This window comes from uncultured Mediterranea sp. (assembly GCF_902493215.1).
Taxonomy (GTDB): Bacteria; Bacteroidota; Bacteroidia; order Bacteroidales; family Bacteroidaceae; genus Bacteroides.
In genome coordinates this window covers 1-57,116 of sequence record NZ_CABUOL010000019.1, presented here as the reverse complement: position 1 = coordinate 57,116, position 57,116 = coordinate 1, and the positions used below count along the sequence as shown (strand labels likewise).

Below are 57,116 nucleotides of genomic sequence, written 5' to 3'. Positions count from 1 at the left end.
TTTCGTTCATTTATGCCTGATTTTGAATGCCGACAATCGCGAAAAATCTACGCTCATCAGTCAAAAAACAGCGTGCCAAGCACAAAATACAAGGGATATGATACACAATATAAGAAACGCCAACCATCCTATTTTACCATTTTTGGTAACTGTTGAACTGTTGACTGTTGAATGTTGAATGCAGACAAGCCGATGAAAAATCAGCGTTCAACAGTTCAACAATAAAAAAACAAAAGCCCCTGTGACACCAGGAAACGCAATATTCCGCGCACTGAATAATAAAATAAAATACTAGTTTTCAGCTTAATACAAACCACCCACGCAATTCCAGACATACAAATTTTTCAGTCATTTTACTTTCTCAATTCAGCTAACTGTTGAATGTTGACTGTTGAATGCAGACAGAGTGATGAAGATTCAACGTTCAACAGTCAACAGTTCAACAGTAACCAAAAATCAATTTGCGAGATACCGAAAATAAGTTATATTATATATATAAATATATATATAATATAAAATTTGAGGTCACACTTTTTTTCTCATTTTAGCTTACTGTTGAACTGTTGACTGTTGACTGTTGAATGCAGGCAGAGCGACGAAGATTCAACGTTCAACAGTCAACAGTTCAACAGTACGTGAAATCTCATTTCAAATGTCAGGCGTATATCTTCTTTTGAAGCCCTTTTTGTCTTCGACAACAGAAAACAGTGTCTTCCGCGCGCGAAAATACCTTTTTACCACCTGTAAATCAACGCATTATTTTTATTAACGCAATTCTTTAATCCGTTAACATATTTTCACTTCCTAGCGACCCGAAATTTTTGGTCAGCCGGAGAATACCCCTTATCTTTGCCTTCGTCAATGGATAATAGACAATGGAAAATGGATAATGAGCCAGCGGCCGGGGCACTATCAATTATCAATTCTCAATTATCCATTCCCAATTAACCAAACACAAATTTAAAACAACAAAGCTATGTCAACAATCGGAACATTGAAGTACAGACGTTATCAGGCCAAGTCGCCTCAGAACCCCGACGCACCCGCCAAGTGGTACGCCCGCGCCGTGCAGGACCGCACGGTGGAATTCGAAGACTTCGTCACCCACATTTCGGAACACAACTCGCCCTACTCCCGCGGCGTCATCCACGGCGTGCTCATCGACATGCTCTCGTGCCTCAAGGAGCTGGTGCTCGACGGCAAGTCCGTCCGCCTGGGCGACCTGGGCCTCTTCTCCGTGGGCATCTCCTCGAAGGGTGCCGACACGGCCGACGCCTGGGACACGAGTCTCATCACCGGCGTCCACCTGAACGTGCGCAACACCAAGAACTGGAGCAACACCGAGCTGCGCAAGTGCACCCGCGTCACCGAGCTGGCCGTCTACACCGCTGGCGGCACGCTGACGGACGACGGCACGGAGCCCGAGCCCGGCGGCGGTGACGACGGACAGGACGAGAGCCCTTTGTAAATTGAAAATGGAGAATTGAAAATTGAGAATGCGGCCGAAATTAATTCTCAATTCTCCATTATCAATTATCAATTAACGAAGATTTTCAATTATCAATTTTCAATTCTCAATTAACGAAATGGACAAGAAAACTATTTGGAAAACCATCATCCAGACGCTGGTCACCATCCTGACCGCCATTGGAACTACGCTGGGCGTCACCAGCTGTATGTAAACAGCGGTTAGCGGTTAGTGGTGAGCGGTGAGCATTCTTCCGGCCGGATGCTAACCGTTAACCGCTAACCACTAACCGCTAATCAACGCCGCTAATCAACGCCGCTAACCAACGCCGCTTTCCGGCGTCAGAACTCGCTCGTAAAGTGGAACTTGATGTGCTTGAAGTCCATCTGCGCCATCTGGAGCACGTAGCCCGAGTCGGCCAGGAAGACATCGCGCCCCTCGCGGTCCTTGGCCATATACTGGTACTTGCGCTTCTTGAAGGCTTCGAGCTCGGCAGGGTCGTCGCTCTCGATCCAGCAGGCCTTGTAGAGGCTCACGGGCTCCCAGCGGCACTTGGCGTTGTACTCGTTCTCCAGGCGGTACTGGATGACTTCGAACTGGAGCTGGCCCACGGTGCCGATGAGCTTGCGGCCGTTGAACTGGTTGATGAAAAGCTGGGCCACACCTTCGTCCATCAGCTGGTCAATGCCCTTGGCCAGCTGTTTCTGCTTCATGGGGTCGGCGTTCTCGATGTACTTGAACATCTCCGGCGAGAAGCTGGGCAGACCACGGAAGTGGAGCTTCTCGCCCTCGGTCAGCGTGTCGCCTATCTTGAAGGTGCCGTTGTCCGGCAGGCCGATGATGTCGCCCGCCCAGGCCTCGTCGACGGTGGTCTTGCGCTGGGCCATGAACTGGGTGGGGCTGGAGAAGCGCATCACCTTGTCGTGGCGCACGTGGTAGTAGGGCGTGTTGCGCGAGAACTTGCCCGAGCATACCTTGCAGAAGGCGATGCAGGAACGGTGGTTGGGGTCGATGTTCGCCGTAATCTTGAAGATGAAGCCGGTGAACTTGGGCTCGTCGGGCTGCACGTCGCGCTCCTCGGCCTTGACGGGACGGGGGCTGGGGGCTATCTCGACGAAGCAGTTCAGCAGCTCCTCGACGCCGAAGTTGTTCAGCGCCGAACCGAAGAACACGGGAGCCACCTCGGCCTTGAGGTAGTCGTCAACATTAAACTCGGGATAGACACCCTCGATGAGCTCCAGCTCGCCGCGCAGGCGGTCGGCCAGGTCGGCACCGATGCGCTGGTCCAGTTCCTCGGTATGGATGTCTACGGCCACCTTCTCGGTCACCACCTGCTTGGAGGGCTGGAAGAGGTTGAGGTTCTGCTCGTAGATGTTGTAGACGCCCTTGAAGCGGACGCCGCTCTCGATGGGCCACGTCAGAGGACGCACGTGGATGTGGAGCTCTTCCTCGAGCTCGTCCAGCAGGTCGAAGGGGTCCTTGGCCTCGCGGTCCATCTTGTTGACGAAGATGATGACGGGGGTGTTGCGCATGCGGCACACTTCCATGAGCTTGCGCGTCTGCGTCTCCACACCCTTGGCGCCGTCCACCACGATGATAACGCTATCGACGGCGGTCAGCGTGCGGTAGGTGTCTTCGGCAAAGTCCTGGTGGCCGGGGGTGTCGAGAATGTTGACCTTGTAGTCCTTATAGTCGAACTCCATGACGGAGGTGGTGACGGAGATACCGCGCTGCTTCTCGATGTCCATCCAGTCGGACGTGGCGGTCTTCTTGATTTTGTTGCTCTTTACGGCGCCGGCCACCTGTATCTGTCCGCCGAAGAGCAGGAGCTTCTCGGTGAGCGAGGTCTTACCGGCATCGGGGTGCGCGATGATTGCAAACGTTCGTCTTCTTTCGATTTCCTGATTTGTTGCCATATATTTTCGTTATATTTTGGCACGGATTACACGGATTTTCACGGAGAAGGCTCATCCTAATAAGTGAAGACCTTGCGTTTCATTTCAGCCTTCAGGCCAAAATTGAGCAGGAGTCCCACTTGCAGGTCGGTTGCCTTCAGGTAGTTTATCAGCTGCCATTCATGTTCCACTCGTAAGGAAGAAACTGCTTTCAGTTCCAGAATGACGACATCTTCCACTACCATGTCCGCTTTATACGTACCTACTATTTTATTTTTATAATATACTTTCAATTCTTTCTGACACTCACACTTCAATCCCCTCTCCTGCAGCTCCATATAGAGAGCATTCTGGTACACCTGTTCAAGGAATCCGAATCCCAACGTTTTGTGAACTTCATAAAACGCCGAAATGATTTGGGCAGTCAGTTCTTCGTGCAACATTGTTCATCCTCCGTGAAAATCCGTGTAATCCGTGCCAAACTCTCAACTCTCAACTCTCAACTCTCAACTTCTCCAAGCACTCCGCCAGCGCGTCCTCCCAGTGGGGGATGCTGATGCCGTAGGTCTGCCTGATGCGCGTCTTGTCGAGCACGGAGTAGTGCGGACGGGGCGCCTTGGCCGGATATTCGTCCGTGTGCAGGGGGCTGACACGACACGTGGTGATGCCCGCCAGGCGGTGGATGGCCACGGCGAAGTCGTACCACGAGCAGACGCCTTCGTTGCTGAAGTGGTAGATGCCGGGCACGATGCCCTGCCCGATGGCGGCAAAGAGGGCACGCGCCAGGTCGGCCGCATAGGTGGGCGTACCTATCTGGTCGAACACCACGCCCAGCGACTCGCGCTCGCGGCCGAGGCGGAGCATGGTCTTCACGAAGTTGTTGCCGAAGGTGGAGTAGAGCCAGGCGGTGCGCACAATCATGGCACGGCTGCACTTCTGCCTCACGGCCTCCTCGCCCGCCAGCTTGGTGCGTCCGTAGACGGAGGCGGGACAGGGCGTGTCGTCCTCGCGGTAGGGCACGTGGGCGGTGCCGTCGAACACGTAGTCGGTGGACACCTGGATGAGGGCGGCCCCTACGGCTTCGGCGGCTTCGGCCAGATAGCCGGGCGCCAGGTAGTTCAGGCGGTCGCAAAGCTCAGGATTGTCCTCGGCCTTGTCCACGGCCGTGTAGGCGGCGCAATTCACGACCACATCCACCCGACGGCCGGCGATGAAGGCACGCACGGCGTCGGCGTCGCAGATGTCCAGCTCCTGCACGTCGGTGAAGTAATACGTGTGTTGCGGATGGGCGGCGGAAAGCACGCGCATCTCGTTGCCAAGTTGACCGTTGGCACCGGTTATCAGAATGTTCATATCAGTCGTCCAATTTGAGTTCTCCCTTTTTGTCCTTGTCGTAATAGTTGGCCAGCAACGAGATGAAAGCGCTCACGGCCTCCATCGCCTTGGCCGTCCCCTCGCTGATGTCCTTCTTCTGAAGCCTCAGCAACAACACGCCGTAGAGGGCCTCGAAGCAGGTCTCCAGCTCGGGTTCCTCCTTGCGGCCGTTGCGCTGGCGCAGCTCCACGATGAAGGGCAGGGCCTTGAAGTAGGCCGCGTTGTAGAAGGGATACTTCGTGGAGGCCAGCAGGGCGCCGTGCAGCTCGGTGAGGTTCTGGATGACGTTGCAGTTGATTTGCAGGTGTCCCTTCTCCACCACCCCCTCGGCGCGCATCATGTCGCACAGGTTGGCATACCACTCCTCGAGTGCCGCACGCTGGTCTTCGGGATAGCGGGCGATGACCTGCTCGCGCAGGCGGTCGATGTCGCACCCGTTGGCACGTATCAGGTCCTCCACCTGCCACATGTAGATCAAGTATTCGGCAATGTTCTTTTCTTTCAGTTGTTTGGAAATATACATCGTTATCGGTTGATAGTTACACTAATACAGCGATTCACCCATCAGCGTGAACACAAGGCCCAGCACCGACACCACGGCCACGATGCTTCCGATGACACGGTTCAGTATCCAGATGCCGCGCAGGTTGAAGCGCGTGCGTACTTTGCTGACGAAATAGGTGATGCCGAACCACCACGACAAGGCTCCCAGGGCAATGGCCAGATAGCCCGTGACGGCCTCGAACAGGAGCACACCCGGGCTGATGAAGGCAAAGCGGGCGAAGAGGCCCACAAACAGGAGGATGATGAGCGGATTGGAGAGCGTGACGAAAAACGCCGTGATGAAGTTGTGCAGATACGTGCCCTTGCTGCTCGACACGGGACGGAGCGAATGCACGGGGTTGCTACGGAAGGTATAGATACCGAAAACCAGCAGCAGAAGGCTCCCGAAAAGCTGGAGGTAGAAGATGTTCTTGTTGACATAGTCGAACACGAAGCTCATGCCGTAACCCGTGAGCAGGGCGTAGAAGATGTCGCTCAGCGCGGCACCGATACCCGTGACGAAGCCATACCAGCGGCCCTTGTTGAGCGTACGCTGGATGCACAACACACCCACAGGCCCCAGCGGCGCCGACACAATGACGCCGATAATGAAGCCCTTCCACAAGATATCGAATATGGTCTCCAACTGAATCATGCCGCAAAGATAGTGCAAACCGAGAGAAGTACAAAGCAAAAGCCATGATTTTGCTTTTACGCCCGAGGTGCAGCCTGTCTTATCAAAATAGAGTGCAGGTTATATCAAAAATAGAGATATCGGAAGGAGGGCGTGTCAAAAAAAGGAGTCTCTGAAACTCTCCTCCTTCTGGAAGGAGGAGTACCCGATAGGGGGAGGTGGTAGGTGAATACATAACGCGTTGACCGACATACTTCCGTGAAAACCTACCACCCCGCCCTTTGGGCACCCCTCCTTCGGGAAGGAGGGGAGTTGAATAACCTCACCTCATTTTGACACATCCCCGCCGCCCCTGATGTATAAAATCAAAAACTTCGTTTTCATTTTGTACTTCCCCCCGATTATACTATCTTTGCAACACGAAAGGCCGGAGGAAACGCATTCACCTCCAGGCCTGCGACGACAACGATTATTATCATCATTTATAGCGCTATAAAAATATGATTTCTTTCTACAGAACTCCTCAGAAAAGCGTGATTGCCGTAGCAAGCGAACACGCCATCTCGAAGGCAGACAGCGACAAGCTCTGCTGGCTTTTTGGAGAAGCCACCCCTGAAAGTGAAGAAAACCTGAAAGGCTGTTTCGTAGGCCCCCGCCGCGAAATGATCACGCCCTGGAGCACGAACGCCGTGGAAATTACCCAAAACATGGGCCTGACGGGCATCGCGCGCATCGAGGAATACTTCCCCGTGGCCGATGAAAACGCCGAATACGACCCCATGCTCCAACGCATGTACAAGGGACTCGACCAGCAGGTGTTCACCACCAACCGCAAGCCCGAACCCATCGTCCACATCGAAGACCTCGAAGCCTACAACGAGCAGGAAGGTCTGGCCCTCTCGAAGGAGGAAATGGACTACCTGAAGAAGGTGGAGAAAGACCTCGGACGCCCGCTGACCGACTCCGAAGTGTTCGGCTTTGCCCAAATCAACTCCGAGCATTGCCGCCACAAAATCTTCGGCGGTACGTTCATCATCGACGGCGTGGAGCAGGAATCTTCACTCTTCCAGATGATCAAGAAGACCACACAGGAAAACCCCAACAAAATCATATCGGCCTACAAGGACAACGTGGCCTTTGCCGAAGGTCCCGTCATCGAGCAGTTCGCTCCCGCCGACCACTCCAAGCCCGACTACTTCGAGGTGAAGGACATCAAGAGCGTCATCTCCCTGAAGGCCGAGACGCACAACTTCCCCACCACCGTGGAGCCTTTCAACGGCGCATCGACGGGTACGGGCGGTGAAATCCGCGACCGTATGGGTGGCGGAAAGGGCTCCTGGCCCATCGCAGGTACGGCCGTCTACATGACCTCCTACCCCCGCACGGAGGAAGGACGCGAGTGGGAAGAAATCCTGCCCGTGCGCAAATGGCTGTACCAGACGCCCGAACAAATCCTCATCAAGGCGTCGAACGGCGCCAGCGACTTCGGCAACAAGTTCGGCCAGCCGCTCATCTGCGGTTCGGTGCTGACCTTCGAGCATAAAGAGAAAGAAGAAGTTTACGGCTACGACAAGGTCATCATGTTGGCCGGAGGCGTAGGTTACGGTACCCAGCGCGATTGCCTCAAGGGCAAACCAGAAGCAGGCAACAAGGTCGTCGTAATGGGTGGCGACAACTATCGCATCGGTTTGGGCGGCGGATCTGTATCTTCTGTCGATACGGGAAGATACAGTAGCGGCATCGAACTGAACGCCGTCCAGCGCGCCAACGCCGAGATGCAGAAGCGTGCCTACAACGTGGTGCGCGCCCTTTGCGAGGAAGAGGTGAACCCCGTCGTTTCCATCCACGACCACGGCTCGGCCGGACACGTGAACTGCCTCAGCGAACTGGTGGAAGAGTGTGGCGGACACATCGACATGAGCAAGCTACCCATCGGCGACAAGACCCTCTCGGCCAAGGAAATCATCGCCAACGAGAGCCAAGAGCGCATGGGATTGCTCATCAAGGAAGAAGCCATCGAACACGTGCGCAAGATTGCCGAACGCGAACGCGCCCCGATGTACGTTGTGGGCGAAACGACCGGCGACCACCGCTTCTGCTTCGAGCAGGCCGACGGCGTACGTCCCTTCGACCTGGCCGTTGACCAGATGTTCGGCTCCTCACCCAAGACATATATGGTGGACAAGACCGTAGAGCGTCACTACGAAATGCCGACCTACGAGCTGTCCAAGCTTCATGAATACCTGGCCAACGTGCTCCAGCTGGAAGCCGTGGCCTGCAAGGACTGGCTGACCAACAAGGTGGACCGCTCCGTGACGGGCAAGATTGCCCGCCAGCAATGCGTGGGCGAGCTCCAGTTGCCGTTGAGCGATTGCGGCGTCGTGGCCCTCGACTACCGCGGCAAGGCAGGTATCGCCACTTCGCTGGGTCATGCTCCGCAAGCCGCACTGGCCAATCCGGCCGCAGGCTCCGTGCTCTCCGTGAGCGAGGCGCTGACCAACCTCGTATGGGCACCGCTGGCCGAAGGGCTCGATAGCGTATCGCTCTCGGCCAACTGGATGTGGCCCTGCCGCTCGCAGGAGGGTGAGGATGCACGCCTCTACACGGCCGTCAAGGCATTGAGCGACTTCTGTTGTGCCCTGCAAATCAACGTGCCTACGGGCAAGGACTCCCTCTCCATGACGCAGAAATACCCCGACGGTAGCAAGGTCATCGCCCCGGGTACGGTCATCGTATCGGCCGGCGGCGAGGTGAGCGACGTGAAGAAAGTGGTTTCGCCCGTGCTGGTGAACGACCACAAGACGACGCTCTACCACATCGACTTCAGCTTCGACAACCTGAAGCTGGGCGGTTCGGCCTTCGCCCAGTCTCTGGGCAAGGTGGGCGACGACGTACCTACCGTGCAGAACCCCGAATACTTCCGTGACGCCTTCCTGGCCGTTCAGGAGCTGGTGAACAAGGGCCTCATCCTGGCCGGACACGACATCTCGGCCGGCGGTCTCATCACCACCCTGCTCGAGATGTGCTTCTCGAACGTGGAGGGCGGTATGGAAATCAGCCTCGACAAGATTAAGGAAAACGACCTCGTCAAGATACTCTTTGCCGAAAACCCGGGTATCGTCATCCAGGTGGCCGACAAGCACAAGGACGAAGTGAAGAAGATACTCGAAGACGCCGGCGTGGGCTTCGTGAAGATTGGCAAGCCGACCGACGAACGCCACATCCTCGTGGAGAAGGACGGTGCCACCTACCAGTTCGGCATCGACTACATGCGCGACGTGTGGTACTCCACTTCCTACCTGCTCGACCGTCGCCAGTCGATGAACGGTTGCGCCAAGAAGCGCTTCGAGAACTACAAGATGCAACCCATGGACCTGGCCTTCATGCCGGGCTTCACAGGTAAGCTCTCGCAATACGGCATCAGCCCCGACCGCCGTACGCCGAGCGGCATCCGCGCCGCCATCATCCGCGAAAAGGGTACAAACGGCGAACGCGAAATGGCCTACTCGCTCTACCTGGCCGGCTTCGACGTGAAGGACGTGACGATGACCGACCTCGTGAGTGGACGCGAGACGCTGGAAGACGTCAACATGATTGTCTTCTGCGGTGGTTTCTCCAACTCCGACGTACTTGGCTCGGCCAAGGGCTGGGCAGGCGCCTTCCTCTTCAACCCCAAGGCGAAAGAGGCGCTCGACAAGTTCTATGCCCGTGAAGATACTCTTTCATTGGGTGTGTGCAACGGTTGCCAGCTGATGATGGAGCTCAACCTCATCAACCCCACCGACGAGAAGCGCGGACGCATGCTCCACAACGACTCGCACAAGTTCGAGAGCCGCTTCCTGGGCCTGACTATCCCGACCAACCGTAGCGTGATGTTCGGTTCGTTGAGCGGTAGCAAGCTGGGTATCTGGGTGGCTCACGGCGAAGGCAAGTTCTCCCTGCCCTACGACGAAGACCACTACAACATCGTGGCCAAGTACACCTACGACGAGTATCCCGGCAACCCCAACGGTTCCGACTACTCCGTGGCAGGTATCGCCAGCCCCGACGGACGCCACCTGGCCATCATGCCCCACCTGGAGCGCGCCATCTTCCCCTGGCAGAACGCCTACTATCCGGCCGACCGCCTGCATCACGACGAAGTGACGCCGTGGATAGAAGCCTTCGTCAACGCCCGCAAGTGGGTGGAAGAGAAGACCCGATAAACAACGGAAGGCGGGGCGTCCACACAAAAAACGCCCCACCCTCTACCCTCTCCATATAGACATGGATGAAACGGACCCCGACGGCCAAACGGCCGGATGTCTGTTTCATCCGTGTCTTTTCCCTTATTCAAAGCATTCTGTTTCCAAGGAAACAATATCGTGTCGGCTATGAGAAAAAACATCCTGATTACCTTTATCGCCATCCTGCTACCACTCATCGTCTGCCCGCAGACCTATAAATATATAGGTATGGAAGACGGATTGAGCAACCGGCAGGTGTATGCCATCGAAAAAGACCGGAAAGGCTACATGTGGTTCCTGACCCCCGAAGGCATCGACCGTTACAACGGAAAGGAGTTCAAACACTACAAGCTGATGGACGGCGACCAGGAACTCAACTCGGCCATCAACCTGAACTGGCTCTATCTGGACACCGACGGTGTGTTGTGGGAGATAGGCAAGAAGGGCCGCGTCTTCCGCTACGAAAGCCAGCACGACCGTTTCCAACTGGTGTACAAGCTTCCCGAACAGACGGAAAAGGAACACAATACGCCCGTGAGCTATGGCTACGTGGACGAGAAAGGCCAGATATGGCTCTGCACCCGCAAGCAGATATACCTGTATGATAGCCGCAACAGCCACACCCGGCACATCCGCAACCAGCTGGACGAAAACATCACCTGCATCCTGCAAACCGATACCGCACACTACTTCATCGGCACCGACCAGGGCATACACTATGCCGAACTGAAGGACAGCATCCTGCAACTGAACCCTTGCGACAAGCTCGACTCCCTGAACCTGCAGGTCAACGAGCTCTACCTCGACAAGAGTACCCGAAAAGTGTTCATCGGCACCTTCCTGAAAGGTATCTTTGTCTATGACCTGAACAGACACCAGCTTTTGCAACTACAAACCGAGCTGACGGACATCACCATCAACAGTATACAGGAATTCGGAAAGAACACGGTACTCATTGCTACCGACGGAGCCGGCGTCTACCGGCTGAACACCGATACCTACGAGTGCGAACCCTACATCACGGCCGACTACAACCGCTACAACGCGATGAACGGCAACAGCATCACCGACCTCTACATCGACGACGAACAACGCATCTGGATGGCAAACTTCCCCATCGGCATCACCGTGCGCGACAACCGCTATGCCGACTTCCACTGGATCAAGCACTCCATCGGCAACCGCCAGTCGCTCGTGAACAACCGTGTGAATGCCGTCATCGAAGACCGCGACGGCGATTTGTGGTTTGCCACGGACAACGGAATCAGCCTCTACAACGACCGACAGGAGCAATGGACCTCCTTCCTGAGCACTTTCGAAACCGGCGGAAAAAACAAGAGCCACTCCTACATCTCCCTGTGCGAAGTGGCACCCGGCATCATCTGGGCAGGCGGATACTCGTCCGGCGTCTACCAGATAGACAAGCGCAACCGTTCGGTACAATTCTTCACGCCTGCCTCGATGGGCAATGCCGGCATCCGTGCCGACAAGTACATCCGTGCCATCCTGAAGACAAGCGACGGCAAGATATGGGCCGGCGGCTATTATAACCTCAAGGAAATAGACTACACACGCAAGCAGGTACGCCTCATCGGAGGCCTGTCGGACATCACCGCCCTGACGGAAAACGACTCCACGCACTTGTGGGTGGGTACCGTCAACGGGCTCTACCGCCTCGAGAAACGGAGCGGCAAGGCCGAATATGTGGAGCTGCCCGTCGAATCGCACTACATCTACTCCCTCTACCAGTCGGACGACCAGAAGCTATACATCGGCACCAACAACACGGGCTTGCTCATATACGACCTGAAGGAAAAGCAGTTCTACCACTTCGACAAGGACAACAGCTCGCTCATCTCCAACAACGTCTATTGCATCCTGCCCGACGGCGAGGGAGGCATCTTCCTGAGTACCGAAAGCACGCTGACCACCTTCGACCCGCATAGCAAGACCTTCCACAACTGGACGAAGGAGCAGGGCCTGAAAGCCGAACACTTCAACGCTTCGGCGGGTATCCTCAGACGCAACGGCCAGCTGGTCTTCGGAAGTACCGACGGCGCCATCGAATTCGACAAGAACATGGTGTTGCCCGACCATTACACCACCAAGATGGTGTTCAGCGACTTCAAGGTGCTCTACGAAACCGTCTATCCCGGCGACAAGCACTCGCCGCTGACTACCAACATCGACGACATCGGCCTGCTCCGCCTGAAGTACGACCAAAACATCTTCTCCCTGCAGGTGTCGTCCATCAACTACGACTACCCTTCGCTGGTGCTCTACTCCTGGAAGCTGGAAGGCTTCTACGACAAATGGAGCCAACCCAGCCGCGACAACATCATCAGCTTCACCAACCTGAGCCCCGGCGAATATACCTTGCGCGTGCGGGCTATCTCCAACGAGAACCACAACACGGTGCTCGAAGAGCGAAGCCTGCCTATCGTCATCGACAAGCCCCTTTGGTTCAGCTGGTGGGCATGGCTGGCCTATATCCTCTTCACCCTGGTGGCGCTGATTACGGCCTTGCGCATCTACCTCCTGCGCAAGCAGAAGCGTGAATCGAACGAGAAGATACGCTTCTTCATCAATACCGCTCACGACATACGTACGCCGCTCACCCTCATCAAGGCGCCGCTGGAAGACCTGGCCAACCACGAACAACTGAGCGAAAGCGGACGGAACAACATCCACACCGCCCTGCGCAACGTACACGTGCTCCTGCGCCTCACCACCAACCTCATCAACTTCGAACGGGCCGACACGTATGGAGGCAAGCTCCGTGTGGCCGAATACGAGCTGGGAGCATATCTGGAAGAGACCCTCAACATCTTCCGCGAATATGCCAAGGTGAAACGCATCGCCCTGACCTACGAAAAGAACTTCGACTACCTCAACGTGTGGATAGACAAGGACAAGATGGACTCCATCCTGAAGAACCTTCTGTCCAACGCCTTGAAGTATACCGCCGAAGAAGGCAGCGTCGTGCTCGAAGCCACGGAGACGGCCGAACAATGGACAATCGAAGTGAAGGACACGGGCATCGGAGTGCCTGCCGCCGAACAACGGAAACTTTTCCGCATGCACTTCCGAGGAAGCAATGCCATCAACGCCAAGACAAGCGGAAGCGGCATCGGCCTGCTCCTGGTATGGAAGCTCGTCAGGTTGCATAAAGGGAAACTGAGCTTCAGCAGTACCGAAGGGCAAGGCTCCACCGTCCGGGTCAGCTTCCCCAAAAGCCGGAAAGCCTACCGCAAGGCTGCCTTCGTGGATGCCCTGCCCAATCGTGAAGCGGAACTTCCACCCGTCCAGCCAGAAGACCAGGTGGAGGAATGCCCGACAACCACCGTCCTCCCCACCCGCGAAGATACGGCGGAACAACCGCAGGCAACCTCGAACCACGAAAAGATACTGATTGTGGAAGACAACGACGAACTGAGAGAATACCTCCGCCAGACCTTGTCCGACGTATATGTCGTGCAGGCCTGCAACAACGGCAGGCAAGCCCTCGAAGTGGTGAAGGACTATGCGCCCGACCTCATCATCTCGGACATCATGATGCCCGAAATGCGTGGGGACGAATTGTGCCGCACCTTGAAGAAAGACATCAACACGTCTCACATCCCCATCATCCTGCTCACGGCCCTCAACACCGAACGGAGCATCATCGAGGGATTGCAGACAGGGGCCGACGACTATCTTGTGAAGCCCTTCAACGTGGGTATCCTGCGCGCCACTATCGCCAACCTGCTACAAAACCGGCGCCTGTTGCGGAGCAAGTATGCAAGCCTCGCCATAAACGATGAAAAGCCCGAAACGCCCTGCAACAATTGTACGGACGACCTCGACTGGAAGTTTATCACCACCGTGACCCGCTACGTGGAAGACAACATCGAGAAGAGTGAATTCAACGTGGACAGCCTTTGTGCCCTGATGAACATGAGCCGCACCAGTTTCTACAACAAGCTGAAGGCACTGACCGACCAGGCGCCGGCCGACTACATCCGCATCATCCGCCTGAAGCGTGCCGCCCAGTTGCTCAGGGAAAAGCAATACAACATCACGGAAATATCCGAAATGACCGGCTTCAACGACGTGAAGTATTTCCGCGAGGTCTTCAAGAAGTATTATAAGGTGAGCCCCAGCCAATATGCCAAAGGCGAGGACGGGCCTGCCAATGAAAAGAACATAGAAGAACAACAATGAACATTTATCTGGAAGCATTCTCCATCTTCTTCAAGATAGGAGCCTTTACCATCGGGGGAGGCTATGCCATGGTGCCTCTCATCGAAAACGAGATTGTGACGAAACGCAACTGGATAGCCAAGGACGACTTCATTGACCTGCTTGCCATCGCCCAGTCGTCGCCCGGCATCCTGGCCGTCAACATCTCCATCTTCATCGGTTACCGCCTGCGCGGCATCCGCGGAAGCATCGTCACGGCACTGGGCACCATCCTGCCCTCGTTTCTCATCATCCTGGCCATCGCCCTCTTCTTCCACAACTTCAAGGAGAACACGGTGGTGGAGCGCATCTTCAAAGGCATCCGTCCGGCCGTCGTGGCTCTCATTGCCGCGCCCACGTTCAGTATGGGCAAGTCGGCACGCATCAACCGCTACAACCTGTGGATACCTGTCGTGTCGGCCCTGCTCATCTGGCTTCTGGGATTCTCGCCCATCTGGATTATCATCGCCGCGGGTGTGGGAGGCTACGCATGGGGGAAATACAAAAACCGCACAAGCGGACAACACCAATAACCAACCTTTTAAAAATACATCGGAGTTATGATTTATCTTCAATTATTCTATACGTTCTTCAAGATTGGATTGTTCGGATTCGGAGGCGGCTATGCCATGCTCTCCATGATACAGGGTGAAGTCGTGACGCGCTACGAGTGGCTGACACCGCAGGAGTTTACCGACATCGTGGCCATCAGCCAGATGACCCCCGGCCCCATCGGTATCAACTCGGCCACCTACGTAGGCTTCACGGCCACGGGCAGTGTGTGGGGCTCCGTCATCGCCACCTTTGCCGTGGTGCTCCCGTCGTTCATCCTGATGCTCACCATCAGCAAGTTCTTCCTGAAGTATCAGAAGCATCCGGCCGTAGAGGCCATATTTGCAGGTCTCCGCCCTGCGGTGGTGGGTTTGCTCGCCTCGGCCGCCCTGGTGCTGATGAATGCCGAGAACTTCGGCTCGCCCACCGAAGACACGCGTTCGTTCGTCATCAGCTGTATCATCTTCCTCGTGGCCTTCGTGGGCACCAGGAAGTACAAGCTGAACCCCATCGGCATGATTGTGGCCTGCGGGGTAGCGGGGCTGATACTTTATTAAAGCTTGATTTTCTTCTTCACCGACTTCGACTCGTTGTGCAGGCGGTCGAGGGCGGTCACCACGTAGCGGTACTTCGTCTTGCCGTCTTCGTAGGGCAACTTGTACCACGGCTGGTTGGTGATAGCTACGATGTGCGACGGATCGTCAATATTCACATCCTCCTTGTCGGCAAAGCGATAAACCACGTAGCGTACGGCACGGTCCATCTCGTCCTTATACTTGGGTGCCGTCCAGAAGAGGATATAGCCGTCTTCCGTCCACACAGGCTTCAGCTTACGCACCTTGCCGGGAGCCTTGTCGTCCATAAAGTCGAACACAGGCGGCAGGGCAGGATACTTGTGATACTCGGCTATCAGGGCATCGCGATACTTGCCCGTATTCTCCACCACCGCGCCTGCATACCACTGGCAACTTCCGCCAATCGTCTGATAGGCACGTTGCAGGGCCATCTTGGCAGGCAGCTGGTTGATGTTGGGGTTCTTGGGGTCGGCATTTTGGACGGTGTTCATCACCGACTGGCCGATGAAGAGCGGACGCCCCTCGCTATGCTTGGCCCACCAGTCAACGAGCACGGCATAGTCGGCTACCGGATGGCCTATCTGCCAGTAAATCTGCGGGATGTTGTAGTCTATCCAACCTTCGCGTGCCCAAAGCAGCACGTCGGCGTAAAGGTCGTCATAGTTTTGCAAGCCGCGGGTCCTGCTTCCCAACGGGTCGCTCGAGTCGTTGCGGTAGATGCCGAAAGGCGACACGCCGAACTTGACCCAAGGCTTCAGAGCGCGCACCGTCTCGTGTATCTTGCGGATGAGCAGGTTGACGTTGCTACGCCGCCAGTCGCCAATGTTATCGAAGCCGCCGCCATAGCGGGCAAAGCTGGCCGAATCGGGGAACTCCACTCCTTTCGTGGGATAGGGATAGAAGTAGTCATCCATGTGGATGGCATCGACATCGTAGCGCGACACTATGTCGCTCACCACCTGGCAGATGTAGTCGCGGCTCTGCGGCAAGGCAGGGTCGAAGAAAAGCTGATTGCCGTAGGTGAGAAACCACTCGGGATGGCGGTTGCAGATGTGTTGAGGCGCCAGCTGGTTGGCCAGCGACGTCTTCACCCGATAAGGGTTGATCCAGGCATGAAACTCCATGCCGCGCTTGTGGCACTCGTCTATCATAAACTGCATGGGGTCCCAATAGGGTTGCGGTGCCTGCCCCTGTACCCCCGTCAGGTAGCGGCTCCAGGGCTCAAGCTTCGAGGCATAGAGTGCATCGGCCTCGGGGCGCACCTGGAAAATGATGGCATTGATGCCCGCCTTCTGCAAGGAGTTGAGCTGGCCGATGAGGGTGGCCTGCATCTGCGCGGCCGGCATGCCCTTGAACTGGCCGTTCACCGCCTGAATCCAGGCGGCACGGAATTCACGTTTGGGATAGCGTTGCCCCGTCAGTTCCTGCGCCCATACGGCACACGAAGCCAGCAACAACATCCACACGAACAAGTTTTTCAGTTTCATTGTTTTCATCTGTTTTTTTAGAATTGCCACAAAGATAGTGCAAAGCGTGGGAAGTACCAAGGTGAACAAACGGTTTTCGCGCTTTACGCCCTCAGAGACCTCCACTCTATACCTCAGAAAGAGCTGGGAAAAGCATCCGTTCAAGCTGGGAAAAGCGATGCTTTAAGCTGGGAAAAGCAATGTTTTAAGCTGGACAAAACAATGTTTTAAGCTGGACAAAACAATGCTTTAAGCTGGGCAAACGGACGCTCCATCCGCACCGAAGCGGCCACAATCCCTGCCAAGCCGTTATTTTTCTGAAAAATTGACCAACAAGTCTCTACAAAATACGGTCAAAAATTGCGGTTTGATTTGTTTTTCCGTAACTTCGCATGCCGTAAGCGAGAAAAAGACATGAGTGAAACCAAATCTATCATCATAAAAGGCGCCCGCGTCAACAACCTGAAGAACATCGACGTCGAGATACCGCGAGGCCGGCTGGTAGTCATCACCGGCCTGTCGGGCTCGGGCAAGTCGTCGCTGGCCTTCGACACCCTCTACGCCGAGGGGCAACGCCGCTATGTGGAGAGCCTCAGCAGCTATGCACGCCAGTTCCTGGGACGCATGAGCAAGCCCGAGTGCGACTACATCAAGGGCATCCCCCCCGCCATCGCCATCGCGCAGAAGGTGAACAGCCGCAACCCGCGCTCTACCGTGGGCACCTCGACCGAAATCTACGAATACCTGCGCCTGCTCTACGCCCGCATCGGACGCACGTTCAGCCCCGTCAGCGGGCAGGAGGTGAAGAAGCACTCGGCCGAAGACATCGTCCAGTGCATGCTGGAGTACCCCGAAGGTACCCGCTTCACCGTCCTCACCCCTCTGCTTGTGCCCCAGGGACGTACGATGAAGGAGCAGCTGGCCATCGACCAGAAACAGGGTTTCACCCGCCTGGAAGTGAACGGACAGGCCATGCGTATCGACGAATACGAACCACACGAAGGCGACAACGTTTTCCTGCTGATAGACCGCCTGACGGCCTCGGCCGCCAAAGACACCGTGAGCCGATTGACTGATTCCGTAGAGACAGCCATGTACGAAGGCGACGGTGCCTGCCTGCTACGCTTCTACCAGCCCGACGGCACCACCCGCCTCTATCGCTTCAGTACCAAGTTTGAGGCCGACGGCATCACTTTCGAGGAGCCAAACGACCAGATGTTCTCCTTCAACTCGCCCATGGGCGCCTGCCCTGAGTGCGAAGGTTTCGGCCGAGTCATCGGCATCGACGAGCATCTGGTGGTGCCCAACCGCGCCCTGTCCGTCTACGACGGAGCCGTGATGTGCTGGCGGGGCGAGAAGATGGGCGAATGGCGCGACATGGTCATCCGCGGAGCCGAAAAGGCAGGCTTCCCCATTTTTACCCCCTACTACCAGCTGACCGACGAGCAGCGCCGCATGTTGTGGGAGGGTACGCCCTACTTCGAAGGCATCAACGCTTTCTTCCGCATGTTGCAGGAGAACCAATACAAGATACAATACCGCGTGATGCTGGCCCGCTACCGCGGGAAGACCATCTGTCCACGTTGCCATGGCAGCCGCCTGAAGCCCGAAGCAGGTTACGTACGGGTGGGCGGACGCAACATCTCGGAGCTGGTAGACCTGCCCATCACCGAGCTGAAGGCATTCTTCGACCACCTGAAGCTCACCGAACACGAAACACAGGTGGCCAGCCGCATCCTGACGGAGATAAACAGCCGCATCCGCTTCCTTGTCGACGTGGGCCTGGGCTATCTGACATTGAACCGTCTGAGCAACTCCCTGTCGGGCGGCGAGAGCCAGCGCATCAACCTGGCCACCTCGCTGGGCAGCAGCCTTGTGGGGAGTCTCTACATACTGGACGAACCCAGCATCGGCCTCCATAGCCGCGACACGGACAAGCTGATACGTGTCTTGCGCCAACTCCAGCAGTTGGGCAACACGGTGGTCGTCGTAGAGCACGACGAAGAAATCATCCGCGCCGCCGACTACATCATCGACATCGGCCCCAAAGCCGGACGCCTGGGAGGCGAAGTGGTGTATCAGGGCGACATGAAGGACCTACAGAAACACAGCAACAGCTACACCGTGCGCTACCTGTTGGGCGAGGAAACCATCCCCGTGCCCACGCAACACCGCCCGTGGAATAACTATATCGAAATAAAAGGTGCCCGCGAGAACAACCTGAAGGGCATTGATGTACGCTTCCCCCTGAACGTGATGACCGTGGTAACGGGTGTTAGCGGTTCGGGCAAGAGTACGCTGGTGCGCGACATCTTCTACCGCGCCCTGAAGCGCGAGTTGGACGAATGCAGCGACCGCCCGGGCGAATTCGTAAGCATCGAAGGCGACCTGCGCAACCTGCGCAACGTGGAGTTCGTCGACCAGAACCCCATCGGCAAGTCGTCGCGAAGCAACCCTGTGACCTACCTCAAGGCCTACGACGAGATACGCAAGCTCTATGCCGACCAGCCGCTGGCCAAACAGATGGGCTACACGGCCGGCTACTTCAGCTTCAATAGCGAAGGCGGCCGTTGCGAGGAGTGCAAGGGCGAAGGTACCATCACCGTGGAGATGCAGTTCATGGCCGACCTGGTGCTGGAGTGCGAGTCGTGCCATGGCAAGCGCTTCAAGCAAGACACGCTGGAGGTGCGCTTCCACGATGCCAACATCTACGACGTGCTCGAGATGACCGTCGACCAGGCCATCGAATTCTTCGGCCAGCACGGGCAGAAGAAAATCGTCAAGAAACTCATCCCGTTGCAGGACGTAGGCTTGGGATACATCAAGCTGGGGCAGTCGTCATCCACTCTCTCGGGCGGCGAGAACCAGCGTGTCAAGCTGGCTTACTACCTGAGCATGGAGAAGGCCGACCCGACGCTCTTCATCTTCGACGAGCCTACCACCGGCCTCCACTTCCACGACATCCGCAAACTTCTTGAAGCTTTCGATGCCCTCATCCGACGCGGGCACAGCATCGTCATCATCGAACACAACCTAGATGTCATCAAGTGTGCCGACTACGTGATAGACCTCGGCCCCGAAGGAGGCGACCGCGGCGGTAATGTAGTTGTGGCAGGCACACCCGAAGAAGTGGCCGCCTGTGCCGCCAGCTATACAGGGCAGTTCCTGAAAGAGAAATTATCCGTATAATAACAAGAAAACAAAATATACATCATGAAAAATCCAGACGTAATACTTTCCATTGCCGGATCCGACCCCTCGGGCGGTGCAGGCATACAGGCCGACATCAAAACCATCTCGGCTCTTGGAAGTTATGCCGCCGCAGCCATCACGGCCGTCACGGCACAAAACACACAGACGGTATCGCTCGTGCAATACATGCCGTCGACATTGGTCAGAGACCAGATAAAGGCCGTGCTCGACGACCTCGACGTAAAGGCCATCAAGATAGGCATGACCGGCCAGTATGACACCATCAAGGCCATCAGCAGTCTGCTGCTGAAGCGGCGCGACATCCCCGTTGTGCTCGACCCTGTCATGGTTTCGACCAGCGGACGCCGCCTGACAGACGACAAGGCCCTGCGCGCCTTACCCCTCTTCCTGCTGCCTCTGAGCCGCCTTTCTACACCCAACCTGCACGAAGCATCGGTGCTGCTGGGAGCCAAGGTGCGGACCGTAGACGACATGAGACAGGCTGCACGCGCCCTGCACGGACGCCATCAGTGTGCCTTCCTCATCAAAGGAGGTCATGTAGAAGGGGATGAAATGGTGGATGTACTCTACGACGGTGAATTCCATTACTTCACTGCGCCGCGCATCGAAACGCCCAATCTGCATGGGACGGGGTGCACCCTCTCGTCGGCTATCGCCACTTTCATCGGACGAGGATATGAGTTGCATGATGCCGTCAGAGAGGCCAAAGACTACCTGGGCCGTGCCCTCCAGGCTGGAAGCCAGCTGCGCATCGGACACGGAAACGGCCCCTTGTGGCACCTGACCGACCAGTTTCCCGTAGCAGAAGAATGAAGTTCATCGTCATTACTGCACCCGATTTCCTGCCCGAAGAAGCCGAAGCGCTGACCCAACTTCTGGACGCAGGTGCCGACCGTCTGCACCTGCGCAAGCCCGGCTGTGCGGAAGAGCAGCTCGAAAGCCTCATCCGCCGCCTGCCGAAGGAGTACTACAGCCGCATCAGCCTGCACGATCATTTCCCCTTGCAGGCACGCTACGGGCTGGGAGGTATCCATCTGAACGGCCGAAATCCCCACATTCCCCAGGGCTTCGAGGGGCTGGTGAGCCGGTCCTGCCACTCGCTTGAAGAGGTGGCACGATACGGTTTGCAGACCGACTATCACTTCCTGAGCCCCATCTTCGACAGCATTTCCAAGCAAGGATACCGCTCGGGATTCAGCACAGAGCAGCTCCGAAAGGCCGCAAATGAGGGCATCCTGACCCGAAAAACCATCGCTTTGGGCGGCGTGACGGCCGACAAGCTCGGCTTGCTCCACGACATTGGCTTCGGAGGAGCCGCCCTGCTGGGCAGCATCTGGCAGGGTTACCGCTCGGCCGACGACCTTTCTGCCGTGCTTGCCCGCTTCGAAGAGTTGGTGGAGGCCTGCCGGAAAGCGGGGAAAGACTGACCCGCACCCACCATCGTACCGCACCGGCACACGGCACTCCCCTACCGCAACCTCCCCCTCTATATATAAAAAAGCAGGTGAAAAACCAGGCTGACGCCAACCGGAGTCGGCCATATACCTCCCCTTCAGCCACGGAAAAGACGGAAAAACACGAGGCAGAGACAAGAGCAAACCGCTCCCAGACCTACCCTTCAGCCACAAAAAAGAGGATGTATCAGCAGGAAAGTCCGACTTCATCCGATACGGACTGCACGAAATTCACGGATTGATTGCCAATCTTTCCGCGACATTCCGCGTAATCCGAACCGGGGAATTACAGGAAGTTGGTCTCCCTTCCGCTTGATACACCCTCTTTTTTTGTTGCGGCGAAGCAACCTTCCGGCCTTACTTCTTCAGGCGGGCGATGATTTCATCAGCCACCTTCTTGCCGGACATCAGCATGCCGCCGAAGACGGGACCCATACGCGGAGTACCCGATACGGCCGATGCAGCCATGCCACACACGTAGAGGCCGGGGTAGATTTCCTTGGTGCCATTCACCACTTCTTCCTCACCAGCCACAACATCCAGCGAGCGTTCGCCGATGACGCCGCCGGTCTCGGTGGCCAGGCGGATACCGTTCTTGCGGGCTACGGTAGCGGCAATCTCGCTGTCATGGCCGGTTCCGTCGATGACTACCTTGGCCAGAATGTTCAGCGGGTCGACGTGCAAGCCCTCGCGAAGCACGGGCGTCCAGTTGACTACCACACCGCTTACCTGATTGTTCTTGAAGATAACATCCTCCACCGAGTAGCAGTTGAAGATGGTGGCTCCGGCATGAACGGCGTGATAGAGCAGCGAAGAGGTGCTCTCAACCGAGTCCATTACGTACAGCCCGTCGCCGAAAGGCGCATGATTGATTTCGAATTCGCGCACGATGTCCATGGCTTCTTCCTGGATGACAATCTGATTGAACATCATGGCGCCACCCCACATGCCACCGCCGGGCGCCAGCTTGCGGTCGAACTGGGCTACCTTCAATCCGGCCTTGGCCAGGTAATAGGCTGCCACAATACCCGAAGGACCGCCGCCTACGATGGCTACATCGAGGTCGAGGTTCTTCTCCAACTTCTCAAAATAGGTACTGATGATACCCTGTGATACTTTAGTTTCTATCATTTTCATATAATATAATAATGTGTAATCTGGTTTCTTTTCTCAGCGGTCTCCGTCCTCGGGCACCGTTTCGCCGCCGGTATAGTCGCAGTCGGTCAGGCGCTGACTGATGCGCATGGCGCAGAAATGGGGGCCACACATAGTACAGTACTTGCCGTTCAAGTGGTTGGCTTCCCGGTAATACTGCAACGCGCGCTCGGGGTCGAGGCTGAGGTTGAACTGGTCTTTCCAGCGGAATTCGTAGCGTGCCTTACTGAGGGCGTTGTCGCGAACCTCGGCTCCGGGATGGCCTTTGGCAAGGTCGGCGGCATGGGCAGCTATCTTATAGGTGACCACACCCACGCGCACGTCTTCCTTCTGCGGCAGGGCCAGGTGCTCCTTGGGCGTGACGTAGCAGAGCATGGCCGTGCCCAGCCAGCCTATCTGGGCGGCTCCGATGGCACTGGTGATGTGGTCGTAGCCGGGCGCAATGTCGGTCACGATGGGGCCCAGCGTATAGAAAGGCGCCCCATGACACTTCTCTATCTGCCGCTCCATGTTCTCTTTTATCTTGTGCATCGGCACGTGGCCGGGACCTTCGATAAAGGCCTGTACGTTCTTGGCCCAGGCCCGCTGCACGAGTTCTCCCATGGTGTCGAGCTCGGCAAACTGGGCTTTGTCGTTGGCATCGTAGATGGCACCGGGGCGCAAGCCGTCGCCCAGCGAGAGGGCCACGTCGTATCGGGCACAGATATCGCAGATGTCATCGAAGTGTTCATAGAGGAAACTCTCCCGCCGGTGTACCTTGCACCACTGGGAAATGATGCTTCCGCCGCGGCTCACCATGCCGCAAAGGCGGTCTCCAGCGTAGTGGATGTTCTTCAGACGGATGCCGCAATGGATGGTGAAGTAGTCCACGCCCTGCTCGCACTGCTCGATGAGGGTGTCACGGAACAGTTCCCAAGTGAGGTCTTCGGCACGGCCGCCAACCTTCTCCATGGCCTGATACATGGGCACGGTGCCTACGGGAACGGGGCAGTTGCGTATAATCCACTCGCGCGTCTCGTGGATATTCTCGCCCGTAGAGAGGTCCATCAGCGTGTCTCCTCCCCACTTGCAGCTCCAGATGGCCTTCTCCACTTCGTCCTCGATGGTGGAGGTTGTGGCGGAATTGCCGATGTTCGTATTGATTTTCACCAGGAAGCGCGAGCCGATAATCATGGGTTCGGCCTCGGGATGATTGACGTTGGCGGGCAGGACGGCACGGCCGGCGGCTATCTCCTGCCGCACGAACTCGGGCGTGATGTAGGACTCGATGCCCAGTTCGCGGTTGTTCATGTTCTCACGAATGGCTACGTATTCCATCTCGGGAGTAACGATTCCCTGCTTGGCGTAGTACATCTGCGACACCTGGCAGCCGGCTTTTGCCCGATAAGGCAGGCAGATGTGCTCGAAGCGCAGGTGGTCCAGGCTGCGGTCGGCCAGCCGCTGACGGCCGTATTCCGACGAGATTTCCTTGAGCTGCTCCACCTCGCGGCTGCGTATCCACTGCTCGCGCAGGCGGGGAAGCCCCTTGCGGAGGTCGATGGAAACGGCGGGGTCGCTGTAAGGCCCGCTGGTGTCGTAGACATAGACAGGCGGGTTCTGCCGCGTGACGCGGCGGCCTTCCTCGATGCTGACGGTGGGCGTCAGGCTGACGCGCCGCATGCCTACCCGCACGTCGGGGTGGATTTCGCCCCGCAGATAGACCTTTTCCGAGTCGGGATAGGTGATTCGAATGTTGTCTTCCATATACTTATTGCGTTATTGTTGGGTTAGTCTGATGATGCGTTCCATCTCGCGGACGGGGTCTTCGGCCCGCAGGATGCTGCCGCTGAGGGCAATGCCGTTGAGGCCTGTGGCACGGAGAGCGGGTATGTCGTCCGCCCCGATGCCGCCTATACCCACTATGGGAAGGCGGATTTCCGCCTCGTCCATCTGGTCCAGAATGCGGGTGTAGCCCTCCAAGCCGAGGATGGGTGCGAGGTTTTTCTTCGTTGTAGTGTAGCGGAAAGGCCCGCATCCGATGTAGTCGGCCCCGGCCCGATGGAGGCGGAGGATGTCTTCAAACGTATTGGCCGTACCGCCTATGATGAACTCGGGGCCGAGGTAAGCGCGGGCTTCGTCGACGGGCATGTCGAGACGGCCCAGGTGTACGCCGTCGGTATGCAGGCGTTTCGCGAGCTCCACACGGTCGTCCAGCATGAAATAGGCGCCGAAGTCGCGGCACAAGGCCTGCACTTCGCGGGCCACGGGTTCTACTTCTTCGTCCGTGGCGTCCTTCATTCGCAGCTGTATCCAGCGGCATCCTCCCTCGAGCGCGATACGGGCAGACTGGGGATAACTGATGGTTTCGGTGTAATGGGTGATGAACTGTACTTGAAACATATCGCTCCTTTCTGTGGTTTGACGTCGGGTTATGGGATGACAGAAAGGGAACCGTGCGCGGTGTGCTCCGCGGGCAGCGGATGCAAGAAGCATACTCAAGAAAATCCCTCCGACGGCATGACCCGTATCAGGTTCTATGGGTATAATCTCAGCCCCGCGCTTTCGCAAGGCACCCCCTTTTCTGAAATCTGCGACAAATAACGGAATAAAAATCGGGAATTGCAAGGCTTTGGGGTGATTTTTCACGGCTGGCGGTGCGGTGGAGGCCGGTGTCCGAGGGAGGCGAACGGGGGCTTCGGAGGGCAAGAATTGTCCTTTTTTTTCTCAAACCCCAAATCGGCCCTACAGATACTCCTGGAGGGGGTATACCAAAAGCCGTACTTTTGGTGACCAAAAGTACGGCTTTTGCTAAGCAAAAGTACGGCTTTTGGTCGGCAAAAGCCTGCCTTTTGCTATGAGAAAACACGCATATACAGTTTTTTTACTACGGAGAAAGCCCCGTTTAGAAGTAGAATCCGAAGCCCACTTTCAGGCCCAGTTCGGAGCGGTCTTTATTGATGTCCCAGTAGACGGCCGGCTCGATGGTCACCGTACGCGAGAGGAAAAAGGCATATCCCGCCTCGGCACCGAAGCCAACGCGCGTCACTTTGTCGCCCGTCCACACGCGGTGGTTCAGGTTTACATTCGCCCCGAGGTAGATGCCGATGGCGTCGAAGTAGTAGCGGCCGCCTACTCCCAGCTTGTAATGGTCGGCTCCGCCGCCCTGCCAGTCGGCGCCTGCGTGGAGCAGAAGGGCCACGTTGTCGGCGAGGAAGGCACCGCCGTTGGCCTCAAGGCCGAAGTGCATCTTCTCCGTACCGGTGTTGTATGACAGGTTCAAACCCGTGACCGAGGGGTTCACAAACCACTTTCCTTTCTCGAATTGTGCATGGGCCGCCAGCGTCGAAAGCAGCAGTCCGAACAGGATAATCAGTTTTTTCATCTTTCAATCGTATTGGTGAAACAGGGGACAAATGTAGGGAAAAATACGGGACGGGCAAGTTTTCGGCCGGAAAACTTCACCGGCGGCGTGCCTTTCCGCCCGCTTTGCCCCAGCCTTTAGGGGCCTTCATGCCGTCCACCCGCTTGCCTCCCACGCGGTTCAGGCGGTAGATGAAGTGGGCCATGACGTAGCTGTTGATGCCGTTGTACTGGGTTACGGAGCGCGACGACGTCGACAAACCGCGTGCCAGGTTACTCTTTTGCCGCAGCAAGTCGAAGGCTTCCACGCTGACTGTGGCATTGCCGCGCCAGAAGGTCTTCGACACTTGTGCGTCCCAAATCAGTTCGTCCTTGTTGAAATTGGCGTCGGCATATCCCCTTCGGGCCTGGTTCACGAGGTTCGTCACCACGCTCACCTGCCAGGGCAGGTGCAGGGTAAGGGCCATTCCGTAGGAGTAGGAATAGGGCTCCTGGTTGTTCTGCGGGCGCAAAAGGTTCTTCTCGAACGTATAGTTCATGGCCCCGTTGGCCGCCAATTCCAGCCATTCGTTGCGGTAAGCTCCGCTCAGGCGCCCCCCGAGGCGGGTGTTCGTCACGGTGTTCTTGTCCTCTTTCCGGGTGGAAGAGTCGTACAGATAGCCCACATTGTTCTTGAAGCTGGCCGACGTATTGGCATGGATTGTGAACTTCTTGTTGCGGAGAGCCGTGTTGAAGCCCACGGAGAGGCTGCCGCTCCAGTCGCCGTTGATGTTCTTCGACGTCGTGATTCGGCCGCCTGTCTCCTCGTTGTAGACGGTACTGGTGCTGATGCTGTTCTGCACCAGCGACAGGTTTCCGTTGACAATGACCGACCGCTGCCAGTCGGGATCGTAGGTGTTCATGTTCAGCCGCACGGAGTGCGTGAAGGCAGGAAGCAGGCCCGGATTGCCCACACGTATGTTCAAGGGGTTCGAATTGTCGGCTATCGGCAGCAGAGACTCCATGCCCGGCTGCGAACTCTTCCCGCTGTACTTCAGCTGAATCTGGCTTACTTTGGAGAACTTGTAACGGAAATCGATCTTGGGAGCCACGTTCAAAACATGACGTACCGTATCGACACGCACCTCTGCCTTGGTATAATCGAGGCGCGAACGCTGGGGTTGCAGGGTGACTCCCACGCTGAAACGGTACTTGGGACGCACGATTCTCATCGTAACAGACACGTCGTGATTGTAGTAATGATACTGGGCCTTCTTGCCCAAACTATCTATCAAGTGGGTCTCATGTCCCTGAGGAAGGGGTTCACCGGGCATCCATCCGTCGTACGAAGCGAAGTCGTAAGTGCGCTTGTCGCTCAGTGTATTCTTGTAAAGGAACTGGTAGCTGAACTGCAGGAATACGGCCTGCGCCAGGGGTTCGCTATAGGTAAACTGTGCACTGTAATTCCAATTGTCGCCCACGGTGGCTATGTACTGGCGGCGTACGTTGACCGAATCCTGCCCGTCGGCCCCCGTCATGCGGTGGTAACGGGTGAGGTTATCGCGCAAACGGTCGTTGTCCGAGCTGCCTCCGCCCAGCCCCAGGCGCAGACCCACGTTGCGTCCACGGTCGTTCAGCCGCCGGTTCAGCGTCATCGACACACTGCCGCTCCAGCGTCCGGCGTCGGTCCACGAGCTGTTTCCCGTCGAGTTGATGCGCACCGAGTCGAGGGCTTCGTTGGCAGGCGCGTCGGGCCCTATATAGTCGTCCGTATGGTCCACCAGTGTCAAAGGGTCGCGGTTGTAGCTGCTCGAGCGGCTCAGCTGGGCATTGTCTGTCCACCCCAAGGTGAGGTTAGGCCGTATGAGAAGGGTGGTTTTCTCGTTGGGTTTCCACTCCAGACGGAAGGAGCTCCGGAAGGAAGCGTCGCCGCTTTCCGTGCCCGAAAGCGTATTCGAGAACGTACTCTTCGACGAATAGAAGCGCTCGGAAGCGCTGTTGCTGTTCACTTGGTTGTCGCTGTTCACAAACTGAAGGCTGCCGTCCAGGTCGAATTTCTCACGGTCGAGCACGAGGTTGACACCCACATTCTGTGCGGAAGTCAGGCCCCGGTTCTGCTTCCAGTTGGCTTTTGCCCCGCTGGAGAAGTTCTTGTCCGCCACATTGTTGGCCGATGCCACCAGCGAATAGCGGGAGTCGTCGGTGAAATGGTTCACCATCAGCTTGCCCGAATAGCGGTCTTCCGTGCCTCCGGCCACGTTCGCATTGCCGAACCATCCCTTGTTCCGCCCCTTCTTGAACTTGACATCGAGCACCAATTCGTCCTCTCCGTCGTCGATGCCGGTCATGCGTTCCATATCCGACTCCTTGTTGTAGGTCTTCAGCTGTTCTATCATTTCTACAGGCAGGTTCTGCAAACCGGTCTTCAAGTCACCGCCGAAGAACTCCTTTCCGTCGACCATGATTTTCTTCAGTTCCTGCCCGTTGATCTTGATCTTGCCGTCGTCGTCCACTTCGGCGCCGGGCAACTTCTCCACCAGTTCCTCGAGTACGGCGCCTTCGGTCACCTTGTAAGCGGCCGTATTGTACATCACCGTGTCTTCTACCACCTGAACAGGGGGTGCCTCGGCCGTAATCACAGCCTCAGCCAGCATCACTGCATCGGCTTCCATCGCTACACTTCCCACGTCGGCCGACCCGCCTTTCGAGGGAGAGGTGACCGGTATCATCCGTTCCTTCAAGCCGATATAGGATACTTTCAGCACGTAGCTTCCCCGTCGGGATACCCGCATGGCGAAGCTTCCGTCCGCCTCGCTCACCATACCATCCACAAAAACCGTATCGGGTAAGGAGAACAATTGAAGGGTCGCTTCCGCAATAGGCTCACCGCCTTCCTTGCCGACGACCTTGCCTTTCAGCAACCAAGCCGTGCCTTGCGCATAAGTTCCGCACAAAGGCAACAGGCATAAACACACGGCCCACAGCCATTCTTTTTGTCTATTCATACAATTCTTTTCGGCCGACAGCCGCGGCCTCTCTCTTCATTATACAATGTTCGCATTTCATGTAATGTCATTCCGTATGACAGAGAAACGGTGCATGGGTTTAATAAAGATGTTCAAAAACATCTTTTTATCCGCCCGCAATCGCATAGTAATTTTATCACACACAAAGACAACCACCAGGAAAAGATCGGGATCAGGCGGAGGAAACAGGTTTCAATCCCAGAGGCGGTATGTTTCAAACATACGGGCCGAATGTTTCAAACATTCCCCCTCTATGTTTCAAACATTCCCCAAAGGACCTTTTACCCACCCCATACGACACCTGGAAGCAAAAAAAGAGGAAACGGTATGTTTATTTTACAAACGCACCGTTTCCCCTTCGATGGCATCAACAAACGACCGTTATTTTTTCATCCGTTCCTTCTGCCGCAGCACCAGCCACAGCAACAGAACGATGACATACGATGCAACGACGGTGAGATACTTCTCCGTCACACTGATTTCGGTATTGCGCGGCAGGAAATAGGCCGCGGTAGCCGTGATATAAATCAGCAAGGCCAGGCTCAGGGCCGACGATTTTTTCAGTTTCTTCATATCTTTTCCGTTATCAGATTCTTGTAATCCGCCCCGCTTTCTTCTTCCATATGCCAAACCAGAGGAATGCCACCAGTGCGGCTCCGACGGCTATGGGGCAGGCATATTGCAGACCCAAGTCGAGGCCTCCCTTGGGTTCGACGCAGATGTAAGACGTACATACCGCCGTCATCAGCAGGGCGGGCAGCAGTGTCACCAGGAAGCTCAGGCCCTTGCGTTCGCGCGCCAGCCATACCGTCACCGCCCAAAGGGTGAAGACAGACAGCGTCTGGTTGGCCCAGGCAAAGTACCGCCATATCAGCTGGAAGCCGTCGGCATCGCGCAAACTGTAAACCAGCAGGGCTGCCGCGGCCACAAACATGGGGATGCAGATGTACAGACGGCTCCGCATGGACTTCTGTTCCATCCGCAGGAAGTCGGCCACAATGAGGCGTGCCGAACGGAAAGCCGTGTCGCCGCTCGTGATGGGAGCAGCCACCACACCGAGTATGGCCAGTATGCCGCCTACCTCTCCCAGCCAGCTCTTGCTGATGTCGAACACCACAACCGAGGCATCACTGATGCCCATCCCGTTCTCGTGGAAGAAATAAGTGGCCACCGTCGCCCATATCAGGGCTACGATGCCCTCGGTAATCATGGCGCCGTAGAACACAGGACGCCCGTGACGCTCGCTGGTCATGCAGCGGGCCATGAGGGGACTCTGCGTGGCATGGAAGCCCGAAATGGCTCCGCAGGCTATGGTAATGAACATCATCGGGAAGATAGGGCTCGTCTCAGCCTTGGGATGTGTGTTGTTCATTCCGTCCCACAACTCGGGCAAGGCAGGATGATGGACGTAAAGCATCACCAGAATGCCCAGTGCCATGAAGATGAGCGCCACGGCAAAGAGCGGATAAATCTTGCCGATAATCTTATCCACCGGCAGCAGCGTAGCCAGGATATAATAGATGAAAATGACGATAATCCAGAATGTTACGTCGAGCGACTCCGGCGTCAGGCGGGCCAGCAACCCCGCAGGCGAGGCTACAAAGACAGCTCCCACCAGCATCATCAGCACCACTGTGAAGGCACGCATCACCTGCTTGGTGGTCAGTCCCAGGTAGCGTCCCACAATCTCGGGCAGACTCTCTCCTCCGTTGCGCAACGACAGCATGCCTGCCAGATAGTCGTGCACGGCTCCGGCAAAGATACTGCCCAACACAATCCACAGGTAGGAAGCCGTACCGAACATGGCTCCCATGATGGCACCGAAGATGGGTCCCACACCGGCTATGTTGAGAAATTGTATCATGAAGATTTTCCACGTGGGCAGCGGAATATAGTCCACTCCATCGGCTTTTGTCAGGGCAGGTGTGCGCCGGTCGTCGGGTCCGAAGATACGTTCCACCACCCTGCCGTAAAGAAAATAGCCGGCTATCAGAGCCAGCAGGCAAATTGTAAATGTAATCATGGCGTATGTTTTTCTGTTTAAAATCAGGACTGCAAATGTAATTGTTTCCAAACAAACTGCACAATTTAGCGGCAGTTTTTGTAAATTCGCCCCCGAAAAATAATAAATCATCAATCCCTTGCCTAACGATATGAAGCGTCTGCCCCTGTTTTCCGCCCTGCTCTGCCTGCTGTTCGCCGTTCCCCTGCTTCACGCCCAGCCTTCGCCCAAGCATGAAGTGCGGGCAGCCTGGATAACCGCCGTCTACGGGCTCGACTGGCCCCGTACCAAAGCCACCTCGGCCGCCGGCATCCGTAAGCAGCAGGAAGAGCTGGTCGAAATACTGGACAAGCTGAAAGAGGCCAACTTCAACACCGTCCTCTTCCAGACACGCACACGGGGCGACGTCCTCTACCGCTCTGCCATCGAGCCCTACAACTCCATCCTGACAGGCAAGGTGGGGCAGGACCCCGGCTACGACCCGCTGGCTTTTGCCGTCGAAGAGTGCCACAAGCGCGGCATGGAATGCCACGCCTGGATGGTGACCATCCCGCTGGGCGGACGCAAGCATGTGGCCTCGCTGGGCAAGCAGTCCGTCACCCGCCGCCAGCCCGACATCTGCCTGCGCTACAAGAACGAATATTTTCTGAACCCCGGCCATCCGAAGACCAAGGAATACCTCATGAGCCTTGTCAGGGAAGTGGTGGAGCGATACGATGTGGACGGCGTACACTTCGACTACCTGCGCTACCCCGAACGGGCCCTGCGCTTCCCCGACAATTACGACTACCGCAAGTATGGCAAGGGACGAAGCCTTGACCAGTGGCGGCGGGACAACCTTACCGAAATCGTACGCTATATATATAAAGGTGTCAAGCAGCTGAAACCTTGGGTCAAGGTGAGCACCTGCCCCGTAGGCAAATACCGCGACACGAGCCGCTACCCGTCCAAAGGATGGAATGCCTTCCACGTTGTCTATCAGGACGTGCAGGGCTGGCTGGGCGAAGGCATTCAGGACCAGATATATCCGATGATGTACTTCCGTGGCAATTCCTTCTATCCCTTTGCCCTCGACTGGCAGGAGCAGAGCAACGGCCGCCATGTAGTGCCCGGCCTGGGCGTCTACTTCCTGCACCCCAGCGAAGGCGACTGGAGCCTCGACGAAATCAAACGGCAGATAAACTTTGTACGCCAGAACCATCTGGCTGGCGAGGCGCACTATCGGGTGAAGTTCGTGACTGACAACACACAAAACCTCTACGATGCCCTGAAGACCGACTTCTACACCTGCCCCGCCCTGCAACCGCCGATGACGTGGGCCGACAGCATCGCCCCCACCCCTCCTGCCCGGCTCAGCGCCACTCAGATAGCCGACGGATACACCCGCCTGCAATGGGAGGCTTCGGCAGACAACGATACAAGGAATACACCCACCTACGTCGTCTATGCGTCGGATACCTGTCCCGTCGATACAAGCAACCCTGCCAACATTGTGGCCACAGGCATACGAGGCACAGAATACATCTACGCCCCCATCCTGCCGTGGACAAGCCGCCTCTACTTTGCCGTGACGGCCACAGACCGCTATGGCAACGAAAGCACGCCTTCGCCCACCGTCTGCAAGGATTAGCCCGGCAAGACAGACAACACGGCCATGCAACGGCCGACAGATGCCACCGGCACCAAAGGCAGGCTTCCTGCGACCAACCGTCCTTCCCTCACCACTGGAGGAGCGCCGTGAAGCCCATGAAGGGAAGCCTCGCGCAAAGCCTCGTTCGACGCATAATGACGGATGGTGAATTCACCCGTCAGCCCCCTGCCCAAGATACGTTCCGCCAGACGAAGCGCCACAATCCCCATGTTCATGCGCAAGTTGACTTCCACCATCGGATGGATAAAGTATCCGCCATCCTCCGAGCGGCACACCATCATGTCCACTCCCAAAGGCCCCCGATAGCCTGCTTCCGTATAGCAGCCGAGCAGACGGCCGACAACCGTTTGCAGACGTACCCATTCGGTCCGACCGACATAACGCTCCATATAAACCTCGAACGCCTCGGCCGACAACACCCGATTGCCTTGATAACGCCCGCGACCATCGGTCTTGAACAGAGAATACCCTATAAAACAAATCTTTCCCGCCTCGTCTGCCTCGAACTCCAAGGCAAAATCTTCCACCTTATTATATATAGGAGAAGCAACAAGCATCCCCTGCTCACGAAGCACCTTCCCGCACCAGTCGGCCGATAAGGCAAAACCGTTCCTGCACCAGCACAAACCTTTCCCGCTACTCGACCACGGCGCCTTGAACACTACCGCTCCACGGCTGGCCGCATAAGCCCTACATTCATCCAGCGTATGCAGCACTTCGGCCTCGCCCTTGTACAACCCGCCATCAGCCAAGCTCTGCAACAACCCGGCCGACGTCTGCCGCGAGGCCAACCGCCGATATGTCTCCAGCCAATCGGCCGACGGCAAGGCAGCCGCAGGAACTCCATGCTTCAGAAAGAGCTGACGGACGGCAGGATTCCATCCCCAGGGCACCATCTCCACTCCTTCGTCCGCCTGCGGAGCCAGGTCGGGAACCACCTCCACCTTCATGCCGAACAAAAGGCTCATTTGCGAGGCATAATCCATTGCTTTCCTGTCGGCAATCCATACTTTTTCGCCTACCCCCGCATACCACAACGGAAGCAGGGCCAGGTCGCGCATCATGCCCCGCACCTGTTCGGGCGCAATGTAATGCCCTCCGTTGCAGGCCAATGCCAAATCGGTATCGGGATTAAAATAATGTATCTTCATACTTTTTTTCCGTTTCGAGTGCAAACTTACACAAATTTTGCAATGTCTACTTTGCAATTGTATAAAAAAGCTATATCTTTGTGCCCTGATAAGGAGACAACAACATGGAAGCATTTTACCGTACACACGCTTATCTTGTGGAGCATACCAATGCTCCGGTACGCCGCGACCTCATGGATGAGATTGACTGGAACGACCGGCTCATCGGTATCAAAGGCACACGCGGTGTAGGGAAAACCACTTTCCTGCTGCAATATGCCAAGGAAAAGTTCGGCACGGACCGTTCCTGCCTCTTTATCAACATGAACAATTTCTACTTTTCGGGCCATGGCATTGTCGAATTTGCCAACGAATTCCAGCGCCGCGGCGGCAAAGTGCTGCTGATTGACCAGGTGTTCAAGTACCCCAACTGGAGTCAGGAGCTCCGCATGTGTTACGACCGCTTCCCGAACCTGAAGATTGTATTTACCGGTTCGTCGGTCATGCGGCTGAAAGAAGAGAACCTTGAGCTTCGCGACATCGTAAAGAGCTACAACCTGCGCGGCTTCTCTTTCCGCGAATTCCTCAACCTGCAGACAGACATGAAGTTTCATGCCTACACGCTGGACGAAATCCTGAACAACCACGAGCAGATAGCCAAAGGCATACTGGCCAAAGTGCATCCGCTGGACTATTTTCAGGACTATATACATCACGGCTTCTATCCCTTCTTCCTTGAGAAACGGAACTTCTCCGAGAATCTGCTCAAGACGATGAACATGATGGTGGAAGTGGACATTCTCCTTATCAAACAAATCGAGCTGAAATACCTCTCGAAAATCAAGAAACTGCTCTACCTCCTGGCTGTAGACGGCCCCAAAGCCCCCAACGTCAGCCAACTGGCCAACGACATCGAGACTTCGCGCGCCACCGTGATGAACTACATCAAGTATCTGGCCGATGCACGTCTCATCAACATGGTGTACCCGGTAGGAGAAGAATTTCCAAAGAAACCGGCCAAGATAATGATGCACAACCCCAATCTGATGTACTCCATCTATCCCGTCAAGGTCGAAGAACAAGACGTGCTCGACACATTCTTCGTCAACACCCTGTGGAAAGACCATAAAGTGAACCGGGGCGACAAGAACATCCCGTTCATGGTGGACGGTACGCGCGCATTCAAGATATGCCCGGAAGGAGCCAAAATAAAGAACAATGCCAACATGACATACGCCATGCACAAAATGGAAATCGGGCGTGACAATCAGATACCCCTGTGGCTGTTCGGTTTCCTGTATTAAAAAAGGAGCACAAAAAAACGAAAGGATATAATAAACAAAAGGTTTTTGATTTTATAAATTCATTTAGTTATGACTAAACAGAAAAAATTCATCACTTGTGATGGTAACGAAGCCGCTGCTCACATCTCGTACATGTTCTCCGAGGTGGCAGCCATCTACCCCATCACCCCGTCGTCTACAATGGCAGAACACGTAGACGAATGGGCTGCCGCAGGTCGCAAAAACATCTTCGGCGAAACAGTATTGGTACAGGAAATGCAGTCGGAAGCCGGCGCTGCCGGTGCCGTACACGGCTCTCTGCAGGCAGGTGCGCTGACTACCACCTACACTGCTTCCCAGGGTCTGTTGCTGATGATCCCCAATATGTACAAGATTGCCGGTGAAAACCTGCCCTGCGTATTCCACGTATCTGCACGTACACTGGCCAGCCACGCTCTGTGTATCTTCGGCGACCACCAGGATGTTATGTCTTGCCGCCAGACAGGCTTCGCCATGTTGGCCGAAGGCTCTGTACAGGAAGTGATGGACCTCGCCGGTGTTGCCCACCTGTCTACTCTGAAGGCACGTGTACCGTTCATCAACTTCTTCGACGGTTTCCGTACTTCTCACGAAATCCAGAAGATCGAAAAGCTGGACAACGAAGACCTCGCTCCGCTGATCGACCAGGAAGCTTTGGCCGAATTCCGTAGCCGCGCCATGAACCCCATGACTCCGGTTGCCCGTGGTATGGCTGAAAACCCCGACCACTTCTTCCAGCATCGTGAATCTTGCAACAGCTTCTACGAAGCCGTTCCTGCCATCGTGGAAGACTACATGAAGAAGATCAGCGAAATCACTGGCCGCAATTACGGTCTGTTCGATTACTATGGTGACCCCGAAGCCGACCGTGTCATCATCGCCATGGGTTCTGTAACCGAAGCTATCCGTGAAGTTATCGACTACCTGCGTGCCAAGGGCGAAAAAGTAGGTTTGGTAGCAGTTCACCTCTACCGTCCGTTCTCTGCCAAGCACTTCCTGGCAGCTGTGCCCAAGACAGCCAAACGCATTGCCGTGCTCGACCGTACTAAGGAACCGGGTGCCAACGGCGAACCTCTTTACATGGATGTTAAAGACTGCTTCTACGGACAGGAGAATGCCCCGCTCATCGTTGGCGGACGCTACGGTCTGGGTTCGAAAGATACCACTCCGGCACAAATCTTCGCCGTATACGACAACTTGGCATTGCCGACTCCGAAGAACCACTTCACTATCGGTATCGTAGACGACGTTACCTTCACTTCTCTGCCTCAGGAAGCTGAAATCGCCGTAGGTGGCGAAGGCATGTTCGAGGCCAAGTTCTATGGTCTGGGTGCCGATGGTACGGTAGGTGCCAACAAGAACTCAGTGAAGATTATCGGTGACAATACCGACAAGCACTGCCAGGCATACTTCTCTTACGACTCCAAGAAGTCGGGCGGTTTCACTTGCTCTCACCTACGTTTCGGTGACACTCCTATCCGCTCTACTTACCTGGTAAATACACCTAACTTCGTGGCTTGCCACGTACAGGCTTACCTGCACATGTACGACGTAACCCGCGGTTTGCGCAAGAACGGTTCATTCCTGCTCAATACTATCTGGGAAGGCGAAGAACTGGCAAAGAACCTGCCTAACAAGGTGAAGAAGTATTTTGCACAGAACAATATCACCGTTTACTACATCAACGCAACTCAGATTGCACAGGAAATCGGTTTGGGTAACCGTACCAACACTATCCTGCAGTCTGCATTCTTCCGCATCACAGGCGTTATCCCCGTTGATCTGGCTGTAGAGCAGATGAAGAAATTCATCGTGAAGTCTTATGGCAAGAAGGGTGAAGACGTTGTGAACAAGAACTATGCTGCCGTTGACCGTGGTGGCGAATACAAGCAGCTGACTATCGATCCGGCATGGGCTAACCTGGCCGACGACGAAAAGACTGCCAACAACGATCCTGCTTTCATCAACGAAGTAGTTCGTCCTATCAATGCTCAGGACGGTGACTTGCTGCCGGTATCTGCATTCAAGGGTATCGAAGATGGTACTTGGGAACAAGGTACTGCCAAGTATGAAAAACGCGGTGTTGCCGCATTCGTTCCTGCATGGAATGCCGAAAACTGTATCCAGTGTAACAAGTGTGCTTACGTTTGTCCTCACGCTGCCATCCGTCCGTTCATCCTCGACGCTGAAGAGCAGAAGGGTGCCAACTTCACTCAGCTGAAAGCTGTTGGTAAGGTATTCGACGGCATGACATTCCGCATGCAAGTTGACGTACTCGACTGTCTGGGTTGCGGCAACTGTGTTGACGTATGTCCGGGCAATCCGAAGAAGGGTGGCAAAGCCCTGTCAATGGTTCACCTGGAAAGCCAGATGGCCGAAGCCGACAACTGGACTTACTGCGTAGAGAACGTGAAGAGCAAACAACACCTGGTAGACATCAAGGCCAACGTGAAGAACTCTCAGTTCGCTACTCCGCTGTTCGAGTTCTCAGGCGCTTGCTCCGGTTGCGGCGAAACTCCGTACGTGAAGCTGATTTCTCAGCTCTTCGGTGACCGTGAAATGGTAGCCAACGCTACAGGATGTTCTTCTATCTACTCAGGTTCTGTTCCTTCTACTCCTTACACCAAGAACGAGAAGGGTCACGGTCCTGCATGGGCTAACTCCCTGTTCGAGGACTTCTGCGAATTCGGTCTGGGTATGGAACTGGCCAACGAAAAGATGCGTGCCCGCATTGCCAAACTGATGGAAGAAGGTATTGCAAACGAAGCTACTCCGGCTGAATACAAAGCTATCTTCACTGAATGGTTGGAAAACAGCCTTGATGCAGACAAGACCAAAGACATCTACGAGCGTATCGTTCCGATGTTGGAAGCTGCCAAAGACAAGTGTCCTATTTGTGAAGGCATCTATAACTTGAAGCAATATATCGTAAAACGCAGCCAGTGGATTATCGGTGGCGACGGTGCTTCTTACGATATCGGTTACGGTGGTCTCGACCACGTTATCGCCAGCGGTAAGGATGTTAACATCCTCGTACTCGATACAGAAGTTTACTCCAACACCGGTGGTCAGTCTTCTAAGGCTACTCCGGTAGGTGCTATCGCCAAGTTTGCTGCTGCCGGCAAGCGCGTACGTAAGAAAGACCTCGGTCTGATGGCTACTACTTACGGTTACGTTTACGTAGCACAGATTGCTATGGGTGCTGACCAGGCTCAGACTCTGAAGGCTCTGCGCGAAGCTGAAGCTTATCCCGGTCCGTCACTCATCATCGCTTACGCTCCGTGTATCAACCACGGTCTGAAGGCTGGTATGGGTAAGAGCCAGGCTGAGGAAGAAAAGGCCGTTAAGTGTGGTTACTGGCACTTGTGGCGTTACAACCCGGCTTTGGAAGCTGAAGGTAAGAACCCATTCACTTTGGACAGCAAAGAACCCGAATGGGAAGGCTTCACAGACTTCCTGAAAGGTGAGGTTCGTTACGCATCAGTAATGAAGCAATATCCTGCAGAAGCCGAACAACTCTTCCAGGCTGCCGAGGACAACGCTAAGTGGCGTTACAACAGCTACAAGCGTCTGGCCCGTGAAAACTGGGGAGCAGAAGTTGCTGAATAATCAACAATCATCATTTCTAAAGGGAGGAGGCTATGGAGTTTCCTCCCTTTTTTCATATATCTCCTTATCAACATGGAAAAGCACAGGCAGAAAGCATAAAAGGATACGCTTTTCAAAAACCCGATATTCCCTTCCAACTTCCGACATAACATACCCAACCATCCCCCAATTGAGAATATTTTCAGCCAAAACAAGAATTTTCAGCCAAAAGTTTTTGTAATATCCAAGTAAATTGTATTTTTGTGTACAATTTTGGTGTAGTGATGACAGAAGAAGAAAAAGAGCTATTGAGTACCTTTGAAGCCAGGCTGCGACATTTAATCTATCTGCATGATGAATTAAAGCGCGAGAATGCTGACCTGAAGCAGCTTCTGGAAGCCAGCCACGAGGATTGTAACAGGCTCAAAGCAGAGTATCAGATTCTGGAGAAACGCTACACAAACCTAAAAACAGCTACGACAATCAGCCTTAACGGTAGTGACGTAAAGGAGACGAAGCTGCGATTGTCAAAATTAGTGCGTGAAGTCGATAAGTGCATCGCTTTATTGAATGAATAAAAAGAGGATGTATGAACGATAAGATAAAGATAAACCTGCAAATGGCAGGAGCCTCCTATCCACTCACCATTTACCGTGAGGAGGAAGAAATAGTAAGGGAAGCTGCCAAGCAGGTCGATATCAGGCTCAATGCGTATAGACAACATTACCCGGGAGTAAACAACGAACGGTTAATGGGGATGGTAGCATACCAGTTCGCTCTCGAAAACCTTCGGTTGAAAGACAGAAATGATACCGCCCCCTATACTCAAAAGATAAGGGAACTGACCGAAACGCTGGAAACATATTTTAAGGAAGCAAAACCTTGAAACTAATGAAGAAAGCATAATACGGACAGCTGATATAACAGATTAATGAAACTTTTTGCGCACTGTATGAGTTTTTCTCCAAGACAGAAAAGAACTCCGACAGTGCGCTATTTTATTTATATATAAACTTTTATCAAAATGACAGTAGTTACAATAGTAGTATCCATTGCCTGTTTTCTTGCAGGAGCAGCCCTCTCGTATGTGCTGTTCAAGCATGGTTTGAAGTCCAAATATGACGGTATCCTGAAAGACGCAGAAGCAGAAGCAGAAGTGATTAAAAAGAACAAATTGCTCGAAGTAAAGGAAAAGTTCCTCAACAAAAAAGCGGATCTTGAAAAAGAGGTGGCTGCAAGAAACCAGAAGATACAGCAGGCCGAAAACAAGTTGAAACAGCGTGAATTGGTATTGAACCAACGACAAGAAGAAATACAACGCAAGAAACAGGAGGCTGAAGCCATCAAGGAAAACCTGGAAGCACAACTGGGTATTGTAGACAAGAAAAAAGAAGAACTGGAACATCTGCAACGCCAGGAAATAGAGAAACTGGAAGCTATTTCAGGACTTTCGGCAGAAGAAGCCAAAGAGCGTATGGTAGAATCATTGAAAGAAGAAGCCAAAACGCAGGCACAATCTTACATCAATGACATCATGGACGATGCCAAACTGACTGCCAACAAAGAAGCCAAACGTATCGTCATCCAGACAATCCAACGTGTAGCGACCGAAACAGCCATTGAAAATTCGGTCACTGTATTCCACATCGAATCGGATGAAATCAAAGGACGCATCATCGGACGCGAGGGCCGAAACATCCGTGCTTTGGAAGCGGCTACAGGAGTTGAAATCGTAGTAGATGATACTCCAGAAGCTATCGTTCTTTCAGCTTTCGACCCTGTTCGTCGTGAAATCGCACGTCTTGCCTTACACCAACTGGTCACCGATGGACGTATCCATCCTGCACGTATTGAAGAGGTTGTAGCCAAAGTACGTAAGCAAGTTGAAGAAGAAATTATTGAAACCGGCAAACGCACGACCATCGACTTGGGTATCCACGGATTACACCCAGAACTGATTCGTATCATCGGAAAGATGAAATATCGTTCATCTTATGGACAGAATCTGCTGCAACACGCACGCGAAACAGCCAATCTCTGTGCCGTCATGGCATCTGAACTGGGATTGAACCCCAAAAAAGCCAAACGTGCAGGTCTCCTTCACGACATAGGTAAAGTACCCGATGAAGAACCGGAATTGCCACACGCACTCTACGGTATGAAACTGGCTGAGAAATTCAAAGAAAAACCAGATATCTGCAATGCCATTGGTGCTCACCACGACGAAGTGGAAATGAGTAGCTTGCTTGCACCTATCGTACAGGTATGTGATGCTATTTCTGGAGCACGCCCTGGAGCACGCCGTGAAATTGTAGAAGCATATATCAAACGTCTGAACGACTTGGAGCAATTGGCCATGTCTTATCCTGGAGTAACAAAGACCTATGCAATCCAAGCCGGTCGTGAATTACGTGTCATTGTTGGTGCCGATAAGATTGACGACAAACAGACTGAAAGCCTGTCTGGAGAAATAGCCAAGAAGATTCAGGATGAAATGACTTATCCCGGTCAGGTCAAAATTACGGTTATCCGCGAAACACGTGCCGTCAGCTATGCCAAATAATACAAGTATTTGCTGATATAATATCAAAGAGGCTGTATCAAAACATTCTACCTATTTTGATACAGCCTCTTCACATATAAGTTTCCCTCTATTTCTTGAAATTAATATCTGTAATCCATGAACCATTTTCAATTTGAAGTTTGTGCAAATAGTGTAGAAAGCTGCCTGGCCGCCCAAGCAGCTGGTGCAGACCGCGTTGAACTTTGCGCAGGAATACCTGAAGGAGGAACAACTCCTTCGTATGGTGACATCGCAACCGCCCGCGAGCTTCTTGAACGTACACGTCTACATGTTATCATCCGTCCACGAGGCGGAGACTTCTTGTATTCCCCTCTCGAACTGCGTATTATGTTGAAAGACATAGAAAATGCACGTAAATTGGGGGCCGACGGTGTTGTATTCGGTTGCCTGACAGCCGACGGTGATATCGACATAAACATGACCCGACAACTCGTGCAAGCCGCCCAAGGTATGTCCATCACCTTTCACCGCGCCTTTGATGTATGTCGTAATCCGCAAAAAGCATTGGAAGACATTATCGGATTAGGTTGCCACCGCATTCTCACTTCAGGTCAACAAGCTACAGCGGAAGAAGGTATCACATTACTCAAACAATTACACGAAGCAGCTTCCGGACGAATCAAACTGTTGGCCGGATGCGGCGTAAACGAAAAGAATATTGCAAGAATTGCCCACGAGACAGGGATAACAGAATTCCACTTTTCGGCCCGAGAAACCCTTGCCAGCAGCATGCGTTACCACAACGAGAATGTATCAATGGGAGGCACTGTAAAAATAGAAGAATATTCGCGTCCCGTCACAACAGAACAGCGCGTAAAAGATACAATTGCAGCATTATACAGAAAATAAAAAAGAGCGTACAGATTGTACGCTCTTTTTTTACCCTAATTAAAAACCTATAAAACAAGAGTTCCGCCTTTTTAAGACAGAAAACAGGAGTTTCTTACTTGACAACCTTATTGGTCACCGGATCTGGGAAAATCACTGTCGGTTTGAACGATTTAGCTTCTTCAAAATCCATCAATGCATAAGACATGATGATAACAATATCACCCGGCTGTACACGACGCGCAGCTGCACCATTCAAACAAATTTTACCAGAACCACGTTCACCTTTTATGATATAAGTTTCAAAACGTTCACCGTTGTTATTGTCGGCAATATGAACCTTTTCACCGGCAATCAGATTGGCCGCATCCATCAGATCCTCATCAATAGTGATACTACCCATGTAATTCAGATTGGCTTCTGTCACACGAGCACAATGGATCTTGGATTTCAAAACTTCAATCATCATAGAGTTTCTTTGTTTAAGATTTATATTTCATATTATCAATGAGACGGACATCCCCACAGAATACCGTAATACAACCTACCGCATAGTCCGTGTCATTCCAATTTTCAATTTGTTGCAAGGTATTTCCATCAACCAGCTCAAAATATTCCAAACGCAAACCAGGTGCATTTTCAATCGCATTTTCAACAAACTGCTTGGTTTCAGCCACTGTATGGTCAATAGCAAAACTACGGCTTTCAAATAAAGTTTGGGATATTTTCAAGGCATTCTGACGTTCTTCAGCCGACAAACGCGCATTGCGGCTACTCAACGCCAAACCATCCTCTTCACGAACGATAGGACAACCTACAATTTCTAACGGAAATTTCATTTGACGAACCATTTCGCGGATAATAGCCAACTGTTGGAAATCCTTTTCACCGAAATAAGCGCGATCCGGTTTTACCATATCGAACAACTTACTTACAATCTGACAAACACCATTGAAGTGCCCTGGACGATATACGCCTTCCATCACCGTATCCAAAGGTGCAAAACTGAATTGCCTCGTATCTGGCTCCGGATAAATCTCCTCAACTGAAGGTGCAAAAGCTATCGCCGCACCACATTGCTCCAGAAGACTGCAATCAGCCTCCAACGTACGAGGATATTTCTCCAAATCGTTCTTGTCATTAAATTGGGTGGGATTGACAAACACACTGACTACCGTAGCGTCATTTTCCGACACACTGCGCTTCACCAGCGAAGCATGACCTGCATGCAAAGCACCCATTGTAGGAACCAAGCCTACCGTCTTACCCTGGGCCCGCAAAGCAGCCAATTTAGCCTGCAAGTCCTTGATAGAATGTACTATTTCCATTACTTTTAAGTTTGATAATTACAGGGTTGTTTCAAAAACGGCTGCAAAATAAGCTATTATTTACCACATAACGAAGAAATATCGCATTTTTTCTGAAAAAACAATCAGACAAAAAGCCCAATACAATTCCAATGCAAGATTGAGACACAAGTACTTAACAAATCATAAGGAATTATAGCCAACCCTTTTTTGGCATAATGAGCGTTTTTTTTGTAACTTTGCAAAATAATTGAGAACTGATTATGACAAAGGCTAACAAGGTTTTATTTATAACACAAGAAATTACCCCTTACGTCCCAGAAACTGAAGTATCCCTGACAGGCCGGCATCTGCCACAGGCCATTCAGGAAAGAGGTAGAGAAATCAGGACTTTCATGCCCAAGTGGGGAAACATTAACGAACGCCGCAACCAGCTCCATGAGGTAATTCGTCTGTCGGGAATGAATCTCATCATTGACGACACCGACCACCCGCTCATCATCAAAGTTGCCTCCATACAATCGGCACGCATGCAAGTATACTTCATCGACAATGACGACTACTTCCAAAACCGTTTGCAGGCAACAGACGAAAATGGAATAGAATATGAGGACAACGATGCACGTACCATCTTTTATGCACGTGGTGTACTTGAAACCGTAAAAAAACTGCGCTGGTGTCCGGATGTAATCCATTGTCACAGCTGGATGACTGCCTTGGCTCCGCTATACATAAAAAAAGCCTATCGTGACGAACCTTCTTTCAGAAGTTCAAAAGTTGTCTTTTCATTATACGAAGATAAATTTGACCAACCTTTTCATGCAGATTATGCCAATAAACTTATGTTAAAGGGCATTGCTAAGAAAGACATTGCTGTACTGAAAGAGCCGATTGACTTTACAACCGTCTGTAAATTGGCCGTCGAACATTCTGATGGTATTGTCCAGCAAAGTCCAAATGCCAATAAAGAAGTTTTGGATTATGCACGAAGCTTAGGCAAACCAATACTGGAATATCAAGATACCGATGATTTTGCAGACCGTTGCAATCGTTTTTACGATCTGGTTGCAGAAACTGAATAACTTTATTATAAAAGGACCTCACTCAAATGATGAAAACAAAATATATAGGAGCATTACTCCTAACTGCAATAACATTGTTGGCAGCTTGTGATGATACCACCAATACTTTAGGCATGGACATGCTTCCCGACTCAGACAAGATGTCGGCACACACAAAGACTTTCAATGTCACAACTTGTTCCTATTTGGCCGTTTCCGTTTATGCTAAGACGAGTACAGGCTATGTAGGACGATTTACAGATCCTGATTTTGGAAGTTACACATCCAGCTTCCTGACTGAATTAAATTGTACAGACGGTTTTAAATTCTCAGATATTCTTCCGGATGTATATGGAGAATATACAGAAAACGACACTCTCAAAGGAAAAGGTACACTGGTCGATGAAAATGTCAGAGGAGTGAGACTGATTGTATATTATAGCACTTGGTTTGGAGACTCACTGAATGCCTGCCGTATGAGCGCCTACAAACTGAATGAGAAGTGGATAAACGAGCGTAAAGATGAAACCAGACGCTACCGATATACAGATATTGACACTGAATTATATAAAGGAGATTTATTGGGACGTAAAGCTTATACCGCATACGATGCAACTGTTCCCGATTCTATTCGCAATGCCACTGATTCCAACGGGAATCCCACCTATTCACCCAGTATTGTTTTCAATTTAGATACCGAACTGGGACAGCAAATCTATGATTTAAATAAAAGTAATCCTGCATATTTCAATAATTCGGATGCTTTTATTGAACATGTATTCCCTGGTGTATGTATTCAAAATGATTATGGTGACGGTACCATTCTGTACGTAGATCGTGTTGATATGGAATTTTCTTTTGAATTCCACTATGTAGACAGCTTAGGGGTAAAGCTCACAAAAAAAGTAGATGATGAAAATGGAAGCATCGGAGCAGACTCTACTTATATAGGTAGACAGACTTTATTTGCTTCAACCAAGGAAGTTATCCAAGCCAATCATTTTGAGAATTCTGATAAATTAATTGAAAAGGCCAATGAAAAAGGTTGGACCTATATTAAATCGCCTGCCGGCATCTTTACCGAAGCAACCCTACCCTACGATGAAATTTATCAAGAGCTGACTAATGATACGCTGAATGCCGTAAAACTGACATTCACTAACTATAACGAAAAGAATGACTATAAATTTAGCATGGATGCGCCCAGCAATGTATTGTTGTTGCGTAAGCAGGATTTGAAAACATTCTTTGAAGAAAATCAGGTAAACGATAATATCACATCGTTTACAGCAACCCACAACAGTGTGGCAACCAACCAGTATACCTTCCAAAATATAGCCCGATTGGTTACAACCTGTATCAACGAAAAGAAAGCGGCCAGAGATGAAGCTCAAAAGAATGCGACGAATTGGGATGAAGAAGCATGGAATAACGAATGGAATGAGCAACATCCCGATTGGAACAAAGTACTATTGATACCAGTTACCATCTCAACCCAAAGTTCCGGATCCAGTAGCAGTACAATTACGGGTATCCAACATGATTTGCAACCCAGTTATGCTAAACTGCAAGGTGGTATTGAGGGACCACAATTAACATTGGAGGTGACATACACTAGTTTCGAACAATAATCTCTCTTCCAAGAAGCAATTTTGTTTGTTATAAAATAATCTCCATAAAAAAACTCCCACTTTTAAAAAGTGGGAGTTTTTTTATCATATCATTTCATTTTCATTCCTTTATCTTGGCCGCAGCAACGTTCTTTTTGGCTGTTGTTTTAGTAGCCGGCTTTTTCACAGCAACTTTCTTCTCAACCTTCTTTTCAGCTTCTCCTTTCTCTTTTATCAGTTTTCTGCGAACATCATTAAGTTCTTTCTGCAATTCCTCAATCTCATCTCCCTGATTTTTGATTGTAGTAAGCAATGCATTCAATTCCTCGTTATCAATATCAACCGGATATAATGAGTCAACCCGCTTGATAAAATCGCCCAAGATGTTCATATAGTTGGTAAACGCATCATAAGGAGATTCATAAATTCCCCGATAAAGCGAAATACTGGAACTCTTGGTAGTCATAAACCGGAAATTATTGCTGGCCTGCAAATAATCCCAGTCCTGCTTAATTCGACGGTCATCGCACAAATGAACACGTTCGGCAACACTATACAGTTTGTTGAATGCCTCACGCTGCATTACGTTTCCAAGCCAACAACTCGTATCTCTTTCCTCATCGGCCCAAGAAAGCGGATAAGGAACATCAAGCTGAGAAACAGACTTAAGTTTTGTTACAATTTCGGTTGGAGTGGAGAAAGTGATCCCCTTCTCTTTCGCACAGGCGGGAAGTGCCTTGAAGAACTCCAGAATATTGGAAGACAATGGCTGATACTTGCCTAATGCACAGAGTTCCATAAAGATATTAATTACCTGTTCCTCCTGTGGCAAGGAATCAATCCAAGAAATATACTTGTCTGCAAACAAAGGATATTCACTCCAATCAGAATTGGAAAAACGCAAACTGATATCATCCGAAAGTTTGAAATCGCGCAACAGCAACTTCAAATTCGGATTCATGTTGCAATGATAAACATAATGCGGACTCTTCCATCCCAAAACATGTTTGGCGCCTTCTGTCAACATACCTTTGAAGCCCAAACTTGCAACTACCGCACCAATCTCATCATTATAAATCAAGCTGGAATTACGAACAACCTTAGGAGCCTTACCAAACATTTGCTTCATTTTGGCACTTTGTCTCATTAGTTCCTCTTTGAAACATTCCTCATTGGCCAAAGAAGAGAGGCCATGAGAATATGGTTCAGCCAAAAACTCACAGCAACCGGTATCATTCAACTGATGCAAGAGATCCACGACTACAGGCGCATACATTTCCAACTGCTCCAAAGCAACACCTGAAATGGAAAAAGCGACCTTAAAACTACCACCTGAATTTTTCACCATTTCCAGCAAGGTAGTCAAAGCCGGAATATAGGAATTCTCAGCTACATCACTGATACTTGTTTCATTGGCATAATCATCATAATAATAATGATCAGTACCTATATCAAAGAAACGATAACGTTTCAAATGAATAATCTGATGTATTTCAAAATAAAGACAAATCGTTCTCATGTTCTATTCTTTTTTGTTATTTTCCATAATTTCTTAATACATTCTCATAAAGAGCACGGATTCGTAGACCGACTTTCTCCCATGTGATACCATCAACCTCCTTCTTCCCCTCTTCTTGCAGATATTGGAACAGAACAGGATTGGTACAAATGGAATAAATGGCATCGGCCATTGCATGAATATCCCAATAGTCGGTCTTGATTACCTTATCCAGAATCTCACCACATCCCGACTGCTTGGAAATAATGGATGGAGTACCACACTGCATGGCTTCCAACGGTGCAATACCGAAAGGTTCCGATACAGATGGCATGACGAAAACATCACTGTTTTTATAAACCTCATACACCTGCCGGCCTTTCATAAAACCAGGAAAATGGAAACGGTCAGCAATTCCACGTTCGGCAGCCAGATTGATCATGGCATTCAACATATCACCCGAACCCGCCATAACAAAACGAATATTACGCGTACGTTTCAAAACCATGGCAGCAGCTTCCACAAAATATTCAGGCCCCTTCTGCATGGTTATACGTCCCAAGAAAGTCACAATCTTTTCCTTTGAATGATCCGGACGGGGGATATCCTGCAAATCTTGCGAAAGAGGATAAACGGCATTATGCATGGCAAACACTTTCCGCGGATCCTGATGGTATTCATTGATAACTGTGCGACGGGTCAGTTCCGACACACACATGATGCAATCTGCATAGTCCATACCATTCTTCTCAATAGAATAGACCGTCGGATTGACTTTACCGCGGGAACGGTCAAAATCGGTGGCATGCACGTGAATACAAAGAGGCTTTCCACTCACCATCTTGGCATGTACACCGGCAGGATAAGTCAGCCAGTCGTGAGCATGAATAATATCAAATTCTTCCTTACGTGCCACTACTCCGGCTATGATGGAAAAATTGTTTATTTCCTCATGCAAGTTACCCGGATATCCGCCGGCGAACTCCATACATCCCAAATCATTGACATGCAAATAGGAGAAATCAGCATAAATATGGTCACGGTATGCATAATAATCTTCAGGAGTCATCTGACCATACAGACGAGATTTCAGATAATCATAATCCACTCCCCGCCATACGACCGGAACCTGATTCATTCCTACAATCTTAAGGAAATTCTCCTCCTCGCCCGAAGGCTTAGGCATACAGAATATCGTTTCCACATCCCCCTGCAAACTCAATCCCTTGGTTATTCCGTAAGAAGCAACTGCCAGTCCGCCATATATTTTGGGAGGAAATTCCCATCCAAACATTAATACTTTCATTTCCGTTCCTCCTCTTTTTCTATTTGTTCATACTTATATAACAAACTCAGCAAGCGTAAAATCTCGGCCACATTCATTGCAAACGAAACTGCTCCACGGCCCACAAAAGGCGGATTACCGTCAAACAACTCAGGCAGGGTACTGATGCAATGACGCGTCATTGCATCTTCCATACCTATCAGATGTCTTTCGACGAATGAGATGCCGCTCATCTTATAGATACGCAGATAAGCTTCCATATAGAAGCCCAGCAGCCAGGGCCATGCGGTACCTTGATGGTAAGCATAGTCGCGTTGGGTTTGCGGACCTACATAATTGGGATTGTAACCACCGCTCTTGGGGCTCAGTGTACGAAGTCCCTTCGGGGTCAGCAACTCCTTGGTTACAATATCCAGCACCTGACGCTTCTGAACACGATCAAGAGGAGAATAGTCGAAAGCTACAGCAAATATCATGTTCGGACGTACACTCCAGTCCATCATGTAGCCGTCGACATAGTCAAACAAATAGCCGTACTCATTTCTAAATGTCTCTACAAACGACTTGCCTGTCACTTCGGCCTGCGCGTCGAGAGTATTGGCAAACGCCTCATTGCCTTCTTCGCGTACCATGTCGGCAACAAATCGGAGAGCATTATACCACAATGCGTTGATTTCTACGACATATCCAGTACGAGGTACCACCGGCCTACCATTGGCAATTGAGTTCATCCATGTCACAGGATGTTCCGTACCATTGGTATAGAGCAGCCCGTTGTCATGCAGGAACAAATTGTCATGTCGGCGGCCACGGATGTACTCAAGCAAATCTTTGAGCAACGAGCCATACATTTGCCGGCAACGTTCGCGTGAAGTGAATTTGGCATATTGTTGCAAACACCAGATGGCCCATAACAGTACATCCGGATGTTCCATCTCATAAATTTTATAGGCAAGCGGTTCACCGTTCATATACTGCCGGAGCGCTTTCTCTGCCGTCTTCATGACATCTTCAAATTCATCTTGCTCGTCAATGGCAAGTGTGAGACCCGGCAAGGAAACAAACAAATCTCGGGCACGGCACTTGAACCACGGATAACCGGCCAAGATATAATGCTCGTCACCCTGCTTGTTATGGAACTGATGTGCCGAATTTTTCAAGCAATGATAGAAACTGTCCCGAGGAGTACGGTCGGCCACCTCCGTTTCAAAAGTATGTTTCAATTTACGGGTATCAACTTCAGAAATGCCGGCAGAGAATACCACGCTTTCTCCCTTCTTGATATCCACCTCAAAGTAGCCGGGAACATAAAGGTCCTCATTGAAATCATAACCACGTTCCTGCTCCTTGGGATATTCAATACCTCTATACCAGTCGGGCTGGAAATGGAATTCATTCTTCTTGTTCAGCTGCATGAACAATTCAGGATAACCGGGATACATACAGGTCTTGATACCATTTTCCACCAACTGATAATCCCGACTGGCCTGAGAATTCTCGTACGTATATTCGCGCACACTGCGGAAAGCCAGGAAGGGACGGAAACGCAATGTCGTGGCCGAATGGGCATCGACAAGCGTATAACGAATCAGAATACGGTTCTCATGATGTACAAAAATCTTTTCCTTACGGAGGATAACGCCTCCCACACGGTAAGTTGTAGCCGGGACGTGTTCGCAATCAAACTCACGGATGTATTTATGTCCGTTGGGACTAAAATGATTGCCTTGATACTTGTGCAATCCCAGATTAAACTCTGCACCGTGCTGAATTACCGTTTCGTCCAAAGAAGAGAGCAGCACATGATTCTCATCGTCCAAGTTGGGGACCGGAATCACCAACAAGCCGTGATATTTGCGTGTGTTACAATCTACAATCGTTGTACAATGATAGGCACCCGACTTATTTGTACGGAGTATCTCCCGGGGAAGAGACTCTTCCAAATTAATCATCAGCGTCTTGTCAAATCGTAAATAACTCATAGTTGTGCATTATTTAAATTAAAGGTTAAAAATTCAGGTTCATTCCACGCCACAACAACTTGTAGCAATGCCAAAAATACAAATTTATGTATATAGTCAAAATAAAAAAAGGTTTTTTTTTCGCATTTCGGACAAATAATTGTAGTATTGCATCCGATTAGCATATACCGTATGTCAAAATGCCCCATGAATGCCTTATGAAACGAGACCTACAACGTATTTTTCTGGCAGCAGCCATACCTTTGTTCTTTCTCTTCATCCTTTACATGTTGAAGTTTTTGGAAGTGGGAATGGAATGGGATTTTACCCATCTGGGCATCTATCCGATGGAAAAGCGGGGCTTGTTCGGTATATTTGCCCACCCGCTTGTCCATAGCAGCTTTGCTCATCTGGCAGCCAATACACTCCCATTGTTTTTTCTATCCTGGTGTCTGTTCTATTTCTATAGAGACATTGCGCCATACATTTTTTTCCTCATCTGGATTGGCGGAGGAATTTTCACTTTCCTGTTCGGCAAAAGCGGATGGCATGTCGGTTCAAGCGGCATCATCTATGGACTGGCCTTTTTCCTTTTTTTCAGCGGTATCCTGCGTAAGCATGTCCCTCTCATTGCCATTGCATTGTTGGTCACATTCCTCTACGGCGGATTGGTGTGGAACATGTTTCCACAATTTGCCAAAGCATCCACTTCATGGGAAGGACACATGGGAGGCGCTATAGCCGGAATGCTATGTTCTGTATTTTTCATCAAATACGGGCCGCAACGCCCCGATCCCTTCGCCGATGAAGAAGACGAAGAAGATACTCCCGACACATCCGAAGAAGGAAACAGCCAGGACGGAAATCCGGATTGCCATCCGCCAACCAGCGATTCGCACGGGTTTTCATGATTTTAAAAGAGAAAAGTTGCTAAATTCATGGCACAGCCTTATTTTTGCCCCGCAAAACATGGAAAGGCGAACTAGTTCCTTGTTTTCAGATGAAATAACGACTATTTTAACTACACTGGCATGGAAGGATTTATTGCTGAAACATTATATGACCAATCAATGAAGAAGCGGAAAAGCAGCCTCATCAATTGCAGAATGATATTACGGGTATTGGGTATCCTGCTTTGGGTGGAAACTGCCATGTTCCTGCTTTGTGCATTCGTTTCCTGGATTTATGAGGAAAAAGAGACATTCACATTCCTGCAAACGGCAGCCATCAATACAGCAGTAGGAGGCCTGTTGATAGTGCTGAGCCGCGGAGCCGAACGCAAACTGACCAAACGTGACGGCTATTGCATTGCCAGCCTGTCATGGGTGCTGTTCTCCGCATTCGGCATGCTTCCTTTCTATCTAAGCGGCAGTGTAGACAGCATCGCCAACGCTTTCTTCGAAACGATGTCGGGATTTACCACAACGGGAGCAACCATCATGGACAATATAGACAGCCAGCCCCACGGCATCCTCTTCTGGCGCAGCCTGACCCAATGGATAGGAGGACTGGGCATCGTCTGCTTCGCCATTGCCATACTCCCCATCTTCAACGAAGGCAACATGCAGCTCTTTTCAGCCGAAGCAACCGGCGTCACGCACAACAAGCTGCATCCCAAAATCAGTATCATGGTAAAATGGATATGGGGTGTATATCTCATCCTTACAGCCTCGGAAACCATCCTGCTTTACCTTGGAGGCATGAACTGGTTCGACGCCATCTGCCATTCCTTCACCACAACAGCTACCGGAGGATATTCTACCCGACAAGCCAGTGTTGCTTATTGGAATTCTCCGTTCATCGAATATGTCATTGCTTGTTTCATGATTATATCCAGCTTCAATTTCGGATTGTTCTATCTGGCTCTTAAAGGCAAAATCACAAAAATGTTCGGAGACGAAGAACTGCGCTGGTTTCTCTATTCGATTTTCATCCTGACAGGAATCATCACGATTGCACTGGTTATATACAATGATTATGGCATCGAGACAGCTTTCCGTAAAGCTCTCTTTCAGGTGGCAAGTATACACACTTCTTGCGGATTCGGTACAGACGACTACAACCTTTGGCCTCCCTTCACCTGGATTCTGCTGCTGTTTGCCATGATGGCCGGCGGATGTACAGGTTCGACGGCTGGAGGTATCAAAAGCATGCGCTTGCTGATGATGATTAAAGGAATCAGAAACAGCTTCAAGCGAATGCTCCACCCCAACGCCGTTCTTCCTATCCGGGTAAACCATCAGGCTACCGCTCCGAACACAGTGCTTTCCGTAGCATTTTTCATTGTTCTTTATATGGCCATTATTCTGGTCAGCTGGATCATAGTGATGTTCATGGGACTCGGATTTGAAGAATCCTTCAGTACCGTAGTGTCCAGCATTGGCAACGTTGGACCGGGTCTGGGCGCTCATGGACCCGCTTTCTCATGGAATGCGATGCCCGATGCCGCCAAATGGTTTCTGTCGTTCCTCATGCTGATAGGCCGACTGGAAATGTTCTGCGTATTGCTGCTTTTCTACCCCCGTTTCTGGAAGAGCCGTTAAGGAACGGGGTGTTTCTACACCTTATTTCTGCAGCCCTTCAATAAGTAAAGTGATATTGGCCGTGAACAGACGGACAGAAACAGCCAACAGAATGATGCCGAAGAACTTGCGGATGATGTAAATCCCGCCCTTTCCTAGGAAACGCTCCACACGCCCCGTCATACTGACAACAAAATAGACCCAAATCATATTCAGCACCAGGGCTATGATGATATTGACACTGGCATATTCGGCACGCAAAGTTAGCAAAGTCGTAAAAGCTCCCGCACCAGCCAGCAACGGGAAGACCAGAGGCACAAGTGTAGCCTCCTTGATAGGCCCCTGGTTCTTGAATATTTCGATATCCAGAATCATTTCGAGCGCCATCAGGAAAATGACGACCGCACCCGCTATGGCAAACGATTCGATATCGACATGAAAAAGCTGAAGCATCCAGTCGCCTGCATAGAAGAATCCCAATAATAGGGCAAAAGATATCAACGTTGCTTTCAAAGCGTTCACATCCTTGCCTTTCTCCTTCAGATTAATGATGATGGGAATGGCCCCGATTATGTCTATCACAGCAAAAAGTACGATAAAGGCACTGATCATCTGCTGGAAATTGAAAGCTGCAAACATGATATATTCCTCCTTTTTTCCTGCAAAGATACTCCATAATCTTTTATTCCACAACAGAAAAACGAGGCGATTGAATAGCAGATTTAAGAAATAATAAAAAAAACAAAAAGCTCGGCCGGCAACACACCGTCGAAGCCGATTATCCGTATTTTTGTTTCAATACAGAAAGGAATTCTTATGGATACAATGTTCGACACACTCTTGCAGCTCCCCCTGCTCCAGGGATTGGCCCCCGAAGACTTTACCAGCATATTGGAAAAAGTCAAGCTGCATTTCGTCAAGCTGAAACCGGGTGAAACCATCGCCCGGGCCGACTCGCCGTGCAACGAGCTTATCTTCATACTCAACGGAGAGATTTCCGCCACTACAACATCGGCCGACAACCTCTTCAGCATGACCGAACATTTCAAAGCTCCCTACCTGATTGAGCCCCAAGCCTTGTTCGGTATGTACACCTGTTACACCAGCAAATACGTTGCCACTACCGAAACAAACAGCGTATATGTCAGCAAATCGGCTGTCACGAACCATCTGCTGAAGTACGAAATCTTCCGCCTCAACTACCTGAACATAGCCAGCAGCCAGGCACAGGGCTTGAACAACAAATTATGGGGACATATTCCCGATACCCTCGAAGGCCGCATCTGCCGGTTCATACTGAACCATTTGAGACGTCCGCAAGGCCCCAAGTCACTGAAGATAAAGATGGAAGACCTGGCTACAATTGTCAACGACTCCCGAAACAATGTATCCAAGACATTGAACCAGATGCAGGACAAGGGGCTGCTGGAACTCCATCGAGGAGAAATAGCTATTCCTGAAGCAGAGAGACTGATAGTCTGATTCCGATCATACACTAATTCCACATACTACAGAAACGGGGCTGCATCGAAATGCAGCCCCGTTGTTTTATCTGGTTTCAAACCGTCTTATTCCCATTCGATTGTCGAAGGCGGCTTCGAGGAGATATCGTAGGTGACTCGGTTCACGCCCTTCACCTTGTTGATGATGTCGTTCGAAACCTTGGCCAGGAACTCGTAAGGCAAGTGTGCCCAGTCGGCGGTCATGGCGTCGGTCGATGTCACAGCACGCAGGGCCACGGCACGTTCGTAGGTGCGTTCGTCGCCCATCACACCAACGGACTGGACAGGAAGCAGGATAACGCCTGCCTGCCATACCTGATGGTAGAGCGTGGTTTCATTGCCCTTTTCATCGGTCACCTTCCAGTCGCGCAGACCTTGGATGAAGATGTCGTCGGCATCCTGAAGGATGCGCACCTTCTCGCGGGTAATGTCGCCCAAGATACGCACGGCCAGACCCGGACCGGGGAAAGGATGGCGGCTGATGAGATGGTCGGGGATGCCCAACTGACGACCCACACGGCGCACTTCGTCCTTGAACAGCCACTTCAGCGGCTCGCAGAGCTGCAAGTGCATTTCTTCGGGCAGGCCGCCCACGTTGTGGTGGCTCTTGATGGTCTTGCCGGTGATGTTCAGGCTCTCGATGCGGTCGGGGTAGATGGTACCCTGAGCCAGCCATTTGGCGTCGGTTATCTTATGTGCTTCGGCGTTGAACACTTCCACAAAGTCGCGGCCAATGATCTTGCGCTTCTGCTCGGGGTCGGTCACACCCTCCAGGTCCTTGAAGAACTTCTCGCTGGCGTCCACACCGATAACGTTCAGTCCCAGGCACTCGTAGTCGTGCATCACGTTCTTGAACTCGTTCTTACGCAGCAGACCGTGGTCCACGAAGATACACGTCAGGTTCTTGCCGATGGCCCGATGGAGCAATACGGCAGCTACCGACGAGTCCACACCGCCACTCAAGCCCAGAATGACGCGGTCGTTGCCCACCTGTGCCTTCAGCTCGGCTACGGTCGTATCGACAAACGAAGCGGCGCTCCAGCTCTGGCTGCAACCACAGACATCCACCACGAAATTCTTCAGCATCTGTGTGCCGTCCTCGCTATGGAACACTTCGGGATGGAACTGTACGCCCCACATCTTTTCGCCCTCGGCCTGATAGGCAGCGATTTTCACCTTGTCGGTCGAAGCGATGACGCGGAAGTTGTCAGGGATAGCCGTAATGGTATCGCCGTGGCTCATCCACACCTGCGTATTCTCGCGCACGTCCTTGAAGAGTACGTTGCTCTTGTCGAAGGTGCTGAGGTGGGCACGTCCGTATTCGCGCGTGCCGGCCGGCTCAACCTTACCGCCGTTGCTGTAGGAGATGAACTGGGCGCCGTAGCAGATACCCAGAATGGGATACTTGCCGCGCAGCTGGCTCAAGTCCACCTTGAAAGCGCTCTCGTCGTAAACGGAGAACGGGCTGCCCGAGAGGATGACTCCCTTCACACTGTCGTCGCCTTGCGGAAACTTGTTGTAGGGCACAATCTCACAGTAAACATTCAGTTCGCGGATGCGGCGGCCGATGAGCTGCGTGGTCTGCGATCCGAAATCGAGAATGATGATTTTTTCCTGCATATATGTGTCTATTGATAAAATGATTGTTTCAAGTTTGATTGATTGTGCAAAAATAGTGAAAGGTGAGCGGAGAACAAAATATTGAAACTTGTTTCAGTTATTTTTTATCCCGAACCGCCTCCTATTTTCGTGCAACAAAAATAGTGAAAGGTGAGCGTATAGGCAAATGAAAACATAGATTTTAATTTGACTGTATCATACCGCCCCTATTCCATCGCTTTACTCCGTTTGAACCATCAGTACAAAGGCGTTAAACCGACAGTTTAAACGGAGTAAACTGACGGTTTAAACGAATTAAACTGGCAGTTTAAAGCTATTAAACTGAGAGTTTATTTCGTATAAACAAAAATAAACTATTACACATCTGTTTTCCAACAACTTGCAATTACAGGTTCAGCGGACGGACAGGCACAAAAAAAGATTGCAGGAACACAGCGTCCTGCAATCTCATGCTTATACCTTATTATATATAACGTGAGTTCGATGAATTATAACTATTTGTAAATTTGGTGATTAGCGAAAATT

At 52.1% G+C, this 57,116-nt stretch carries 42 protein-coding genes and 1 riboswitch; of the genes, 21 read left to right on the top strand and 21 right to left on the bottom strand.

Going from position 1 to position 57,116, the window contains the following annotated elements; genetic code table 11:
- Positions 1-976 precede the first annotated feature (976 nt).
- A complete protein-coding gene (locus RDO88_RS10980; RefSeq protein ID WP_288314934.1) occupies positions 977-1,468 on the top strand; it encodes a DNA-binding protein in 492 nt (163 codons plus the stop codon).
- A 118-nt stretch (positions 1,469-1,586) separates the two neighbouring features.
- On the top strand, positions 1,587-1,682 hold the full coding sequence (locus tag RDO88_RS10975; protein ID WP_022021503.1) for a smalltalk protein: 96 nt from the start codon (positions 1,587-1,589) through the stop codon (positions 1,680-1,682).
- A 127-nt stretch (positions 1,683-1,809) separates the two neighbouring features.
- Here RDO88_RS10975 and RDO88_RS10970 read toward each other — a convergent pair whose 3' ends face one another.
- Genes RDO88_RS10970 through RDO88_RS10950 form a run of 5 tightly spaced genes read right to left on the bottom strand, consistent with a single transcriptional unit; the run spans position 1,810 to position 5,935 of the window.
- Positions 1,810-3,384, bottom strand: a complete 1,575-nt coding sequence (locus tag RDO88_RS10970; protein ID WP_307759412.1) for a peptide chain release factor 3 — start codon at positions 3,382-3,384, stop codon at positions 1,810-1,812.
- Positions 3,385-3,440: 56 nt separating this feature from the next.
- The gene (locus RDO88_RS10965; protein WP_307759411.1) at positions 3,441-3,806 is read right to left on the bottom strand and encodes a GxxExxY protein; all 366 of its coding nucleotides are present in this window, start codon (positions 3,804-3,806) and stop codon (positions 3,441-3,443) included.
- Positions 3,807-3,855: 49 nt separating this feature from the next.
- The gene (rfbD, locus tag RDO88_RS10960; protein ID WP_307759410.1) at positions 3,856-4,716 is read right to left on the bottom strand and encodes a dTDP-4-dehydrorhamnose reductase; all 861 of its coding nucleotides are present in this window, start codon (positions 4,714-4,716) and stop codon (positions 3,856-3,858) included.
- Between the two features lies 1 nt (position 4,717).
- Positions 4,718-5,260, bottom strand: a complete 543-nt coding sequence (locus RDO88_RS10955) for a DUF4924 family protein (protein WP_307759409.1) — start codon at positions 5,258-5,260, stop codon at positions 4,718-4,720.
- 21 nt (positions 5,261-5,281) lie between these two features.
- Positions 5,282-5,935, bottom strand: coding sequence for a LysE family transporter (locus tag RDO88_RS10950; protein WP_307759408.1), 654 nt, complete (start codon positions 5,933-5,935; stop codon positions 5,282-5,284).
- Positions 5,936-6,414: 479 nt separating this feature from the next.
- Between RDO88_RS10950 and purL the strand changes: the two genes are divergently transcribed.
- From purL to RDO88_RS10930, 4 genes are all read left to right on the top strand, one after another.
- Positions 6,415-10,119, top strand: coding sequence for a phosphoribosylformylglycinamidine synthase (gene purL, locus RDO88_RS10945; protein ID WP_307759407.1), 3,705 nt, complete (start codon positions 6,415-6,417; stop codon positions 10,117-10,119).
- 168 nt (positions 10,120-10,287) lie between these two features.
- Entirely contained in the window at positions 10,288-14,343 is a 4,056-nt protein-coding gene (locus tag RDO88_RS10940; protein ID WP_307759406.1) for a two-component regulator propeller domain-containing protein, read from the top strand.
- Entirely contained in the window at positions 14,340-14,894 is a 555-nt protein-coding gene (locus RDO88_RS10935; RefSeq protein ID WP_307759405.1) for a chromate transporter, read from the top strand. Before RDO88_RS10940 ends, RDO88_RS10935 begins: the two co-directional genes overlap by 4 nt.
- Positions 14,895-14,921: 27 nt before the next feature.
- Complete coding sequence (locus RDO88_RS10930) at positions 14,922-15,470, top strand: chromate transporter (protein ID WP_307759404.1); 549 nt, start codon at positions 14,922-14,924, stop codon at positions 15,468-15,470.
- Here RDO88_RS10930 and RDO88_RS10925 read toward each other — a convergent pair.
- On the bottom strand, positions 15,467-16,975 hold the full coding sequence (locus tag RDO88_RS10925) for a family 10 glycosylhydrolase (RefSeq protein ID WP_307759403.1): 1,509 nt from the start codon (positions 16,973-16,975) through the stop codon (positions 15,467-15,469). The genes RDO88_RS10930 and RDO88_RS10925 overlap by 4 nt on opposite strands.
- A 393-nt stretch (positions 16,976-17,368) precedes the next feature.
- On the opposite strand from RDO88_RS10925, the gene uvrA reads away from it, so the two are divergent.
- From uvrA to RDO88_RS10910, 3 genes are read left to right on the top strand one after another with little or no spacing between them, the layout of a single operon-like run.
- A complete protein-coding gene (gene uvrA / locus RDO88_RS10920) occupies positions 17,369-20,143 on the top strand; it encodes an excinuclease ABC subunit UvrA (protein ID WP_307759402.1) in 2,775 nt (924 codons plus the stop codon).
- A 24-nt stretch (positions 20,144-20,167) separates the two neighbouring features.
- Positions 20,168-20,980: a bifunctional hydroxymethylpyrimidine kinase/phosphomethylpyrimidine kinase gene (gene thiD, locus RDO88_RS10915; protein WP_307759401.1), complete on the top strand. Its 813-nt coding sequence runs from the start codon at positions 20,168-20,170 to the stop codon at positions 20,978-20,980.
- Positions 20,977-21,594, top strand: coding sequence for a thiamine phosphate synthase (locus tag RDO88_RS10910; RefSeq protein WP_307759400.1), 618 nt, complete (start codon positions 20,977-20,979; stop codon positions 21,592-21,594). The genes thiD and RDO88_RS10910 overlap by 4 nt, the downstream gene beginning before the upstream one ends.
- 384 nt (positions 21,595-21,978) lie before the next feature.
- Here RDO88_RS10910 and RDO88_RS10905 read toward each other — a convergent pair whose 3' ends face one another.
- From RDO88_RS10905 to RDO88_RS10875, 7 genes are all read right to left on the bottom strand, one after another.
- Complete coding sequence (locus RDO88_RS10905; RefSeq protein ID WP_307759414.1) at positions 21,979-22,752, bottom strand: sulfide-dependent adenosine diphosphate thiazole synthase; 774 nt, start codon at positions 22,750-22,752, stop codon at positions 21,979-21,981.
- A 39-nt stretch (positions 22,753-22,791) separates the two neighbouring features.
- Positions 22,792-24,519: a phosphomethylpyrimidine synthase ThiC gene (thiC, locus tag RDO88_RS10900; RefSeq protein ID WP_307759399.1), complete on the bottom strand. Its 1,728-nt coding sequence runs from the start codon at positions 24,517-24,519 to the stop codon at positions 22,792-22,794.
- 12 nt (positions 24,520-24,531) lie between these two features.
- On the bottom strand, positions 24,532-25,155 hold the full coding sequence (locus tag RDO88_RS10895) for a thiamine phosphate synthase (RefSeq protein ID WP_307759398.1): 624 nt from the start codon (positions 25,153-25,155) through the stop codon (positions 24,532-24,534).
- An 87-nt stretch (positions 25,156-25,242) separates the two neighbouring features.
- Positions 25,243-25,342, bottom strand: a riboswitch (TPP riboswitch).
- 315 nt (positions 25,343-25,657) lie between these two features.
- Positions 25,658-26,137 carry a hypothetical protein gene (locus RDO88_RS10890; protein WP_307759397.1) on the bottom strand — a complete coding sequence of 160 codons (480 nt, stop codon included), beginning with the start codon at positions 26,135-26,137 and terminating at the stop codon, positions 25,658-25,660.
- Positions 26,138-26,213: 76 nt separating this feature from the next.
- Positions 26,214-29,099, bottom strand: coding sequence for an outer membrane beta-barrel protein (locus RDO88_RS10885; RefSeq protein ID WP_307759396.1), 2,886 nt, complete (start codon positions 29,097-29,099; stop codon positions 26,214-26,216).
- Between the two features lie 402 nt (positions 29,100-29,501).
- Positions 29,502-29,693, bottom strand: a complete 192-nt coding sequence (locus RDO88_RS10880; protein WP_307759395.1) for a hypothetical protein — start codon at positions 29,691-29,693, stop codon at positions 29,502-29,504.
- A gap of 13 nt (positions 29,694-29,706) precedes the next feature.
- Positions 29,707-31,143: a carbon starvation CstA family protein gene (locus tag RDO88_RS10875; RefSeq protein ID WP_307759394.1), complete on the bottom strand. Its 1,437-nt coding sequence runs from the start codon at positions 31,141-31,143 to the stop codon at positions 29,707-29,709.
- 130 nt (positions 31,144-31,273) lie between these two features.
- Here RDO88_RS10875 and RDO88_RS10870 point away from each other — a divergent pair, with 130 nt between their 5' ends.
- Entirely contained in the window at positions 31,274-32,752 is a 1,479-nt protein-coding gene (locus tag RDO88_RS10870) for a family 10 glycosylhydrolase (RefSeq protein ID WP_307759393.1), read from the top strand.
- Here the strand turns inward: RDO88_RS10870 and RDO88_RS10865 are convergent.
- Entirely contained in the window at positions 32,749-33,924 is a 1,176-nt protein-coding gene (locus tag RDO88_RS10865) for a hypothetical protein (RefSeq protein WP_307759392.1), read from the bottom strand. The two genes, RDO88_RS10870 and RDO88_RS10865, sit on opposite strands and share 4 nt — an antisense overlap.
- Positions 33,925-34,028: 104 nt before the next feature.
- On the opposite strand from RDO88_RS10865, the gene RDO88_RS10860 reads away from it, so the two are divergent.
- From RDO88_RS10860 to RDO88_RS10835, 6 genes are all read left to right on the top strand, one after another.
- The gene (locus RDO88_RS10860; protein WP_307759391.1) at positions 34,029-35,207 is read left to right on the top strand and encodes an AAA family ATPase; all 1,179 of its coding nucleotides are present in this window, start codon (positions 34,029-34,031) and stop codon (positions 35,205-35,207) included.
- Positions 35,208-35,276: 69 nt separating this feature from the next.
- Entirely contained in the window at positions 35,277-38,834 is a 3,558-nt protein-coding gene (nifJ, locus tag RDO88_RS10855) for a pyruvate:ferredoxin (flavodoxin) oxidoreductase (RefSeq protein ID WP_307759390.1), read from the top strand.
- A 263-nt stretch (positions 38,835-39,097) separates the two neighbouring features.
- Entirely contained in the window at positions 39,098-39,391 is a 294-nt protein-coding gene (locus tag RDO88_RS10850) for a hypothetical protein (protein ID WP_307759389.1), read from the top strand.
- An 11-nt stretch (positions 39,392-39,402) separates the two neighbouring features.
- Complete coding sequence (locus RDO88_RS10845) at positions 39,403-39,699, top strand: cell division protein ZapA (RefSeq protein ID WP_307759388.1); 297 nt, start codon at positions 39,403-39,405, stop codon at positions 39,697-39,699.
- Positions 39,700-39,837: 138 nt separating this feature from the next.
- A complete protein-coding gene (gene rny, locus RDO88_RS10840) occupies positions 39,838-41,376 on the top strand; it encodes a ribonuclease Y (protein ID WP_307759387.1) in 1,539 nt (512 codons plus the stop codon).
- 117 nt (positions 41,377-41,493) lie between these two features.
- Positions 41,494-42,246, top strand: coding sequence for a copper homeostasis protein CutC (locus tag RDO88_RS10835; RefSeq protein ID WP_307759386.1), 753 nt, complete (start codon positions 41,494-41,496; stop codon positions 42,244-42,246).
- Positions 42,247-42,340: 94 nt separating this feature from the next.
- On the opposite strand, the gene panD is transcribed toward RDO88_RS10835, so the two are convergent.
- Together panD and panC are read right to left on the bottom strand one after the other, a co-directional pair.
- Positions 42,341-42,694: an aspartate 1-decarboxylase gene (gene panD, locus RDO88_RS10830; protein ID WP_307759385.1), complete on the bottom strand. Its 354-nt coding sequence runs from the start codon at positions 42,692-42,694 to the stop codon at positions 42,341-42,343.
- 13 nt (positions 42,695-42,707) lie between these two features.
- On the bottom strand, positions 42,708-43,553 hold the full coding sequence (gene panC, locus RDO88_RS10825) for a pantoate--beta-alanine ligase (protein ID WP_307759384.1): 846 nt from the start codon (positions 43,551-43,553) through the stop codon (positions 42,708-42,710).
- Positions 43,554-43,795: 242 nt separating this feature from the next.
- Between panC and RDO88_RS10820 the strand changes: the two genes are divergently transcribed.
- Both RDO88_RS10820 and RDO88_RS10815 read left to right on the top strand, forming a co-directional pair.
- Positions 43,796-44,614 (top strand): glycogen/starch synthase, encoded by an 819-nt coding sequence (locus RDO88_RS10820; RefSeq protein WP_307759383.1) that lies wholly within the window; start codon positions 43,796-43,798, stop codon positions 44,612-44,614.
- Between the two features lie 29 nt (positions 44,615-44,643).
- On the top strand, positions 44,644-46,224 hold the full coding sequence (locus RDO88_RS10815) for a DUF4270 family protein (RefSeq protein WP_307759413.1): 1,581 nt from the start codon (positions 44,644-44,646) through the stop codon (positions 46,222-46,224).
- A 100-nt stretch (positions 46,225-46,324) separates the two neighbouring features.
- On the opposite strand, the gene RDO88_RS10810 is transcribed toward RDO88_RS10815, so the two are convergent.
- Genes RDO88_RS10810 through RDO88_RS10800 form a run of 3 tightly spaced genes read right to left on the bottom strand, consistent with a single transcriptional unit; the run spans position 46,325 to position 50,968 of the window.
- Positions 46,325-47,722: a glycoside hydrolase family 57 protein gene (locus RDO88_RS10810; RefSeq protein ID WP_307759382.1), complete on the bottom strand. Its 1,398-nt coding sequence runs from the start codon at positions 47,720-47,722 to the stop codon at positions 46,325-46,327.
- Between the two features lie 16 nt (positions 47,723-47,738).
- Entirely contained in the window at positions 47,739-49,007 is a 1,269-nt protein-coding gene (locus RDO88_RS10805; RefSeq protein WP_307759381.1) for a glycosyltransferase, read from the bottom strand.
- On the bottom strand, positions 49,004-50,968 hold the full coding sequence (locus RDO88_RS10800; RefSeq protein ID WP_307759380.1) for a glycogen debranching enzyme N-terminal domain-containing protein: 1,965 nt from the start codon (positions 50,966-50,968) through the stop codon (positions 49,004-49,006). The genes RDO88_RS10805 and RDO88_RS10800 overlap by 4 nt, the downstream gene beginning before the upstream one ends.
- A gap of 197 nt (positions 50,969-51,165) precedes the next feature.
- Between RDO88_RS10800 and RDO88_RS10795 the strand changes: the two genes are divergently transcribed.
- Positions 51,166-51,858, top strand: a complete 693-nt coding sequence (locus RDO88_RS10795; protein WP_307759379.1) for a rhomboid family intramembrane serine protease — start codon at positions 51,166-51,168, stop codon at positions 51,856-51,858.
- 120 nt (positions 51,859-51,978) lie between these two features.
- Entirely contained in the window at positions 51,979-53,490 is a 1,512-nt protein-coding gene (locus RDO88_RS10790; RefSeq protein WP_307759378.1) for a potassium transporter TrkG, read from the top strand.
- Between the two features lie 21 nt (positions 53,491-53,511).
- On the opposite strand, the gene RDO88_RS10785 is transcribed toward RDO88_RS10790, so the two are convergent.
- Positions 53,512-54,108, bottom strand: coding sequence for a MarC family protein (locus RDO88_RS10785; protein WP_307759377.1), 597 nt, complete (start codon positions 54,106-54,108; stop codon positions 53,512-53,514).
- Positions 54,109-54,285: 177 nt separating this feature from the next.
- Here RDO88_RS10785 and RDO88_RS10780 point away from each other — a divergent pair, with 177 nt between their 5' ends.
- Positions 54,286-54,951 (top strand): helix-turn-helix domain-containing protein, encoded by a 666-nt coding sequence (locus tag RDO88_RS10780; RefSeq protein ID WP_307759376.1) that lies wholly within the window; start codon positions 54,286-54,288, stop codon positions 54,949-54,951.
- Positions 54,952-55,037: 86 nt separating this feature from the next.
- Here RDO88_RS10780 and guaA read toward each other — a convergent pair whose 3' ends face one another.
- Positions 55,038-56,591, bottom strand: a complete 1,554-nt coding sequence (gene guaA, locus RDO88_RS10775; RefSeq protein WP_021846569.1) for a glutamine-hydrolyzing GMP synthase — start codon at positions 56,589-56,591, stop codon at positions 55,038-55,040.
- Between the last annotated feature and the right edge of the window lie 525 nt (positions 56,592-57,116).

What these genes read in the sequence shown, in the direction of transcription:
- RDO88_RS10845 (WP_307759388.1), top strand. Translation starts at nt 39,403, where the DNA reads ATGAACGATAAGATAAAGATAAACCTGCAAATGGCAGGAGCCTCCTAT.
- RDO88_RS10880 (WP_307759395.1), bottom strand. Translation starts at nt 29,693, where the DNA reads ATGAAGAAACTGAAAAAATCGTCGGCCCTGAGCCTGGCCTTGCTGATT.
- RDO88_RS10890 (WP_307759397.1), bottom strand. Translation starts at nt 26,137, where the DNA reads ATGAAAAAACTGATTATCCTGTTCGGACTGCTGCTTTCGACGCTGGCG.
- RDO88_RS10835 (WP_307759386.1), top strand. Translation starts at nt 41,494, where the DNA reads ATGAACCATTTTCAATTTGAAGTTTGTGCAAATAGTGTAGAAAGCTGC.
- purL (WP_307759407.1), top strand. Translation starts at nt 6,415, where the DNA reads ATGATTTCTTTCTACAGAACTCCTCAGAAAAGCGTGATTGCCGTAGCA.
- RDO88_RS10785 (WP_307759377.1), bottom strand. Translation starts at nt 54,108, where the DNA reads ATGTTTGCAGCTTTCAATTTCCAGCAGATGATCAGTGCCTTTATCGTA.
- RDO88_RS10850 (WP_307759389.1), top strand. Translation starts at nt 39,098, where the DNA reads ATGACAGAAGAAGAAAAAGAGCTATTGAGTACCTTTGAAGCCAGGCTG.
- RDO88_RS10795 (WP_307759379.1), top strand. Translation starts at nt 51,166, where the DNA reads ATGAAACGAGACCTACAACGTATTTTTCTGGCAGCAGCCATACCTTTG.
- rfbD (WP_307759410.1), bottom strand. Translation starts at nt 4,716, where the DNA reads ATGAACATTCTGATAACCGGTGCCAACGGTCAACTTGGCAACGAGATG.
- RDO88_RS10910 (WP_307759400.1), top strand. Translation starts at nt 20,977, where the DNA reads ATGAAGTTCATCGTCATTACTGCACCCGATTTCCTGCCCGAAGAAGCC.
- RDO88_RS10895 (WP_307759398.1), bottom strand. Translation starts at nt 25,155, where the DNA reads ATGTTTCAAGTACAGTTCATCACCCATTACACCGAAACCATCAGTTAT.
- panD (WP_307759385.1), bottom strand. Translation starts at nt 42,694, where the DNA reads ATGATGATTGAAGTTTTGAAATCCAAGATCCATTGTGCTCGTGTGACA.
- RDO88_RS10815 (WP_307759413.1), top strand. Translation starts at nt 44,644, where the DNA reads ATGAAAACAAAATATATAGGAGCATTACTCCTAACTGCAATAACATTG.
- RDO88_RS10980 (WP_288314934.1), top strand. Translation starts at nt 977, where the DNA reads ATGTCAACAATCGGAACATTGAAGTACAGACGTTATCAGGCCAAGTCG.
- RDO88_RS10800 (WP_307759380.1), bottom strand. Translation starts at nt 50,968, where the DNA reads ATGAGTTATTTACGATTTGACAAGACGCTGATGATTAATTTGGAAGAG.
- uvrA (WP_307759402.1), top strand. Translation starts at nt 17,369, where the DNA reads ATGAGTGAAACCAAATCTATCATCATAAAAGGCGCCCGCGTCAACAAC.
- RDO88_RS10935 (WP_307759405.1), top strand. Translation starts at nt 14,340, where the DNA reads ATGAACATTTATCTGGAAGCATTCTCCATCTTCTTCAAGATAGGAGCC.
- RDO88_RS10905 (WP_307759414.1), bottom strand. Translation starts at nt 22,752, where the DNA reads ATGATAGAAACTAAAGTATCACAGGGTATCATCAGTACCTATTTTGAG.
- thiD (WP_307759401.1), top strand. Translation starts at nt 20,168, where the DNA reads ATGAAAAATCCAGACGTAATACTTTCCATTGCCGGATCCGACCCCTCG.
- RDO88_RS10805 (WP_307759381.1), bottom strand. Translation starts at nt 49,007, where the DNA reads ATGAAAGTATTAATGTTTGGATGGGAATTTCCTCCCAAAATATATGGC.
- RDO88_RS10790 (WP_307759378.1), top strand. Translation starts at nt 51,979, where the DNA reads ATGGAAGGATTTATTGCTGAAACATTATATGACCAATCAATGAAGAAG.
- RDO88_RS10875 (WP_307759394.1), bottom strand. Translation starts at nt 31,143, where the DNA reads ATGATTACATTTACAATTTGCCTGCTGGCTCTGATAGCCGGCTATTTT.
- RDO88_RS10930 (WP_307759404.1), top strand. Translation starts at nt 14,922, where the DNA reads ATGATTTATCTTCAATTATTCTATACGTTCTTCAAGATTGGATTGTTC.
- panC (WP_307759384.1), bottom strand. Translation starts at nt 43,553, where the DNA reads ATGGAAATAGTACATTCTATCAAGGACTTGCAGGCTAAATTGGCTGCT.
- RDO88_RS10940 (WP_307759406.1), top strand. Translation starts at nt 10,288, where the DNA reads ATGAGAAAAAACATCCTGATTACCTTTATCGCCATCCTGCTACCACTC.
- RDO88_RS10870 (WP_307759393.1), top strand. Translation starts at nt 31,274, where the DNA reads ATGAAGCGTCTGCCCCTGTTTTCCGCCCTGCTCTGCCTGCTGTTCGCC.
- RDO88_RS10810 (WP_307759382.1), bottom strand. Translation starts at nt 47,722, where the DNA reads ATGAGAACGATTTGTCTTTATTTTGAAATACATCAGATTATTCATTTG.
- RDO88_RS10970 (WP_307759412.1), bottom strand. Translation starts at nt 3,384, where the DNA reads ATGGCAACAAATCAGGAAATCGAAAGAAGACGAACGTTTGCAATCATC.
- RDO88_RS10860 (WP_307759391.1), top strand. Translation starts at nt 34,029, where the DNA reads ATGGAAGCATTTTACCGTACACACGCTTATCTTGTGGAGCATACCAAT.
- rny (WP_307759387.1), top strand. Translation starts at nt 39,838, where the DNA reads ATGACAGTAGTTACAATAGTAGTATCCATTGCCTGTTTTCTTGCAGGA.
- RDO88_RS10965 (WP_307759411.1), bottom strand. Translation starts at nt 3,806, where the DNA reads ATGTTGCACGAAGAACTGACTGCCCAAATCATTTCGGCGTTTTATGAA.
- thiC (WP_307759399.1), bottom strand. Translation starts at nt 24,519, where the DNA reads ATGGAAGACAACATTCGAATCACCTATCCCGACTCGGAAAAGGTCTAT.
- RDO88_RS10865 (WP_307759392.1), bottom strand. Translation starts at nt 33,924, where the DNA reads ATGAAGATACATTATTTTAATCCCGATACCGATTTGGCATTGGCCTGC.
- RDO88_RS10955 (WP_307759409.1), bottom strand. Translation starts at nt 5,260, where the DNA reads ATGTATATTTCCAAACAACTGAAAGAAAAGAACATTGCCGAATACTTG.
- RDO88_RS10975 (WP_022021503.1), top strand. Translation starts at nt 1,587, where the DNA reads ATGGACAAGAAAACTATTTGGAAAACCATCATCCAGACGCTGGTCACC.
- guaA (WP_021846569.1), bottom strand. Translation starts at nt 56,591, where the DNA reads ATGCAGGAAAAAATCATCATTCTCGATTTCGGATCGCAGACCACGCAG.
- nifJ (WP_307759390.1), top strand. Translation starts at nt 35,277, where the DNA reads ATGACTAAACAGAAAAAATTCATCACTTGTGATGGTAACGAAGCCGCT.
- RDO88_RS10780 (WP_307759376.1), top strand. Translation starts at nt 54,286, where the DNA reads ATGGATACAATGTTCGACACACTCTTGCAGCTCCCCCTGCTCCAGGGA.
- RDO88_RS10820 (WP_307759383.1), top strand. Translation starts at nt 43,796, where the DNA reads ATGACAAAGGCTAACAAGGTTTTATTTATAACACAAGAAATTACCCCT.
- RDO88_RS10950 (WP_307759408.1), bottom strand. Translation starts at nt 5,935, where the DNA reads ATGATTCAGTTGGAGACCATATTCGATATCTTGTGGAAGGGCTTCATT.
- RDO88_RS10925 (WP_307759403.1), bottom strand. Translation starts at nt 16,975, where the DNA reads ATGAAACTGAAAAACTTGTTCGTGTGGATGTTGTTGCTGGCTTCGTGT.
- RDO88_RS10885 (WP_307759396.1), bottom strand. Translation starts at nt 29,099, where the DNA reads ATGAATAGACAAAAAGAATGGCTGTGGGCCGTGTGTTTATGCCTGTTG.